The sequence below is a fragment of the Corynebacterium sp. CCUG 69979 genome, assembly GCF_024454095.1.
GTDB lineage: Bacteria > Actinomycetota > Actinomycetes > Mycobacteriales > Mycobacteriaceae > Corynebacterium > Corynebacterium genitalium.
Genome location: NZ_JAGPZA010000011.1, coordinates 1 through 56,438, shown reverse-complemented (window position 1 = coordinate 56,438; position 56,438 = coordinate 1). Strand labels below are relative to the sequence as shown.

Below are 56,438 nucleotides of genomic sequence, written 5' to 3'. Positions count from 1 at the left end.
CAACGGCAGGCCGGCCTTTTCCAGCAGGACGTGGCGGGCCAGCGAGTAGCCGTTGGAGTGCAGACCAGAAGAGGCCATGCCGATGATGACGTCCCCCTCGCGCACGCGGTCCGGCCCGAGCACCTCCTCAGCTTCCACCACACCGACAGCGGTGGCGGACACGTCGTACTCGTTCTCCCCCATCACGCCGGGGTGCTCCGCAGTCTCCCCGCCGAGCAGAGCGCATCCGGCCTGAACGCAGCCCTCGGCAATGCCGCCGACGATATCGGCAATCTTCTCCGGCACCACCTTCCCCACCGCGATGTAGTCCTGCAGGAACAGCGGCTCCGCGCCGCAGACCACAAGATCGTCGACGCACATGGCCACCAGGTCGATGCCGATGGTGTCGTGCTTGTCCATCGCCTGGGCGACGGCGAGCTTCGTGCCCACACCGTCCGAACCAGCCGCGAGCAGCGGCTGCTTGTAGTTACCCAGCGCGAAGAGACCGGCGAAGCCTCCCAGGCCACCACGGACCTCGGGGCGGGTGGCGCGCTTGGCGTGGTCCTTGATCAGCTCGACTGCGCGGTCGCCTTCCTCAATGTTGACGCCGGCAGCGGCGTAGGAGACTTCCGACTCGGGGGTGGTCATGGTTTAAAACATCCCTTCCTGAATGCGGCGCACGGCATCCGCGTTCACGTTGTTCTCCGGCAGGCCCAGCGGGTAGTGGCCGTTGAAGCAGGCCGCACACAGGCTTGCCGCGGGCTGCTCCGTGGAGGCGATCATGTCGTCGATCGAGACGAATGCCAGTGTATCCGCACCGATGACGCGGCAAATGTTCTCGGCGACAGCGGCATCATCCCCGCCGGCGTTGTTAGCAATCAGCTCGCCCGGGCTGGCGAAGTCAATGCCGTAGAAGCACGGCCACTTCACCGGCGGCGACGCAATGCGCACATGCACCTCGGCAGCGCCCGCTTCACGCAGCATTCGGATCAGTTTGCGCTGCGTGTTACCGCGGACGATGGAGTCGTCCACGACCACAAGCGATTTGCCCTCGATGATCTCGCGCACCGGGTTGAGCTTTAACCTCAGGCCCAGCTGGCGCAGCGTGTCCGACGGCTGGATGAACGTGCGTCCCACGTAGGCGTTCTTCATCAGGCCCTGCGCGAACGGAATGCCAGACTCTTCGGCATAACCGATCGCGGCGGGAGTGCCCGACTCCGGCACAGGCATGACGACGTCCGCATCCACCGGCGCCACATGCGACAACCTACGGCCAATCTCCAGGCGGGCCGCGTTGACTGTCTTGCCCTCGATGACCGAATCGGGGCGGGCAATGTAGACGTACTCGAATACGCAGGTCTTCGGCGCCGGGTCGGCGTAACGTTCGGTGTGGATGCCGGAGGCGTCGATCGCAATGAGCTCGCCCGGCTCGATGTCGCGCACGAAAGAAGCGCCCGTGATGTCCAGCGCGGATGTTTCAGAGGCGATGACCCAGCCCTTCTCCAGCCGGCCGAGCGACAGCGGGCGCACACCGTGCGGGTCACGGGCGGCGTACAAAGTGTGCCCGTCGGTGAACACGAGGCAGAAAGCGCCCTTGATCTGCGGCAGCAATTCGCGGGCGGAATCGAGCAGGGTGCGCTCGCCGGTCACTCCGTCGGCAAGCAAGGCGCTGACAACAGCCGTGTCGGACGAAGACCCCTGCCCGTCGACGCCGTCGCGCGGGACGAGCTTGCGCGCAACTGCCTCATCGCGCAGTGTCGCGTAGTTCGTCAGATTGCCGTTGTGCGCCAACGACACATCGGTGCCGTTCGGCGAAGTCCGGAACATCGGCTGGACGTTCTCCCAGCTCTGCGCACCAGCTGTGGAATAGCGGGTGTGGCCGATCGCCACGTCGCCCTGCAACGCGTCGAGGATCGCCTCATCGAAAACCTGGGAGACCAGTCCGCTGTCCTTGAAGACCACGATGCGCCCCTGGTCGCCCACCGCGATGCCCGCACCTTCCTGGCCGCGGTGCTGGAGGGCGAACAGGCCGAAGTACGTCAGCTTCGACACGTCCTCCCCGGGCGCCCACACCCCGAACACACCGCATTCTTCGCGTGGCTCGGGCTCGTCTGCTTCCAGATTCAGCATCGGGTTCTGCACCTGCATAACTTTAGTGGATCAGCCGCGTAGAGGGGCAATCAGAACCGCACCACGGGCAGGCCAGCAGCCACATCCCCGGCGCGCGAACCGGAGGCGCTCACCCGGCCGTCAGCGACCGCTTCCGCAAACTCAGCCTGCCCCGTCGCCAGCTGCAGCCACACCTCCGGCGCCATCTCCACCACATTCGGCGGCGTCCCGCGGGTGTGCCTCGGCCCTTCCACGCACTGCACCGCCACGAACGGCGGGACCCGAAGTTCCACAGTGTGACCGGGGAGTTCGTCGGCGAGGGCGCGGGCGGTGCGTCGACAAGCATCTGCGAGCTGGGCGCGCGGCGGACGCGGCTGCGACGGATCCTCGATCCACCCGCGCACCGCCTCAACAGCCGCACGCGTCACAACAGGATCATTCTTCGGAGCCATGACGCCCATCCTAGGCCGACTCAGCCTGCTCACCCAGCAAGGACTAAGGTCAGAGCAATGACCGAGAAGGTAACGCCGACCAAAGACCCCTCCATCACCCTGCGCTTCATGGCCGCCCCCACCGACGTTGTGCTCGCCGGATCCCAAGGAGTCTCCGGCGGCCGCGTGCTCGAATGGATCGATAAAGCCGCCTACGCCTGTGCCGCCCAGTGGTCTGCGACCTACTGCGTCACCGCCTACGTCGGCCACATCCACTTCACCCGCCCCATCCCGTCCGGCCACATCGTCGAGGTGCGCTCCCGCATCGCCATGACTGGGCGTTCCTCCATGCACATCGTCAACGAAGTGCTCTCCGCCGACCCGCGCGAAGGCGTGTTCACCCGTGCTTGCGACTGCCTAGTCATCTTCGTGGCCAAGAACCCCGAGACCGGCAAATCCATGCCCGTGCCCGCCTTCGTGCCCACCACCGACGAGGAACGCCGCGTCCAAGAAGCCGCGAAATCCCGCATCCAGCTGCGCGACGAGATCGAAACCGAAATGCTCAAGCAGTCCTACGACGGCGACTCCGGCGCCCCGCGCATCATCCACCGCTTCATGGCAAAACCCACCGACATCAACTGGGGCGGCAAAGTCCACGGCGGCACCGCCATGGAATGGATCGACTCCGTGGGCACCTCCTGCACCATGGAATGGTCCGGCGAACGCACCTTCGCCGTTTACGCCGGCGGCATCCGCTTCTACAAACCCATTTCCATCGGTGACCTCATCGAAGTCGACGCGCGCATGACACGCACCGGCAACAAATCCATGAACGTGACCACGCACGTGCGCGCCGGCGACCCCCGCGGCGGCCGCGACAATCTGGCCACCGCCATCCATGCCACCTTCACCTACATGGCCGTCGACATCGACGGTACCCCCCTGCCCGCCCGCCAGTTCACCCCCGTCACCGACGAGGACAAGGCCCTCTGGGAGCACACGCAGATCCTGCAGGACCTGCGCCAGGAGTACGCGCCGATGCCCCTGGTCGAGCCGAACCCGGCCCGCCAGACCGTCGACTAGACGGCCAGCCCGTACGTTTCTGGCAGCAGGAAGACCGGGGCCTGAACGCTTGTACACAGCGCTCCAGCCCCGGCCTGTTTGATTGGTTTGGCCGTTAGGCGTTCGCGGGGACGAGATCGTGGATGACAGCATCTTCACCCATGAAGAACCGGGCGTGCGTACTGCGCAAAGTCTCAATGTTGTCCGAACGAATCACGACCAGTTCAAGATCGGGGTCAGTCCGCTCTGTTTCCAAACGGATGCACTCGCGCGATGCTTCATGAGCATCCTCATACGGGGTCAGATTGAGCCGTCCCGTTGGACGGTGGTACTCGATCAGATAGGCGATCATGAGTCATCCCCCTCCTTCATCTGTGAGGCAGGTTTCGCTTCTAAGTAGGCAATTTCGGAACTGGTTACGGCCATCAATTCTAGTATCTCTGCCGTCTCTTGGTCAGATCGCTGCAGGTTGCGCAGAACGAGAGCATCCGCGATATCTGCTTGCACACTCAGATCCCGCAGCAACATCTCGCGCCTTTCCTCGATGGACCGGATTGCTTCAGAGAAGAAACGCACCCTTTCAATGATCGCGAACAATTCAGGGAAGTCACTCTCCTGAGGCTCCTCATAACGGATCGAGCGCCCGACTTTGTCTCCAAGAAACTCGTTCAGGCTGGCCCAGCGTGATTGCAATGACGTCCGGAGTTGAATCTCCACTCGGCCAGCTGGCATACGCAACCAAAGATGAATGGCGCGATACCCCTGCTGGGTATCCTGACGGTAATCACGCACATTCACAGAGGCACCCATGTCAGAGAATGCAGATTCAAAACGGCCAGCTAGATAAGTTTGCGCGGTCAAACCCGCCTCGATATCGTATCTGACACCTGCAAAATCCTGTATCGAATCAAGACTCATTCCGATACGTCCCAGCTTTGCGGTGAGCGTGTCTTTGCTCTTCGTGCGATCGCTGCCAAACACACGTGAAATTGAATGAAGATGGTCGCTATCACCATATTCTTCCTGGTAGCGAGCGATCACACGCTCACACGTTTCACGTATAAGCACGATTAGGTCCTGGTGCCAGGCCACGATCTCCGCGTACTTCTCTACATCCAGACCCTCGCCCACCATGAGCGCTTTTCCGGCTCGCTTCATATCGCCCTTCGAGAAAGGCGGCTTACTGTTCAGATCCACTTCAAGCCCCTCCTTAGCTACGTTCAAGTGGATTGGTTTTGCACTTTAAAACGTCTGACCGACACGACTTGCCCTATCGTCGAACGTGCGTTCGATTAGCACTGCGGCTAACCGCCCTGTCGCTCCTAGTCACATGCAGCCAGGACTTCCCGTTGCGTGAAAAGGAAACTCCCCGGCCACCGCTCTTGCGAAGTGAGGCGGGTGCCGGGGAGTATGCGGTTAAAGCCCTGCGTTTACACCGCAGAGTTCGGGGCGTCGGCGTGCGCGAACAGGCCAGGCAGTGTCGCCGACCACGCGGCACGCAGCGCCGCGACAGATACGCTCTGACCGGCGGCTGCCGTGCCGTCGGCGAACGTGATGTCACCGGAAAGGTTCGTCGAGCCGACAATGCCCACCGGAATGCCCAGCTCGGTGGCGTCGGCGACAACGCGGTCGACGCGGTCCGGGCTGCACGCGACGAGCACGCGGGAAGCGGACTCGGAGAACAACGCGGTGAATGCATCCTCGTGCACACCGGACAGATCCAGCTCCGCGCCCTTCTCGGTCTCCTTGATCATCTCGAAGACAGCCTGCGCCAGCCCGCCTTCGGACAAATCGTGGGCGGCGGTGAGGCCGCGGGCGGGTGAACCGTCTGGGCGATCCGAATCTTCGGCGGCTGGGGATTCGGGCGCGAAGAATTCGGCCAGGCGCGCCTCGTTGGCCAGGTCGACCTGCGGCGGCAGGCCGCGCAGCGGCGCACCAGAGATCTCCTGCCACACGGAACCGCCGAACTCGTCGCGGGTCTCGCCCAGCAGCACGAGAATCTCGGATTCACCGTTGTTGACCACGCGCGGGCTGACGGATGCAGCCACGTCGTCCATCACACCGAGCACGCCGACGACCGGCGTCGGCAGGATCGGGGTGTCTCCAGTCTGGTTGTAGAAGGACACGTTGCCGCCGGAGACAGGGATGCTCAGTTCGACTGCGCCGTCGGCAAGCCCGTGGACTGCCTCGCGGAACTGCCACATCACGTCGGGGTGCTCCGGCGAGCCGAAGTTGAGGCAGTTGGTCACGGCGACCGGCCGCGCGCCGGTGACCACGACATTGCGGTACGCCTCAGCCAGCGCCAGCCGCGCACCCATGTTGGGGTCGAGGTAGGTGTAGCGTCCGGATGCATCGGCGGAGACGGAGACACCGCGGCGGGTGGATTCGTCGATACGCAAAACGCCGGAGTCCGCGTGGCGCGCTTGCACCGTGTTGCCGCGCACGTAGCGGTCGTACTGCTCGGTGATCCAATCGCGCGAGCACAATGCCGGCGATGCGACCATCTTCAGCCATGCGTCCGCCAGGTCTTCCTGCTTATCGACGTCACCAGCCACCTGCACCTCATCCATCCACTCCGGACGAGCCCAGGGACGGTCATACACCGGAGCTTCGTCGGCGATCGTGGACGGCGGAGCGTCGAGAACGACCTCACCGTCGTGCTCGATGACCAGGCGGTCGCCCTCGCCGGTGACCTCACCAATCTCAGCGCAGTTGACGTCCCACTTGGCGCAGATCTCTTTGAAACGCGCGACATTCTCCGGCGCAACGACAGCGCACATGCGCTCCTGCGACTCGGAGGCGAGGATTTCTGCGGCGGTCATGTTCTCTGCGCGCAGCGGGACAGCGTCGAGGTTGACGCGCATACCGCCGTCGCCGGCAGCAGCCAGCTCGGAGGTCGCGCAGGCTAGGCCCGCGCCGCCAAGGTCCTGGATGCCCACGACCACGTCAGCGGCGTAGAGCTCGAGGCAGCACTCGATCAACACCTTCTCCGCGAAGGGGTCGCCGACCTGCACGGCGGGCAGCTTGCGCTCCGCACCATCTTCGAAGCTCTCAGAAGCGAGGACGGACACGCCACCGATGCCGTCGAGGCCGGTGCGCGAGCCGAACAGCATGACCTTGTTGCCCTTGCCGGACGCGAAGGCGAGCTTGAGGTCCTCGACCTTGAGCGTGCCCACGCACAGCGCGTTGACCAGCGGGTTGCCGGCATAGGTCTCGTCGAAGCAGGTCTCACCACCGATGTTGGGCAGACCCAGCGAGTTGCCGTAGCCGCCGATACCGGACACCACACCCGGCAGAACGCGCTTCGTGTCTTCCGCGTCAGCCGGACCGAAGCGCAGTTGGTCCATGACCGCGATCGGGCGGGCACCCATGGCCATGATGTCGCGGACGATGCCGCCGACACCGGTCGCCGCACCCTGGTAGGGCTCGACGTAGCTGGGGTGGTTGTGGGACTCAACACGGAAGGTCACCGCGTTGCCGTCACCGATGTCAACCACACCGGCGTTCTCACCGATCCCGGCGAGCAGCTTCGCGCCCATTTCTTCCGTCATCGTTTCGCCGAAGTAGCGCAGGTGCACCTTCGAGGACTTGTAGGAGCAGTGTTCTGACCACATCACGGAGTACACGGTCAGCTCCGCATCCGTGGGGCGGCGGCCGAGGATCTCGCGGATACGGGCGTACTCGTCGTCCTTCAGGCCCAGCGCGGCGTACGGCTGCTCCTGCTCAGGCGATGCCTTCGCGGCCTCGACAGTGTCATTGTGTACGGCCACAGTTACGCTCCAATCTTGGAAATCTCGTTGAGTGCCGAGCGGATCAGCCCCAGGCCATCGGTCGACGGGCCCGTGAGCGTATCGACGGCATGTTCCGGGTGCGGCATAACCCCCACCACACGACGATTCTTACTGGTCACACCGGCAATGGAATTGATCGAGCCGTTGAAGTTGTCCGTGTAGCGGAACACGACGCGACCTTCTGCCTCGAGCTCGTCAATGGTGGCCTGGTCGGCCTGGAACCGACCCTCGCCGTGCTTCGCCGGAACAAGAATCTTGGAGCCGGAGGTGAACTCGTTCGTCCACGCAGTCTCGGTGTTGGCCACCTCGAGGTAGGTGTCCACGCAGTGGAAGTGCAGCCCCTCATTGCGCGTCAGCGCGCCCGGCAGCAGACCCGCTTCGGTGAGGATCTGGAAACCGTTGCAGATGCCCAGCACCGGCATGCCTTTATTCGCAGCGTCCACGACAGCGCGCATCATCGGCGCCATTGCAGCGATCGCGCCCGAGCGCAGGTAATCGCCGTAGGAGAAGCCGCCGGGCACGATCACCGCATCCACACCGGTTAAATCCTCGTCGGCGTGCCACAACGGCTTCGGCTCGGCGCCGCCGTTGCGGACGGCGCGGATCGCATCAACGTCGTCAAGCGTGCCCGGGAACGTGATCACTCCGATCGTCGCGGTCACTTGACTTCCTCCCGCACGATGAAAAAGTCCTCGATAACCGTGTTGGCTAGCAGCGTTTCCGCCACGCGCTGAAGCTCCTCGTCCGTCACGGAGTCCTGCACCTCAAGCTCGAAACGCTTGCCCTGGCGGACATCCGTGACACCATCGACACCGATGCGCCCCAGCGCACGGTGCACCGCCTGGCCTTGCGGGTCCAGAATTTCAGCCTTAGGCATGACATTGACTACGACACGTGCCATGAGAATCCTTCGCGTGAGATCGTTTCTGAAGCTGCCAAAGAACAGCAGAAATACTCGGCCAGTATATCCGACAGGGCCCACACTCCATAGACGACAGAACACTGTTCGTATTGAAATCCGTTTTCAACAATGGTTTGATGAGTCCTATGAAACAACCGCGATTCAGCCCCCTCACACGAGCCCTCTCCGCCACCTCCGCCGCAGTCCTGGCCGGCGCCGCTCTCGTCGGCTGCTCCACCGACTCTGCCTCCGGTGGCGACGGTGTTGAAGGGGCCGGCGGGGCTGACCCGGCCAGCGTCGTGGCCACCACGAAGGTGTGGGCCGATGTCGCCTCCGCCGTCACCGGCACCGACGTCAACGCCATTATTAGCGACGCCTCCCTCGACCCCCACTACTTCGAACCCAACGCCAAAGACCTCACCCGCCTCAAGCAGGCCGGCACCGTCGTCGCTAACGGCGGGCATTACGACGCCGCCCTCTACACCGTCGCCGAGCAAGACCGCGTCATTCACGCTGTCCCGCTGCAGAACCACGGCGCGGAAGAGGAGCACGATCACAGCCACAGCGATCACGAGCACGATCACGAGCACGATCACGACGGTCATGACCACGGCGACCACTCCACCGCCGGACTGCCCCAGGACATCGACCAGCTCGAGCACGTCTGGATGGCGCCGAGCAAGGTCAAAGACGTTGCTGCCCAGGTTGAAGAGAGGGTTGGGGGTGACGCTGGGAGCGTCGAAAAGCGAATGGGCGCGATCGAAGACCGCCTGGCCGCGTTGCCCCACGTGCACGTGGCTATGACGGAGACGATCGGCGCGCCGCTGATTTGGGGCACGGAGCTGCACGATCTCACCCCGGAGGAGTACTCGCGTGCGGCCCTCAACCACTCCGAGCCGTCAGTGTCAGCAGTGGCGGACTTCATCGAGCAGATTGAAAGCGGCGATCTTGACCTGCTCATTGTCAATCCGCAAAGCAGCAACAACGCCACCGACCGCCTGGTGAAGGCAGCGGAGGAGAACAACGTGCCCATCGTCGAAATTCGCGAGACCCCGCCGGAGGGCACGAACTTCCTCGATTATTTCGAGCAGGTCGTGGGCGACATCGCCGCGATTGCCGAGAAGGCCGAGCCGCAGCCCGAGACCGAAATCGACAGCCGCGTCGGCTAAGCTCCCCCACGTGATTGCGCAGTTCACCGGCGCCGCTGTCGCGCCATTGTGGTCGGGGGTGGACCTGACCGTCGAGCGTGGCGAATTCATCGCCGTCCTCGGCCCCAACGGCGTGGGCAAATCGACGTTGCTGCACACCATTTTGGGCACGCGCCGCCTCACCGCCGGAGAAGTCGACGTCCGCGGCCGCGTCGGGTTCATCCCGCAGCAGCAGATGTTCCCGCAGGATCTTCCGGTGCGCGGGCGCGACCTTGTTTCGCTCGCCCTCTCGCATGGGCGTCGGCCGTCGCGCAGCGCTGTCGACGAACTACTCGTCGCTGTCGGCGCTGAACGGTTCGCCGACAAGCGTGTGGGCCTGCTTTCCGGCGGGCAGCAACAACTCATCCGCCAGGCTCAAGCGTTGGCGAAACAACCCGAGCTTTTGCTTGCCGACGAGCCCCTCCTCTCCCTCGACCTCGCCCGCGAACGGCAGACTGTGGCACGGCTGAAAAACTTAGACGCTGCCGTGCTGTGCGTGACGCACTCGATCAACCCGTTCCTTGATGTGGTCGACCGCGTTCTCTACCTGGGCCCGAAAGGCCATGCCGTCGGCACTGTCGGCGAGGTCATGCGCTCCGAGGTGCTCAGCGAGCTCTACGGCACGCGTGTCGACGTCATCGAAGCGAACGGACGCATGGTGGTGCTGTAATGGACGGATTCTTTGAGATGACCCAGTACCTCCTGGGCATGGACTTCGTGCAGGCAACGCTGGCTGCGTGTGCACTGCTGGGCGTGCTTTCCGGTGTGATGGCGCCGTTGATCGTGCTGCGGCAGATGTCGTTTTCCGTGCACGCGACCTCAGAGCTGGCGCTCATGGGGGCCTCCGCGGCGCTCCTGTTCGGTCTCAACGTCGGCGTAGGCGCTGTGGCCGGAGCGGTCGTCGCGGCAATCGTGCTGGCGGCGCTCGGCTTCCGTGGACAGCAGGACTCTGCGGTCGGCGTGGTCATGAGCTTCGGCATGGGTTTGTCCGTGCTGTTCATCCACCTCTACCCCGGCAATTCCAACCGCGCGCTGTCGCTGTTGACCGGCCAGGTTGTCGGCGTGTCCGGGCACAACGTCGCCCTGCTTGCGGTCACGACGGTCGCCGTTGTCGCCGCTGTAACAGTGCTGTGGCGGCCGATGCTCTACGCCTCTGCCGATCCCATCATGGCTGCGGCATCGGGCGTGCGGGTGCGCGCCATGTCCATCACGTTCGCGGTCCTCGTCGGCATCGCCTCGGCGCAGTCGGTGCAGATCGTCGGCGCCCTGCTGGTCATGTCGCTGCTGATCACACCCGGCGCAGCAGCATCTCAGATCACAGCGAACCCGGTTCACGCGGTGGGGTGGTCGGTCCTGTTCGCCGAGGTCGCCGCCGTCGGCGGAATGATCCTGTCGCTGGCGCCGGGGGTACCGGTCAGTGTCTTTGTCGCCTTCATTTCCTTCGGGATCTACCTGGTCTGCCGCGTCATCGGCGGCGTGCAGCGGCGCCGGATTAGCGCTTAGGCTTCTTCAGGTCCCGGTAGTTGACCGGCTTCAACCCTTCGTCGGCAGCCTCGACGGCAGCCTGGACGAAGTCGTTGCGCACCTTTTTGGAGTCCAAGTTGCGCCCCGAGACCGACAAGCGCACCGTGTTGCCGCGTTTCGCGCTGCGGACCGCCGCGTTGATCACGTTGCGGCGCCACCAGCCAGCTGCGCCGTAACCTTCACCCACCGACAGGTTGCGGGCGTACTCGATGTCGCCGCTGCGCAAGAAGTGAATGCCGCGCTCAGACGCGGCGAGCCGGAAGTCGAAGTGCTGCAGCGCCACGAGCGTCCCTTCCGACATCCGCCAGCGCGGCGGAGCGAAGGTGTCCAGCTCGAAACCGAGCTTCGCCATTTGCCGCGTCGCACCTTTGAGACGCAGGCGCGCTTCATGCTCCTCCAGCGCGGCGAACTCGGCGCGGCGACCCTGCACGGGCTGGTCGAAACCGTTGAGGATCAGGCCCCGCCCGGTTTCCATTTGGTCATGCAGCCACCCGCGGGTCGACTTGTCTTTCGCCAGGTGCCACTTCTTGTCGATGTGCGGCGCCACCAGCAACGACACTGGAATTTCGCGTTCATCTAAGTCGGCTACGAGCTTCTGGACGTCTCTACGCGTCTCATCAAAAATCGACGAGACAGAGACAAGCAGGTAGCCGGGCATAGGCACTAATTATTCCACAGCGCCTGCGGACGTGCCCGGCCCGACCGCGACTGCGCCGGCTGTCGCCAGGGTCCACGCGTATTCGAATGCGGTCTGCTTCCACTTCGCGTACCGGCCCGATACGCCGCCGTGCCCGGCCGCCATCTCAGTCTTGAGCAGGAACTGCCCTCCCGTGGCGGTGTCGCGCAGCTTGGCGATCCATTTCGCCGGCTCCACATACAGCACGCGCGTGTCGTTGAGACTGGTCACCGCGAGGATGTCCGGATAGTCCTTGGCCTCGATGTTCTCGTATGGCGCATACTGCACCATGTAGTCGTAGACCTCCGGGTCGTGGTACGGGTCGCCCCATTCTTCCCATTCCCCCACGGTCAGCGGCAGTTCCGGCATGAGGATAGAGGTGAGAGGGTCGACGAACGGCACGATCGCCTGGATGCCGGCGAACTTCTCCGGGGCAAGGTTCGCCACCGCGCCCATGAGCATGCCGCCAGCGGAGCCGCCTTCCGCGACGAGTTGATCGTAGCTGGTCACGTCCGCGTCCACGAGGGCGTCAGCGCAGGCGATGAAGTCGGTGAAGGTGTTCATTTTCTCCAGGCCTTTACCGTGGTCGTACCACAGCCGGCCCATTTCGCCGCCGCCGCGCACGTGCGCGCACACCCACACCATTCCGCGGTCGAGCAGACTCAACCGAGCGACGGAGAAGCCCGGGTCCATCGACGCTTCGTACGAGCCGTATCCATACAGCAGGCACGGCTTGTGCTTATCGACGCCCACTTCGACATCCCGCCTCCTCACCACCGACATCGGAACCTTCGTCCCGTCGCTAGCCGTGGCCCACATGCGCTCGGCGATGTAATCGGACGGGTCGTAGCCGCCTTCGATCTCCTGCTCCTTGAGCAATGTGAACTCGCCAGTAGCGACGCGGTAATCCAACACCTGCAACGGCTGCGTGTAGGAACCATAGGTCACGCGCACAACCGGGGTGTCCCATTCCGGGTGGCCGCCCAAGCCAGCGGTGTAGAGCTCTTCAGAGAACTCCAACTCCTTGAACTCGCCGAAACCGCCGGTGAGGCCGGCGACGGCGAGGCGGCCGATGCCGCCGCGTCGATACGCGAGGAACATGAAGTCGCGGTAGACGTCGGTGCCTTCGATGCGGCGCTCGTCGTCATGCGCGATGAGCTCGTCGAGCTCGCGGATCGGCGGCAACCCCGCATCCACCTGCTCGGGGACGGGGCACGTGCCGACGGCGAAGTTCGGGCCGTGCGCGTTATGCGTGATCACCCAATGCTCCCGCTCACTGTCTGCATCACCTGTATCACCGAGGACGGCCAAGTCGACGAAGTACTCCACACCGGACTCGCGGGGCCACAGCAGCTGGAACTCGCCTTCAGGGTCGGACATCGGCAGCACGCGGTTTTCCGACGTCAGTGTCGACGAAGCAATAAGGAACAGGTAGCGCTCGGAACGGTCTGCGGCGATGCCGACACCGAACTTCTCGTCATCCTCTTGGTAGACCAGCACGTCATCGGCGGCGTCTGTGCCGCGGCGGTGGCGCCAGATTTGGTGGGGGCGCCACGCGTCGTCGACACGCGTGTAGAAGAGGTAGTCCTCCCCCGCCCACGTCGCGCCGTAGAAGACGCCGGGAATGACGTCGACGAGCAGTTCGCCCGTCTCGAGGTCTTTGATGCGCAGGTCGAAGCGCTCGTCACCAGCCGTGTCCACCGAGTACGCCAGGTAGCGGCCCGACGTGGTCACACTGGAGGCGCCCATGGAGAAAAAGTCGTGGCCCTCGGCGAGAGCGTTGCCATCGAGGATGGTCTGCTCGCCCGGCAGACCGGAGCCGTCAGCGGGAAGGGTGGGGGCGGTCCAGGGATCGGTGGAATCGTCGACACGCACGCGGCAGCTGATGCCGTAATCCTTGCCTTCCTCCGTGCGGCCGTAGTACCACCAGTCGCCCTGGCGCTGCGGCACGGACATGTCGGTCTCTTTGACGCGCGACTTGATCTCGCCGTAAATCGCGTCGGTGAGCTCGGTCAGGTGCGCCGTTTGCTCCTGCGTGTACGCGTTTTCCGCCTCCAGGTACGCGATGGTCTCCGGATTGTCCTTGTCGCGCATCCATTCGTAGTCGTCGACGAAATCACGACCGTGGAAACTGCGGGTGACGGGGTGCTTCGCTGCTTTAGGTTGCTGCATCTAGATGAACTTCTTTCCGCTCAGACGCTCGTAGGCCTCGATGTAGCGCTCGCGGGTGGCCTCCACCACCGAGCCCGGCAGCTCCGGCGGCGGTGTGCCGCTATCCGCATCCCAGCCGGACTTCTGGCTCAGCCAATTGCGCACGTACTGTTTGTCGAAGCTCGGCTGCGCCTCCCCTTCCTTATAGGAATCCGCGGGCCAGTAGCGGGAGGAGTCCGGGGTGAGAACTTCGTCGGCAAGCACCAGCGTGCCGTTGTCATCGAGCCCGAACTCAAACTTCGTGTCCGCGAGAATGATCCCGCGCGACTCCGCGTACTGCGCCGCCTTCGTGTAAATCGCCAGCGTTGTCTCGCGCAGCCGCGACGCCAAGTCCTCGCCGAGCTCCCGCGCCATGTAGTCGTAGCTGACGTTGACATCGTGGTCGCCCTGCTCCGCCTTCGTCGCCGGCGTGAAAATCGGCTCCGGCAATTTCGACGCCTCCACCAAGCCGTCGGGCAACTCAACGCCACACACCGAGCCCGTCGCGTCATATTCCTTCTTGCCCGAGCCAGTCAGGTACCCGCGCGCCACGCATTCGAACGGCACCATGTCCAATCGCTTCACGACGAAAGCACCCCCCAGCACATCCTCCGGAATCCTCCCGTCATCCAACGGGCCGGCGAGGTGATTCGGGAACTCCGCGAGCAGGTCAAAGAAGAACGCACTGGTCAGTGTAAGGATTTTGCCCTTGTCGGGAATCTCCGGGTCGAGAGAATAATCGAAAGCTGAGATCCGGTCAGTGGCCACCATCAGCAAGGTGTCCGTGTCGATCTCGTAGATCTCGCGGACCTTGCCGGCAGACAAATGCTTGTAGTCAGAAAGCTCAGGACGCATGCTGGCGACTCTACGCCGGTTCACTTTCCCACGTCCCACCACCGGCCTTCATGGAAGGGCGTGCGTCGTGTGCACGCCCGGGAAAAACTTAGCCTCCACTATTTAAAATGAGTGGGAAAAATTCAGTTAGTCAGCGACGCAACTAAAACTGTTTATAATTACCGCCATGACCCAGATCACACACAAAACCGTTCGCCCTGCACTGCTGTCCGTCCTCACTGCCTCCGCACTGACGCTGAGCGGCTGCTCCATGATGGAGCTTCCGTTCGGCCCATCGGGCAACGAGGAGTCCACCGAAGGTGAAGACAACACCACCGACGAAGGTGCCGAAGAAGGCCCCGCCTCCGCTGAGAGCGAAGAGCCCAGCACGGAGGGGACCTCCGGATCCTCCAACTCCGAATACCCCGGCGCACCCGCCGGCTTCAGCCCCGCCAACGACGGCGACAAGGCCAAGCTGGGCGAGCCCGTCGACATCGTCCTGCCCGGCTACGAGTCCGAGACCCCGCTGTTCTTCGAGGTCACCGTCGACCCCGCTAAGGAGATGACCGTCGACGAGGTCCAGACCAACGCCGGCGGCGGCCTGACCGGCCAGGACTACACCGGCTTCAAGTGCTTCATCGCCACCATCAAGTACCTCGGCGCCGGCGAGAGCGACGCCGCCAAGGACTCCGAGATCTTCACCCCGCCGAGATTCAGCCCGACCGGCCCGCAGGGCCGCCAAGCCAACTACATCTCCGGCGACAACGAGACCCTCTGCGGTATTCACGAGTCCGACCGCATGCCCTCCAGTACCAAGGACATGCAGGAAGGCAAGGAGTACAAGCGTGCCACCATCACCTTCACCGAGTCCAGCGGCGCCGGTCTCGAAGCCACCGGCGTTGAGATGAACTTCGGCAAGTCCGACTCCACCTTCCCCAACGGCAAGGTCTACTTCGAGTAAATCCCGCCGGTGCTGCGCCGACGCAGCACCGGTCATTGCAGCACCCGCAGCTGCTACAGAATGTCCCCCGGGGCGTAACCCGCCGCCTCGGGGTATTTCTGTGCCCAGACCTGGATGCGGTCGAGCACGTTGTCCACTTGCGACTCGGCTGCGCCGATGAAGGCGTGGCGGTCAGCCAGGGCTGCTTCGAGGTCGTGGTGGGTCAGGGGGAGACGGTCGTCGCTAGCAAGCCTCTCAATGAGGTTCTGCTCCGCACCATTTTCACGCATGTCCAGCGCCATCGCGACAGCGTGCTCCTTGATCACTTCGTGCGCTGTTTCGCGGCCGATGCCAGCGCGTACTGACGCCATGAGAATCCTCGTCGTGGCCAAGAACGGCAAGTAGCGGTCAAGCTCGCGAGTGATCATCGCCGGGAAAGCGCCGAACTCCGCGAGGACGGTCAGGAAAGTCTCCATCATGCCGTCGATGGCGAAGAAAGCGTCCGGAAGCGCAACGCGGCGCACGACCGAGCAGAACACATCGCCCTCGTTCCACTGCTGACCCGCCAAATCACCGACCATGGTGAGGTAGCCACGCAGAATTACCTGGAACCCTCCGACGCGCTCGCAGGAACGGGCGTTCATCTTGTGCGGCATGGCCGACGAACCGACCTGCCCCTCTTTGAACCCCTCAGTGACCGTCTCGTTGCCGGCCATGAGACGGATCGTCGTGGCCAGGCTGGACGGGCCGGCGCCGAGCTGCACCAGCGCAGATACCGCGTCGAAATCCAGCGAACGCGGATAGATCTGGCCCACAGAATCAAAGACGCGCTCAAAACCGAGATGCTCAGCGACGGCGCCCTCGAGCTGGTTGAGCTTCGCTTCATCCCCGCCGACGAGATCGAGCATGTCCTGCGCCGTGCCCATCGGCCCCTTGATGCCGCGCAACGGGTAGCGGCCCAACAGGTCCTCGATGCGGTCTAGGGCGACGAGGATCTCGTCGGCAGCTGAGGCGAAACGCTTGCCCAACGTCGTTGCCTGCGCCGCGACGTTGTGAGACCGGCCCGCCATGACAAGCGAGCGGTACTCCGCCGCCCGGTTGCCGATCGCGTTGAGCACCGCGATCGCACGGCCGCGCACCAGCTCCAACGAGCGGTAGATCTGCAGCTGCTCAACGTTTTCCGTCAAGTCACGGCTGGTCATGCCCTTGTGGATGTGCTCGTGGCCAGCGAGAGCGTTGAACTCCTCGATGCGTGCCTTGACGTCATGGCGCGTCACGCGCTCCCGCTCCGCAATGGAGTCCAGATCGACACGGTCCACCACAGCCTCGTACGCCGCGATGGCATCCTCCGGCACATCGATGCCCAGGTCGCGCTGGGCACGCATGACTGCGATCCACAGCTGACGCTCGAGGACGATCTTGTGCTCGGCGCTCCACAGCTGCGCCATCTCCGGCGAAGCGTATCGGTTGGACAGGACGTTGGCGTTCTTTGGCTTGCTATTCGGGGTAGTCACGCCTGCCAGTTTAGACCCGGTCCGCCGCCCCACCGGCCAAAAGCAGGCGAAGCGGAGAGCTAGACCGAGATCTCGCCGTCGACTGCCTTGCAGGCAATGTCCTTCCGGTAGAAGGAGCCGGGCAGCTCGATCTGCTCGATGGTGCGGTAGGCGTCTGCGGTAGCGTCGGCAAGAGTGGCGCCGGTGCCGACGACGTTGAGCACGCGACCGCCCGCAGAGACGTATCGCGCCGCAGCATCGTCGGTAGAGGTAGCGGGTGCGGCGACGCCGGCGTGGAGGACGCGGGAAGGATCGTCGAGAAGCGTGGGGTCGGATGTGGTGATCGGGTCGCCCTTGCGCGGCGACTCCGGGTAGCCCTCCGCGGCCAGCACGACGGTCGCGGCGTAGCCGTCCTTCCACTTCAGCGGCGGAAGGTCGGCGAGGGCGCCGGTGGCGGTGGCGTACAGGACATCCGCGAGCGGGGTGTCCAGCAGGGCGAGCACGGCCTGGGTCTCCGGGTCACCGAAGCGCGCGTTGAACTCCACCACCGACGGGCCATCGGCACCCCACGCCAACCCGGCGTACAGCAGTCCCGAGTACGGGGTGCCGCGGCGCACCATCTCGCGCGCGACCGGCTCGACGACCTCAGTGACGATGCGCTGCACACCGTCCTCCGGTAGCCACGGCAGCGGAGCGTACGCGCCCATGCCGCCAGTGTTGGGGCCTTCGTCGTTGTCGTAGGCACGCTTGTTGTCCTGAGCGGGCAGCAAGGGGACGACAGTCTCGCCGTCGACAAGGCAAAACAGCGACACCTCCGGCCCAGACAGGAACGTCTCCAGCAGCACTGGGTTACCGTCGGCGATAACGGCCTTAGCGTGCGCGACAGCCTCGCGGACATCATCAGTGACCACGACGCCCTTGCCGCCGGCGAGCCCGTCATCCTTCACCACGAAGTTGGGGCCGAAGTTCTTCAGCTCGACCTTCACCTGGTCCGGATCGGTCACGCGCTTCGACCGCGCCGTACGCACGCCCGCAGTCGCCATGACCTCCTTGGCGAAGACCTTCGACCCCTCCAGCCGCGCTGCCTCCTGCGACGGTCCGAACACAGGAATGCCAGCCTCCCGCAGCGCGTCCGCGACACCGGCAACGAGCGGTTGCTCAGGGCCAATGACCACCAGGTCAGCATCGATATCGCGGGCAAGCGTGACGACGGCAGCGCGATCGTCGACAAGCACCTCATGCCTCTCCGCCTGCATGCCGGGGTTGCCGGGCGCCACATGAACCTCGTGGCCGGACAGGGCATGTACAAGGGCGTGTTCGCGGCCGCCCGAGCCGATAACAAGGATGCGCATGCGCCCAATTCTATCGCTACCCTGGGCGGGTATGAGCACAGTATTTACCAAGATCATCGACGGAGAACTGCCCGGCCGCTTTGTCTACCGCGACGACCACGTCGCCGCCTTCCTCACCATCGAGCCGGTCGCGTACGGCCACACGCTGATCGTCCCGGTGAAAGAAGTGGACAAGTGGACCGACCTCGACCGCGATACGTGGGCGCACGCCAACGATATCGCCCAGGAAGTCGGCCAAGCCGTGATCAACGCGTTCGGGTCCGAACGCGCCGGCTACCTCATCGCCGGTTTCGAGGTCCCGCACGCCCACATTCACGTCTTCCCCGCCAACGACATGTCCGGCTACAGCCTGCAGAACATCATGCGCGCCGACGAGACCGACGACGCGAAGATGGACGACGCCGCTGCGAAACTCCGCGAGCACCTGGGCACAGGCGAGGACGGCCGCCGCGTCTAAACCCGTCTAGGCGTCGGTGTGCGCGCCCGCCTTTGGCAGGCTGATCGTGAACTTCGTGCCCACGCCCTGCTCCGAAGCCACACTGATCGCGCCGCCGTGCTGCTCAACGATCGATTTGGTGATCGCCAGCCCCAGCCCTGACCCGCCGCCGCTCTTGGAGCGGTTGCGGGAAGTGTCGGCGCGGTAGAAGCGCTCGAAGATGTGCGCGGCGTCCTCTTTGCTCATGCCGATGCCATCGTCAGCGACGTCGACGTACACACGGTCGAGGTAGTCGCGCACCGTCACGGTGACGTTGGCATCGTCGCCCGCGTGCTTGAACGCGTTGCTGATCAAGTTGAGCACCACTTGGTGCAAGCGGTCTGGGTCGCCTGAGACGAGCGGAATGTCGCTGGATTCGTGCGTCACGGCCAGGTTGCGGCCGCTGAACGCCGCGCGCGCAGAGTCCGCGACGGAGCAGACGAGTTCGAGCATGTCCACGTCGCGCATGTTCAGCCGCGCCCCCTCCGCGCGTGTGAGCGCGAGCAAATCCTCGACGAGCAGCTTCATGCGGCCGGACTCTTCGTCGATCTTGGACAGGACCATGTCGGCGTCATCGGTCGCCCCGGCGCGGTACAGCTCGGTGTAACCGCGCACGCTGGTCAGTGGGGTGCGCAGCTCGTGGGAGGCGTCGCCAACGAAGCGGCGCATCTGTTCCTCTTTCTGCCGCGACTCGTCGAGGGTCTCCTGCAGTTGGCTGACCATGGTGTTCATTGCGAAGCTCAGCCGGCCGTATTCAGTGTCGCGCGGCCAGGCGGGTGCGCGGCGGTTGATGTCGCCGTCGCCAATCGCGATCGCGGTATTCTCCAGCTCTTTGAGCGGCAGCAGCGCGCGGCGCACGTAAATCGTTCCTGCGGCACCCATCATCGCCAGCACAATGACGCTTATCGACGCCAAAATCACCGCCAACCCCTCCAACATCCTCCTCTCCCCATCAAGGCGTTTGGCTACCGCGGTGATCGTCCCGTCAGGCGCCTCGATCGCGATGATGCGGAACATGGGCGGGTTGGGTTCCTGCGGGCCCGACGGGTCGACAGGAAGAGCGCGCACGGTGTGCGGCATCCGGTCGCGCTCGACATTGGGCAGGTCAGGGATGCGGTCGGAAGTGTTCATCATCCTGTACCCTCCGGCGGGGCTGAAATAGATCAGCATGAACTCCGTCGGCAGATTGGATGCGGTGGTCACATCCGGGCCCATTCCGCGGCTTAGGCCCCAGCTGTCGAGGCCGCGGTACAGGTCAGTGTCGACACGCTCGTAGATCTGGTTGCGGGTCAACCCCCACACTGCGACTGACATGCCAGCGAGACCCAGACCCGAGATCACCATGAGAATGATCAGCAGGCGGGTACGCAGGCGCAGGTGAGAGACCCGGCCCGTCGCGATCCGGGTGAAAGTGGTGCTTCGCTCCAACGACTAACCCTGTGAGACCTTCCGCTAACCCCGGCCGGCTAGCTCTGCTGGCGCGGCGTGCGAAGCACGTAACCCACACCACGGACCGTGTTGATCAGCTGCGGCTCGCCCTGATCAACCTTGCGGCGCAGGTAGGAAATGTAGGACTCCACCACGTTGCCGTCGCCGCCGAAGTCGTAGTGCCACACGTTGTCCAGGATCTTCGCCTTCGACAGCACCACTTCCGCGTTGAGCATGAGGTAGCGCAGCAGGTTGAACTCCGTGGGGGACAGCTCGACGATCTCGCCGGCCTTGGTGACTTCGTGGGTGTCGTCGTTCAGCGTCAAGTCGGCGTAACGGATCGTGGAGTCCCCGGTCTCGGTCTCGGTCACGTTGCCGCGGCGCAGAATCACGCGCAGGCGAGTGATGACTTCTTCCAGCGAGAACGGCTTGGTCACATAGTCATCCGCACCGATGGTCAGGCCGTGGATGCGGTCCTCGACAGCGTCCTTCGCCGTGAGGAACAGCACGGGCGCGTCGAGGCCCTCCGCACGCAGCTTGCCCAACAGCTCGAAACCATCCATGCCCGGCATCATCACGTCGAGGATGTAAGCGTCCGGCTTGAGCTCCCGCGCCATCTCGAGAGCCTGCTGGCCAGACTCGGCCGACTCGACCTCAAAACCCTGGAACTTCAGGGAAACGGTGAGCAACTCGACGATGTTCGGCTCGTCGTCGACAACGAGCACCTTGACGTTCTGCGGGGTAGGCGTATCAGCCATGGGTGGTTCCTCTCTTTCCGTTCGCGCGACAAGCACGCGCGTTTCCAGAGCAAGTAAACAACGTCTTGCTGAACGTTTGCTGTACGTCCACTGTACGCCTAATCCGCATTCAGTCCGTGTTCAATCCGGGGCATGTCACCAGCGAAACCGGTTCCCTCGCGGCCAAAAGTGACCCTGGGGCCTGTGGATAGAACAAAGTTATCCACAATTTTGTTTTCGCAGCTCTGCCCCCGCCCGTCCCCTTTCGCTCTTAGTGCCCGCGTCACGCACGCTCGCCGAGCAGCGCATTGTCGCTTCAACAGCGCCCGTGGAAGTGCCGGTTCCCTCGGAGGTGAAGATTTTTCGCGCTTTTTTAGCCCCTTTACCTGGAGTTTTGAGGGGTCTAGCGTGTGCTCCATGGGACTCGACAACCTCATCTCAGCACTAACCACCAACGCTCTTGACCACTTGAAAGACTTCGACCGCCAGAAGCTTCTCAGCGCAGGATTCTCCGAAGCAACCATCCGCAACTGGAAACGCGTCCACGAGGCGTACTACGGTCCCACCACCTCCCCCGCTAAGCAGAGAACGGCGGGGGAAGTGGCGAGGAGGCGGGGGTTGAGCGTCGATAAGCTTGCGCTCATTGAGCGCCAGATCGCGAAGATCAAATGCCCCAAAGCACGCAACAAGCTGCGCGTGCGGCTGCTCGAATCCGCGGGCGACTACCGGGCACTCAACGCGCTGGTAAAGAAGCTCCTCCCCGGGGCCGACACGCCGCCGCAGAAGCGGATCACCATCTCCGGCTCGCGCCACGGGCGGCGCACCATGATCATCACCGCAGACGAGCACGACATCGCCGACCTCGAAGCAGCGTTGATGAACAAGGCCCTCGACGCCACACGGCCCGTCGCCGGGCAACTGCTCGAACGCTTCCTCGACCTGATACGCAACGGCGGCGGAGTCCCGTACGCCGTGCCCAGACCACTGTTGCTCATCCCGCTGCCCGAATGGACGAAGATCCTCAGCGGCCACGGCGACGACGTCACCCTCGGACTGACCAACGGCACCACCATCACCGGCGCCGAGTACCTTGCCCGCTACCACGCGAAACCTGAGTGCGGTCTCGAGGCCGCCCTATTTCACCCCACGGAAGGCGCAGTGAACCTCTACCGCGACGAGCGCTTCGCCAACCAGAAACAGCGCGACCTCGCCGCCGCGACGCAGCCCGTCTGCACCAGCCCCGACTGCCGGCACGCCGCCGACCACTGCGAAATCCACCACATCACGCCGTGGAAAGACGGCGGGGAAACCAACATCGGCAACCTCGCACCGTTGTGCCGCTACCACAACCGCGTCAACGACGATGACCCGCAGCGCGCCACCCGCGGCCGCATCGAAATGCGCGGCGGCACCCCAGTATGGGTCTCCCCCAGGGGTTACGAACGCCCCAATAACCGACACCCGTACGGCGCGATGCGTTCACTGTTCGGCCCGCCCCGCGCTGGCGCGGAGACGGTGGGGGCGACGGCGGCGTAGGCGTCGATAAGCAAGAAGCGAGCTGGAGACGAGACTTGAACTCGCAACCTACGGTTTACAAGACCGTTGCGCTACCGATTGCGCCACTCCAGCAACCGCACCCGCACAAAAACGGCAGGCGCTGACCCGAAATCATACAAGGGGCTGACCCCGGGGGACAAAAGACGGGTTCTTTCACACGGAAACCTGCCGCGGCAGTTAGTGTGTCGGTGTGACATCGGTGTTGAAGAACTTGCGGGAGGCGTTGCGCTCTTCCGGCCCTGTGGCGACCATTGACCAAGCCCGCACGTCGCCCCCGCCGTCGGTGCTCGCGCCCGTCGACCTGACCGACCCGGCACAGGTCGCCGCGGTGATGACCATCGGCGCGCGCGTCGGCGAGATTCTCATCGCCAACGGCACAACCAGTTCGGACGCGAAAGCGCAGATCCACGCCGTCACATCGTCGTACGGCCTGCACTACTGCCACGTGGACATCACGCTGAACACCATTACCGTCAACTCGCTGATCGGCACCGCCCGCAAGCAGCCGGTGGGCGTGTTCCGCGTCGTGTCCGACATGTCGGAGAACTACTCCAAACTCCAGGAAGTCGACCGTCTGATCCGCTCGATCCGCGCCGGTGCGACGCCGCCGGAGATGGCGGAGAAGATTCTCGACGACCTGTACAACGCCAAACCGCCCTACCCGCTGTGGGTCTCCATCGCCGGATGGTCGATTATGGGCGCGGCCATCTCGATCTTGCTCGGCGGCGACTGGTTCATGTCGGTGCTGGGTGCGTTCACCGCCGCCCTGATCACCTCGATCAACGCGTGGCTGGGGAAGAAAGAGCTGCCGTACTTCTATCATTGCGTCCTCGGCGGTTTCGTAGCCACGGTGCCCGCCGCCTTGTTCTACACCCTGGCCGCCCGGGCTGGCACAACCATTGTGCCCAGCCAGGTCATCGCAACAGGCATCGTGGTCTTGCTCGCCGGTTTGACACTGGTGCAATCACTTCAAGACGGTGTCACGGGATCACCAGTGACAGCGTCGGGGCGTTTCTTCGCAGCGCTTCTCAACACCGGCGCGATCGTCGCGGGCGTAGCCATAGGCATTCAAGTCGCGGACCTATTCGGTGCCGGTTTGCCGCCGATCGAGACGCAACCGCCAACTCCGACGTACAGTTCCGCCGCCGTGCGCATCTTCGGTGGCACAGCCGCCGCCGCCGGTTTCGCGCTTGCTGTTTACGCCGAACGACGCGCCATCGTGGTCACCGCTGTGACCGCTTTCATCGGTGGCTTCGCGTACTACGCCGTGCTCATTCCCTTCGGCTCCGGCCGGTTGTTCGCCACCGCGATTTGTGCGGTCATGGTCGGCTTAGCCGGTGGTTTGCTCGCCCGCCGCTTCCTGATCGCCCCCCTGATCACCGCAGTCGCCGGCGTGACCCCGTTCCTGCCGGGTTCAGGTGTCTACCGCAGCATGTACGCACTGCTCAACGAACAAACCGTTCTTGGTTTGAATAACCTCTTCTTGGCCATCGGCACGTGTCTGGCGCTGGCCGGTGGCGTGGTCCTCGGCGAGTGGTTCGCCCGCCGCCTCCGCCGCCCGCAGCTGTTCAACCCGTACCGCGCCTTCCGCGCCGCTGGGCGCGTGACGTTCCAGCAGATTCGTCGCGCCGAGCAAGCCGCTTCTCGACGACTCAGCGAGCAGGCCGCCCGCAACCTGGCCAAGAACCAAGCCAAGAACCAAGCCAAGAACCAAGCCAAGATTCAGGCCAAGACCCAATCAAAGAATCAGTCGAAGTGAAGTGCCTGGGTTTAGTTCCGATCGTTTCTAGAGGAGGATTGGATCATGCCTAGGAAGTTCAGTGACGAGTTCAAGGACAAGGCGGTGCGGTTAGCCGAGGAGCTCGTTGAGCTTGAGGGGTGTTCGAAGTGGGCGGCGGCGGAGGAGATCGGCGAGAAGCTCGGCGTCTCGGCGCACACGCTCAACAACTGGTTGAAACCTGTCAAAGCGTCCCCCGACGTTCAGCGGAGCACTGGCGAGTCGGTCGACGACGAACTGAAGCGTCTGCGGCAAGAGAACAAAGAGCTGCGCAGGGCAAACGAGATCTTAAAGACCGCGTCAGCTTTTTTCGCAGCGGAACTCGACCGTCCCACCAGAAGATGATCGAATACATCGACACGTATCGCGATCGCTTCGGGGTCGAGGCCATCTGTCGCACGTTAAGGCAGACAGAGTGTGGGTTTATCACCTCTCGCGGCTACCGAGCAGCGAAAACACGAGCCCCGTCAGCCAGGAGCTTGTCAGACGCGCTGCTTATCCCCGAATTGGTGAAAGTCTTCGAGGACAACTTCAGCGTCTACGGGGTACGCAAGATGTGGAAGGCCATGCAGCGCGCCGGCTGGGACATCGGTCGTGATCAGACCGCCCGGTTGATGAAACTCGCCGGCATCCAAGGCCGCAGAAGGGGCCGCACTCCGATCACAACGCTTCGGACTGATGTCCCGGATTGTCGTCCTGATCTGGTCAATCGTGACTTCACCGCGTCAGCGCCGCACCGGCTGTGGGTCGCTGACATCACCTACGTGCGTACCCTGTCCGGGTTTGCGTACACCGCGTTCATCACCGATGCGTACTCCCGCAAGATTGTCGGGGTTGCCACCAGGGCGAGCATGCGCACCGATGAGCTGCCTTTGGAGGCTTTTGAGCATGCTCTTTATCACGCAGGTGATCTTCGTGCTGAAGGACTTGTCCACCACAGCGATCGCGGCTCGCAGTACGTGTCGATCCGTTACGGTGAAGCGCTCGCCCAGGCGGGTATCGATCCGTCTGTCGGCACCGTTGGCGATTCCTACGACAACGCGTTGGCGGAAACGGTCAACGGTCTCTACAAGACCGAGCTGATCTATCCCCACCGGCCGTGGGCGTCGGTTGGGGAAGTCGAGATCGCGACCCTTCGCTGGGTGTACTGGTGGAACAACCACCGCCTGCACGAGTCATTGGGATACATCACCCCACAAGAGATGGAAGACGCCTACTATCAACAATCACACGCCCACCCGTTGGGCGTTCAATAAGCGGAACGAAAACCAGGACGCTTCAAAGGGGCAAACCAAGACGCATACCGGAGTTCAGTTCAAATCTAAGTCTGAACCCAAGACGGCGCCCAAGACGGAGCCCAAAGCGCAGCCTGACGTCCGGCCGACTGATTAGACACTAACCACCTTGGATCCAACGCCCCGGCGCAGGTCCCAGCGCCTAACGGGATAGCGTAGAATAGACAGGTCTCTACCCGCCGCAGTTGCCCGGCCAGAAACCAGGAGGTTTTCACGTGCCACCCAAGATCACCGATAGCCGCCCGAACCCGGACGCCGTCCACACGGTTGAGGAGCAAACTGCTTCTGGGGCTCGCAAGGTTGTGGCCACCTACTCGGAGAATCTTGTTGACGGCGTGACCCTGATGTGCATGCTCGGCATCGAACCCGAGGGCTTGGTGTACAAGCAGTTCGCTGAGGATTACGAGGCAGAACTGGAGCAGTCCGGTTCTGCATCCGCGGACGACAGTGACGACGGTGACGGCACCGCAGCCAAGAAGGCGACGAAGAAGTCTGCGAAGAAAACCGCCAAGAAGGCGGCAAAGAAGTCCACCAAGAAGGCCTCGAAGAAGTCCACCAAGAAGGCGACGAAGACGGCCAAGAAGGCCACCAAGACTGCCAAGAAGACGACAAAGAAGGCCGCGAAAAAGTCTGCGAAGAAGACCACTAAGAAGGCGGCGAAGAAAACCGCAAACTCTTCCGGCAGCGACAGTTAAGGGACTGGCAGTCTCATGAGCGGCGACAACCAGTTTGTGGTGGTGGCAAACCGCCTCCCGGTCGACCGGGTGGACGGCCAGTGGGTGGCGTCGCCAGGCGGGCTCGTTGCGGCGCTCGCCCCGGTGCTCAAGCGCAACAGCGGCTGCTGGGTCGGATGGCCGGGCGAACCTGACGCCAGCTTCGAGCCGTTTGAAAATGACGGCATCACCCTCCACCCGGTCGAGTTGGACCAGGATGATTTCGAGGAGTTCTACGAGGGCTTTTCCAACTCGACGTTGTGGCCGCTGTACCACGACCTCATCGTGAAGCCGACCTACGACCGTTCGTGGTGGCAGCGCTACAAAGCTGTGAACGAGAAGTTCGCGCAAGCAGCAGCAAGCACTGCCGGCAAAGGCGCGACGGTGTGGGTGCAGGACTACCAGCTGCAGCTGGTTCCCGGCATGCTTAAAGAGCTGCGCCCAGACCTGACAATCGGATTCTTTCTGCACATCCCCTTCCCCAACCCAGACTTGTTCCGCCAGCTGCCGTGGCGCCGCGACGTGCTCCGCGGCCTGGAGGGTGCAGACCTCATCGGGTTCCAACGCAAGCGCGACGAGATGAACTTCACGGACCTCGCTGCCCAGGACCCGCACGCCACAACGCCGCGCACCGGCACGTTTCCCATCTCGATCGAGACCGGTGACGGTGGTTTCAGCCCGGCGGATGAGAAGGATATCTCGCAGGTCCGCGGCTCCCTGGCGAACCCGCGCACGCTCATGCTCGGCGTCGACCGGCTCGATTACACCAAAGGCATCCTCCAGCGTCTCACCGCGATCGAAGAGTTGTTGCAGGAGGGCCGGCTCGATTCCGTCGCGATGATTCAGGTGGCTACCCCCTCGCGCGAGCGCATCGCCAGCTACAAGACCACCCGCGCAGGTGTTGAGGAAGCAGTCGGCCGCATTAACGGCCGCTACGGCAAGCTCGGCCGCCCGGTCGTCCACTACGAGCACCACTCGGTTCCGAAGTCTCAGCTGCGCAGCTACTACTCCGCCGCCGACATCATGCTGGTGACACCGTTCAAGGACGGGATGAACCTCGTCGCGAAAGAGTACGTCGCCTGCCACCCGGACGGTTCCGGGGCGCTCGTGCTCTCGGAGTTCGCCGGAGCGGCCGTCGAGCTGGACCAGGCTCACCTGTGCAATCCGTTCGATATTGAGTCGGTGAAGGGGGCGATTGTGGAGGCCGTCGATAAGCAAGGTTCGACCGAAGCGCGCGACGCGATGCGTGCGATGAATGAGCACGTGACTACTCACGATGTCGCTGCATGGGCGGAGTCTTTCCTCGACGAGTTGGCCCGCGCATGAAGCGCGGAGCTGCTGCCATCGCCGTCGCTGCCGCCGCCGCGCTCGCCGGCTGTTCCGCACCGACCCACCCGCTGGCGGGCACGACCTGGGAGATCGTCGCCGTCTACACCGACCCCGACTTCCCGGGCGACGTGCCGCTCGACGCCGCCGGCCGCGCGGTCATCGTGTTCGGCCGCGAGTCGCTCACGGCTCGGACGGGGTGCGCGCCGCTGCAGGCGGGGGCGTCGATAAGCGATAGCGACGTGCAGCTGCGCGGCGTCACCACCGGCAAGCTCGACAGCGACTGCGCCGGCGGATCCCGCCGCCTGCACACCCAGCTTTCTGAGATCCTCGTCCCCGACGCGGAGTTCGACCTGCGGCGGTACGGTGAGGATGAAATCACCCTGACCGCCCGCCGCGGTGACGGGATCGACCTCAATCCCCCGACGATAAGGCTGGTCGCACAATGACGGACGCGTTCGACCCACGCCCCGCACTCGACTCTCTTGCGCGCACCAAGAAGCTGCTGGTCTGCGTTGATTTCGACGGCACGATCTGCGAGCTGCACACCGATGCCTACGCCGTCACGCCCAACCCGGACGCGATCGCCGCGCTGGAGGATTTGTCGCTCATGCGCGATACGACGGTCGCAGTGCTATCCGGGCGCCACCTCGATGGGCTGCGGATCGTGTGTCCGCTTGACGCGCCGGTGATTCTCGTCGGCTCACACGGTGCGGAGCCGACGGAGGGTGGGCCGCAGCTCGATGGGGCGCAACGCGCGTACCTTGACCGCGTCAGTGCACAGCTGAGCGAGATCGTCGCCGGCAGCGCCCCAGCGTTCGTGGAAAATAAGCCGTACCAGCGCGTTCTACACGTCGCGAAGCTCGCGGAATCCGATCCCGCGCGCGCCCAATCGCTTATCGACGCAGCCCTCGCCCTCTCCCCCGACACCCTCCACGGCAACGCCGGCTCGCCCGGGCACAATGTCGTCGAGTTCTCCGTCGTCGACACGACAAAGGGCACCTGGCTCGGCGCCGAGAAACAAAAACACACCGCGACCCTGTTCGCCGGTGACGACGTGACTGACGAAACCGCCCTGACCGTTCTCGACCCCGCGGCCGGCGATGTGGGGATCAAGATCGTCCGCAGTGCAGCCAGAGGTACCGCTGCCGATGCTGCAACTGTCGATAGCGCCACAGTAGATACCGCGGCGCAGTTCCGGCTCGGCGGTGTCGCCGAGATGGCCGACTACCTGGTCACTCTCGCGGCGGCGCGACGGTCCGCCCTGGGCTGAACCGGGTCGGCAGGATGACGCGCGGGATGTCCGCGTCCGGGCTCGCACTGAGCGCCCCGGATGGAGTGGCGGTGTCGTCGAGGTGGGCGTCGATAAGCTTGGCCAGCACTTTGCCCACCGTCGCCCCTTTGCGCTTGTTCGGCTGAATGACGGTGGTGAGGCCGCGCGTGAGCGCCGGCGCGACTCCGTCAAACCCCGTGACAGAGACATCCCCGGGCACGTCCCATCCTTGGGTAGCGCAATAATCCAGCACGCCCAGCGCCATGGAGTCGGTGGTGCAGAGGATCGCGGTGAGGTCGGGGGATGCGTCGAAAAGCTCGCGAGCGGCATCGACTGTAGTCGCATGGTCATTGAAATGCCTGGTCACGATCGGCGCCCCGGAAATCTCTGCGCCTGCGAACACATCGAGCGCACCGAGGATGCGCTCACGCTGCACGTGCATGTCCGCCTCCGCGACGTCCGCCGCGGTGACGGCGCCTTCGCGTGACTCGTCCGAGAACAGGCGTTTCGCGGCAATGCCGATCCGCTGGTGCCCGGCCCCCACAAGCGCTTCGGCGGTCGCACGGATCGCGGCCCGGTCGTCGATGCCGACGAACGCGTCGCTAGTGTCGTACGGCTGGTCACACACCACCACCGGCACGCCGCGTGCACGCACGGCATCCAGGTGGGGTTCGGCAGACGGAACGGAGTAGACGACGAAGCCGTCGACAAGCGCACTGGCGACCAGCGGTGACTCGCCTCCATCCGGACCAAGCGGGATGAGCGTGAGCGCGTTGTGCGTGCCCATCGAACTCTCACCGAGCCCCGCGAGAAAGTCGATCGACGCCAGATCCTCGAACGCGAACGACATGTGCTCGGTGAGAATCACCCCGATCGCCCCGACGCGGCGCGTGCGCAACGACCGCGCCATCGGGTCCGGACCGGTGTACCCGCGCGCAGCCGCCGCAGCGAAAATGCGCTCCCGCAGCACATCTGACAACTGGTCGGGCCGGTTGTACGCGTTCGACACCGTCGTCCGCGAGACCCCCAACTCAGCAGCGATGGATGCGAGCGTGCCCTTCTTCTGCATCATGCGACTACCGTACTGTCTATGGTGAACAGGGTGATTGTGAACCGCCGTACCCTTACCAGCAACGGAACCGAGCGCCGCTACACGGAGGTGCTGCCGGACTCGCCGCGCCCCGGCGCGCCCGTGGTTTTGTTTCTGCACGGTTCGCTGCAGTCGGGCAGCGTCGCGCGCAACTTCACGGGCAACACGTTCGACGAGTTCGCCGGCCGCGGCTGCGTGGTGCTGTACCCCGACGGCGTGGGGCGGCACTTCAACGACCATCGCGTCGGCTTCCATGAGCAGGCGCGCCGCGAGCTTGTCGACGACACCACCTTCCTCACCACCCTGATCTCCCACTACGAAACCGACCGGGTGATTGGCTGCGGCTTTTCCAACGGCGGCCAGATGGTGCAGCGTTTCGCGCTCGAGCGCCCAGGAGTGCTCAGCGGCATCGCGTGCTTCGGCTCGCCGTGGCCGACCGCGGACAACGTTCTGCCCGAGCTGCGCCCGTTTTACGACGCCTGGTCCCCCACCCCCGTCCTGTCCCTCCAAGGCACCGCCGACCCGCTCGTCCCCTACGACGGCGGCATGTCCGGGATCGGTGACGCGAACCGCGGTCAGGCTCGTGCGGCGCTCGATTCGGCGCGTTTCTTCGCCGCTCTCAACGGGCTGGGCGAAGACATCGAGCCGGTTTCCGCGCAGCCCGTCAGCGGCGTGCGCGTGGACCGTTTCGGCCCCGGCTCCCCCGCAGTCGATGCTGCCAGCGGTGCGGCACCCGTCGAGCTGTGGACCATCGAAGGCATGGGCCACCTCGTCCCCAACCCGAAGCAGATGAGCGACAAGCTCGGCCCCGGCACTGACAAGGTGGTCGGCGCGGAGATCGTTGCGAACTTCTTCGGGCTGTAGCGCCAGCCCGAACTACTGCATGCGGCGCTGGCGGGCGAACTCGCTGAGCACCACGCCCGCGGCAACGGATGCGTTCAGAGACTCGACCCAGTCGGCGGTGGGGATCGACATGATGACGTCGCAGTTCTCGCGAACCAGCCGCGAGATTCCCTTGCCTTCAGAACCAACGACGATGACCACCGGGTCGGTGGCGCCGTCGAACGTGTCCAGGGTGTGCTCGCCGCCGGCATCGAGCCCGACGACCATGTAGCCGTTGTCCTTGAACTCCTTGATGGTGCGGGTGAGGTTGGTGGCGCGGGCGACGGGGAGGCGGGCCGCGGTGCCGGCGGAGGTTCGCCACGCAACGCCCGTTACCTGGGCAGAACGACGCTCCGGAATGATGACGCCGTGACCACCGAACGCGGCCGCCGAACGAATGACGGCGCCCAGGTTGCGGGGGTCGGTGATGTTGTCCAGGACGACGAACATGCCGGTCTCGCCACGGTCGCGCACGCCCCCGATCAGATCGAAAACGTCAGCGTACTTGTACGGCTGGATCTTCAGACCGATTCCCTGGTGCAGGGTGTTGCCGGTCATGTTGTCCAGGTCGCGGCGGGGTACCTCGTGGACAGGGATGCCGCGGGTGTTGGCCATCTGGACGGCCTCGCTCAGCCGGTCGTCGTGGCCGGTGCCCTGCGCGATGAGCAAAGCTTCCGACGGCACCTTCGCATGCAGGCACTCCACCACGGGGTTGCGGCCGACGACCAAGTCGGCCTCCTCGCGCTCGTGTCGTCCGGAGTCGCGGCGCTGCCGCTCCAGCTTGCGCTTGTGCGCAGCGTGATAGACGCGGTCCTCCGCTTTCGGGGTCGGGCCCTTGCCGGCCAGCCCGCGGCGGCGCTGACCACCGGACCCCTTGGTCGCGCCCTTCTTGTTCTTCTTCTGCTTGTCGGGCCGGTCGTACGGTTTAGCCATTGTTGTTCTCCTTCAGGGACCATTGTGCGCCGTCGGCGGTGTCCGTGACCTCAATGCCGGCTTCGGTGAGGCGGTCGCGCACAGCGTCGGCAGTTGCCCAGTCCTTGGCGGTGCGCGCCTCAGCGCGGCGGTCCAGCTCGGCGCGCACAAGCACGTCCAGCGCCTCAGTCACTCGGGCGGTGTCGGCGGAATCAGAGCCGGCGCCGGCACGGTCAGCCCACTCAACCGGATCAACACCCAGCACGCCTGCCATAGCGCGGACTGCTCCGGCGAGACGCGTCGCTTCGTCGGTGTCGCCGGCGGCGAGCGCCTTGTTCGCGGCGCGGACCGTGTTGTGAATCTCGGCCAAGGCGCGCGGGACGCTGAAGTCCTCGTTCATCGCGTCTGCAAAAGCGTCAGTCCACTGGCCCGGTTCAACGGGGGCGAGGGCGCTGGCCCGGGTGATGAGGTCCTCGATGCGTCGATAAGCAACTGCCGCTTCTTGCAGCGCTTCCGGCGAATATTCGAGCACGCTGCGGTAATGCGCGGAACCCAGGTAGTAGCGCAGCTCGACAGGGCGCACCGCCTCAAGCATGCGGTCAATGGACAGCACGTTGCCGAGCGACTTCGACATTTTCTCGCCGGCCATGGTGACCCAGTGGTTATGCATCCAGTAGCGGGCGAAGCCGTCGCCGGCGGCGTGCGACTGAGCCTGCTCATTCTCGTGGTGCGGGAACTGCAGGTCGAGGCCGCCGCCGTGAATGTCGAAGGACTCGCCCAGGTACCACGTCGACATCGCGGAGCACTCCAGGTGCCAGCCCGGGCGGCCGTCACCCCACGGGGTAGGCCAGCTCGGCTCACCAGGCTTCGCCGCCTTCCACAGCGCGAAGTCGTGCGCGCCTCGCTTGCCGCGGTTGTCTGTCTCGCCCTGCTCCATGTCCTCGACGCGGTTGCCGGACAGCGACCCGTAGTCGCCGCCGGCTGCGACCCACGCCGCAACGTCGAAGTAGACGGAACCGTCCGCCGCGTACGCGTAGCCGTTGTCCATCAACCGCTGCATGTAGTCGACCATCTGCGTGACATGCCCCGTTGCGCGCGGCTCAACACTCGGCGGGAGCACGCCCAACGTCTCATAGGCGCGGCTGAATTCGCGCTCATACGTGGACACCCACTCCCACCAGGGGCGGTCGTGTTCCGCTGCCTTGGTGAGGATCTTGTCGTCGATGTCAGTGACGTTGCGCACGAATGCCACATCGTTGCCGTTCGCAGCGAACCAGCGGCGCACGATGTCGAACGCGACGCCGGAGCGCAGGTGCCCGATGTGCGGCGACGACTGAGGGGTTGCGCCGCACAGGTAGATGGACACGTGTCCCTCTCGGAGCGGATCGAAGTCGCGGAGCGTGCGGGTGGCGGTGTCGAAAATCTGCTGAGTCACGTACCTAGTCTGCCAGATGCGCGCTCTCAGGCCCGCTTATCGACGCCGTCGCCCCCTCAAGGCTGCTCCACCAACGCCGTCGCAATAGCCGCCCGGCCTTCGCCCGAGCCGGTGAACCCCATGTGGTCGGTCGTGGTCGCACTGACGGAGACGGGCGCACCGAGCGCCTCGGACAGGGTACGCTCCGCCTCTTCGCGCATCGGCCCCATCTTCGGGGTCTGCGCGATCAGCTGGGCGGACACGTTGACTACGGTGTAACCGGTCGACTCCACAAGCTCACGCAGATCGGTGAGCAGCTGCACCCCCGTCACGCCCGCGTACTCGGGGCGTCCGACGCCGACGAAGCTGCCCAAGTCCCCAAGCCCCGTCGCCGACAGCACCGCGTCCACGATCGCGTGCGAGACGACGTCACCGTCGGAATGCCCTTCGCACCCGTCCACCCCCTCGAAGTTCAGTCCGGCGATCCAGCAGGGTTTACCGGACTGGATCTGGTGGGCGTCGAAAGCTGTGCCGACACGCAGGCGCGAAGTACTCATGCGCTCCGATCCTAGCCACAGCTGGCGGTTAGCTGCCGGGGACGGTGAAGACGGTTGGTTCTGCCTCGTCCGTGATGCGCTTGGCTAGGACCAGGTCGATCGGCGTGGTGATCTTGAACGCCATCGGGTCGCCCTGCACGGTGGTCACGGGGACGCCGAACCACTCCATGAGGCTCGCGTCGTCCGTCGGCACAAAAGCAGCAGAGCCCTTACCGAAGTAAGCCTCGTTCGCGGCGCGTAGCGTCTCCAGGTCGAACCCTTGCGGCGTCTGCACGGCGCGCAGGCTAGAGCGGTCGGGGGTGTCCACGACGGTGCCAGCGGCGTCGACACGTTTGATGGTGTCAGCGACGGGGAGGACGGGAATCACTGCGGGCGCGCCAGCGAGGACCTCCATGGCCACGCGGGCGATCATGCCCGGCGGTGTCAGGGCGCGAGCGGCGTCGTGGATGAGGACGGCGGAGGTGGCAAGCTCGTCGATAAGCGAAACTGCTTTGATGCCCTCCCACACGGAGTCTGCGCGCTCGCCGGCGCCGTGGATGAACTGGACGTCGTGCCCGTGCAGCAAACGGCGCGCCAGCGGTTCCATGTCGGGGCTGACGATGACGCCAATGTGGTCGACGATTTCGGACGTCTCCATCGCTGCGACGGAGCGTTCCAGCAGCGTGCGCCCCCGCAGTGGAACGTACGCTTTCGGGATGTCGGCGCCGAGGCGCGTGCCGCGGCCGGCTGCGGCGACAAGGGCGACGACGCGGCGTTTAGTCGTCCTCATCCGGGTCGTCAAAGCTCAGGTCGTCGAGGTCGACATCATCGTCCGGGTCGATGTCGTCGCTCGGCTTAGCCACAAGCCCCTGCTCGACGTGGCGGGCGATGATCGACTGGATTTCCTTTTCCATGTCGTCGGCCTTCGCCTCATCGATCGGCTCCGCAAGCGCGAGCTCGCCGACGAGGATCTGGCGGGCCTTGCCCAGCATGCGCTTCTCACCAGCGGACAGGCCACGGCCCTGGTCGCGGCGCCACAGGTCGCGCACAACCTCGGCGACCTTGTTGATGTCGCCCGATGCCAGACGCTCCTGGTTCGCCTTGTAGCGGCGGGACCAGTTGCCCGCTTCCTCAACGTCGGTCTCGCGCAGCACGGAGAAGACTTTGCGCAGGCCATCCTCGTTGACCACCTCGCGCACACCGACCAGCTCCGCGTTCTTCACCGGGACACGCACGGACAAGTCGGACTGCAGGATGTTCAGCACGAGGAAGTCGAGGGTCTCCCCGCCCATCTCCCGCTGCTCGATGTCCGCGATCCGCGCAGCACCGTGGTGTGGGTAGACCACCACTTCTCCGACCTTGAAATCCACTGGCATCTCCTTGCAGACAGCTCGGGCACACTGACCAATAACTCCACGATTCTAACATCGCTACCCGGTCCGCGATTGCGCAGTGTGCTTGACGACGGCGCGCTGCCACCCCGGAAACCCGGCCTGCACCGCGGGTACACCACACCCGGTTACCCCCGGTTGACCCCTGTTCTGGCGTGGGGAAGATCGCCGGGGCAGCACAAAACTGTGAATTAGGGGCCAGGAAAGACTAAGGTAAACCGGTGATACGCCCAGAATTCCCCGTAATTCGTGATTGTTCGTAATGGAGGACATCGACGTGAAGTCCCTGAAGTCTGTCGCCCGCCGCGGCGGCGCAGTTTCTGTTGCAGCTGTTTCCGCGCTGCTGCTCGCAGCGTGCTCGGCAGGCCAGATCACCCAGACCTCTTCTCAGGTTGCGGCCGTCAACGGTGCCAGCGCCCAGACTGAGGACGGCTCCGTCACCGTCCAGGACGTCACGGTCCTCCTCGACGAGAACGGCGAAGCGGCCCTGAAGTTCACGGCATCGAACCAGGACTACCAGATGCACGAGCACAAGCTGCAGTCCATCGAGGTCGACGGACAGTCTGTGCAGATGGATTCGACGGAGCCGATGGGCTACAACTGCAACATCGTCGGTGATTCCGCCGACGGCCTGGAGCAGATGCCGCAGTCCACCGACACCACGGCCTGCGTCGAGTACGTCGAGACCGCCCTGGACAACAAGGACTTCGCCTACGGCGGCAACATCCCGGTGACGTTCACGTTCGACTCCGGCACCATCGATATCACCGCTACCGTGGCTGCGCCGACACTCGAGTCCGGCGACTCCGTCCGCCAGCCGGAGCTGGAGGAGTCCGGCCACGGTAGTGCCAAAGAAGCACAGTAACTAGCCTTTGGCCAAGAAGCGCACCGTCTACACCTGCTCTGAGTGCGGCTATTCCTCCCCGAAGTGGCTCGGCCGCTGCCCGGAATGCGGCGCGTGGGGCACCCTCGCCGAATCAGCCGCCCCTGTTTCCGCGGCCTCCGGCGCAGGTTCGGCGCGCCCGCGAGTGTTGACGCCGTCGTCAGCGGCGCAACCCATCACCAAAGTCAACGCCACTGCGGCGCATCGCTTATCGACGGGCATCGGCGAGCTCGACCGCGTCCTCGGCCGCGGCATCGTCCCCGGATCGGTGGTCCTGCTCTCCGGCGAGCCGGGCGTGGGAAAGTCGACGCTGTTGCTGGAGGTGGCGTCGAAATGGGCTTCCGCCGGTGCCGACGGTGCCGACGGTGAACCGCGCACCGCGCTGTACGTGACCGCCGAGGAGTCCGCTTCCCAGGTCCGCGGCCGCGCTGAACGCACCGGAGCCTTGCAAGACCGGTTGTTCCTGGCGGCGGAATCGAATCTGGATGTCCTGTTCGGCCATGTCGACCAGGTCAAACCCGATCTGCTCATCGTGGACTCGGTGCAGACGATGCAGGCGCCGGGTGTGGAAGGCGTCGCTGGCGGTGTGGCTCAGTCCCGCGCGGTCACAGCCGCGCTGACAAGCCTGGCGAAGTCGACGAATCTGCCGATCCTGCTGGTCGGCCACGTCACCAAGGACGGCAACGTCGCCGGCCCGCGTGTGCTGGAGCACCTGGTCGACGTGGTCCTCAACTTCGAGGGTGACCGCCAGACGAGCCTGCGCATGCTGCGTGGGCTGAAGAACCGCTTCGGCGCGACCGATGAGGTTGGCTGCTTCGAGCAGACCGCCGACGGCATCCGCGAGGTCCCCGACCCGTCGGGGCTGTTCCTTTCCCACCGCGGCCAGACCCCCGACGGTTCTGCGGTCACGGTGGCGATCGACGGCGTGCGCCCCATCCTCGCCGAGGTGCAGGCACTGACCGTAGACCCGGTGAATAAGTCGCCGCGCCGCGTGGTCACCGGCCTGGACTACAACCGCGTCCCCATGGTGCTCGCGGTCCTGCAGGCCCGCTGCGGGGAGCGCACCAATGACAAGGACGCCTACGTCGCTACGGTCGGCGGCGTGCGCATCACGGAGACGGCCACTGACCTCGCTGTCGCGCTGGCCACCTGGTCGAGTTTGCACAACACGCCTCTGCCGCCGCGCACCGTCGTCATCGGTGAGGTCGGTCTGGCGGGCGAACTGCGCCGCGTGCCTTCCCTGGACCGCCGCCTGGCAGAGGCGTCTCGTCTCGGTTACGAGAACGCGATCGTCCCCGGCGGCTCCAAGAGCGCGGAGAACCAGCACGGGATGCGTGTGGCGGAGGTGGGGTCGCTGAAGGAGGCGATTGGTGTCGTCGGTAAGCGTATGCTCGAGTGATTATGACCAGCATGCGCGAAACTCTCCTGCGTCTCGCCCCGGGCACTGAGCTACGCGACGGGCTTGAGCGCATTAAGCGCGGCCACACGGGCGCGCTCATCGTGCTTGGCGACGGCCCCAACGTCACCCCCATCTGCGACGGCGGGATCGAATTCAACGTGCCATTCTCTCCGACGCTGCTGCGGGAATTGTCCAAGATGGACGGCGCGGTCCTCCTGTCCGAGGACGGCACCCGCATCACGCGCGCGAACGTGCAGCTTGTGCCGTCGCCGACGTTCCCGACATCCGAGACCGGCACGCGCCACCGCGCGGCTGAACGCACTGCGCTGCACACGGGCACGCCGGTGGTGTCCGTGTCGGCGTCGATGAATATTGTCACCGTCTACGCCGCCGGGAAACGCCACGTCATCGAGGAGCCCGGTGTGATGATGACGCGTGCGCGGCAGGCGATTGCGACAGTGGAGCAGTACCGTTCGCGCGTGGATAAGGCGAACCAGCGCCTCGCGGTGGCCGAGATGAACCGCTACGCCGCTGTCGAGGACGTCCTGCACCTGCTGCAACGCCAGCTGCTGCTGCAGCGCGCCGCCCGCGACATCGACGACCAGATCATTGAGCTGGGCACCGACGCCCGCCAGCTGCGCCTCCAGCTCAGCGAACTGCGCGGCACGATCGACGATGACATTGAGATGCTCGTGTGCGACTACATCGTCACCGACGGCGTTCCGCACGCCGAGCTTATCGACGGCGCCTTGCGCGACCTCGAGAACCTCCCCGACTCCGACCTCCTCACCTCGGCGGCACTGGCGCGCCTGCTCGGCTTGCCCGCAACGGAAGAGAATTTGGTCGAATCGGTCACCCCGCGCGGCTACCGCGTGCTGTCGCGTATCCCGCGGGTGCAGAAGCTCCTCATTGACCACATCGTGGAAGAGTTCGGCGACCTGGACGCCATCCGCGCAGCCGAACCGGAGCAGCTCGCGGTGGCGGAGCATGTCTCGCCGCTGTGGGCGCGCCACATTGCGGAGGGTCTGCGCCGACTTAGCTAGTTGATGTTGAAGGTGACGCCCTCGGAAGCGTGGTCTCCGAGCGAGACCGAAGCGACGTAGGCGCCCGGCGCGACCGGCTCACGTGCCGAGCACTGGCCCGGCGAGGACCCCAGGCGCGACCAGGTTGCGCTGAAGTGGCGGGACTCGCCGGCGGGGAAGGTCTGCTCACCGTTGATCACCGGGTCGTAGCAGTCGGTGTCGCCCCAGACGGGCTGGAAGCCTTCGCGGCCGATGGCGTAGACCTCGAAGCGCAGCTTGTCCTCGGTGGCGTCGATATCGCAGTCGGCGCCGGTGGGGTTTTTCACCTCGACGGTGATGTCCGGCTGGTCCTCCGGGTCCGAGCTGTCGAAGGCGGTCTTGTTCACATTCACGGTCAGCTGCAGGTCCTCGAGCTCGCAGGTCTTCTTGGAAGCCAGTGCAGCCTCGTCGGGCTTGTCGGATTCGCTTTCGGACGGCTCCGTAGAGTCTTCGTCCTTGGACTTGGTCTCTGCCTCCGTCTCCGTGGCGGATGCGCCCGGGTCCGGTTCGGTCGGGGTGGTCACCATTGTCTCCGGCGCGGTTGTGGTGGGCTGTTCCGGCTCGTCGGAACCGGAGCGTGCGAACGCCGTTAAACCCCACACCACCAGGGCAGCCACAGCGAGGAGGATGACCAGCGCAGCGACCCTGCGGCGGACGTAGACCTCCTGCGGGAGGCGCTGCGGGGACCGCACGGGGCGAGTGTCCGTGCCTCGTGCAGAGTCACGCGCGTCACCGCGCTCCGGGCGCCGCGGCTGGCGCGGGGTGTAACTGTCTCGTCGGGGCGGTTGGTGGCTCACGCCTGTAGATCTTATCGGCCGAAGTGCTCTCCGACGGGTGTGACGCGGCCATCCTCAAGCCGGTATCGCGCGGCGACAATGCCCAACGAGCCGTCAGCAATGCGATCCTCCACGTCCGGGATGCGGTGCCGCAAGTGCTCGGCGGTGACCGTCGCATGGGTCTCTTCGATGACAGCGCGGTCGGCGTGCTCAAGCTTCTTGGCTTCGATGACACTCGGCGCGATCTTTTCCACGAACACGCGGGTGAGGTCGGTGGGCATCTCCCCTTCCTCGAAGGAGGTGGCGGCAGCACCGATCGCTCCGCAGCTTTCGTGGCTGAGCACGACGATCAGGGACACCCCGAGATTCTTCACCGCGAATTCCAGGGATCCGGTCACGGCGGCATCCACGCACCCTCCGGCGGTGCGGACGACGAAGAGTTCGCCGAGGCCGGCGTCGAAAAGCATCTCGACAGGCACCCGCGAATCGGAACACGCCAGCACTGCCGCGTACGGTTCTTGGCCGGCGCGCAGTTCTTGGAGGCGGGCGCTGTTGTTGTTTGGACGCTCAGAAGTTTCAGTGGCGAAACGTTCATTTCCTTCGAGTAGGTGCTGCCAGGTCTCTCGCGGTATTTTTCGGAATGCCATGGCCACTATTATGGCACTGTGATTGATCCCGCGAAAGTGACCGAGTGGTTCCGCGCGAACGCCCGCGATCTGCCGTGGCGCGAGCCGGGCACGCCGCCGTGGGGCGTGCTGCTCAGCGAGGTCATGAGCCAGCAGACTCCCGTCGCCCGCGTCGCCCCGCAGTGGCGTGAGTGGATGCGGCGCTGGCCCACGCCCGCGGATCTCGCCGCCGCGCCCACCTCTGAGGTGCTGCGCGCGTGGGGCACGCTCGGGTATCCGCGTCGCGCGTTGCGGCTCCAGGAATGCGCCGCCTCGCTTGTCGACGTTCACAACGGGCAGGTGCCCAGCGCCGTCGATAAGCTGCTGGCGCTACCGGGGATCGGCGACTACACCGCGCGGGCCGTGGCGTGCTTCGCGTTCGGGCAGGCCGTGCCCGTGGTGGACACGAATGTGCGCCGAGTTTACGCTCGCGCCGTGCTGGGGCGGCCGGTGGCGAAACCGCAGAAGGCCGAGTTGGAATGGGTCGGGGAGTTGCTGCCGGACACGGACGCGGATGTGTTCTCCGCGGGTCTCATGGAGCTCGGCGCCCTGGTCTGCACTGCGACGAACCCCGCGTGCGAGTCCTGCCCACTGATCAGCGACTGCGCTTGGGTCGCCGCCGGCTCCCCCGCCCCCACCGAGGAGGAACTGGCGGGCAAGAAAGTGCAGAAGTTCGTCGGCACGGACCGGCAGGTACGCGGGAAAATCATGAAGGTCCTGCGCGAGGCCAATACGCCCGTCGAGCAGGGCGTGTTCGACGTGGTCTGGCCAGACGCGCCGCAGCGCTCCCGCGCGCTGTACTCGCTGCTGGAGGACGGGTTGGCCGTGCAGGATGCCGACGGCCGTTTCCGCCTGCCGTAGCCGCCTGAGCCGCCTGCCGCGTTCTCAGGAAACGTTTAGCATTGTCCGCATGGACCTCTACGAGCTCAACTACAAAGCCCTAGACCTCAGCGAGAAATCTGCGGCCGGCATGCCGCATGACGAGTACCTCGCCGAGATTGATCCCCTCATCGCCCTGATGGCCCAAGATGGCACACCCGAGGGCGAGGAGCTGGCCTACCGCACCCGCCTCGATGCGATGTACGCACGGGCAGCGCACGATCCGGTCGGTTCAATAGACGAGCTCAAAGACCTGTACGCGATGCACCAACGCGAACCGGACCGCTTCCGCGCGCACCACTACGCCTCCTCCGCAACCACGGACCCTGCGCAACCTCTCAACGAAGACGGCACCCCCATGCCGAATCTGTTCCGGATCTTTCTGGACTTCATCATCGCGCGCATTCCCGGCCGTGAGGACGGAACCGTGAAGAAGTCGGAGGAAGCACTCGCTTTCGCTGAAGAAGTCTTCGACGACCCGGACGACATCCTCAACCTGAGAATCGCCCACCACCAGAACCGCAACGAAAGCGACCGGGTTATTCCCTTGTTGGACGGGTACATTCCGGGTGCAGGGGATGTCGATAAGCTGGGGGCCGTTGAGTGGCTGCGACGCCACGACATTGCAGCCATGGCCTATCTTGAGCAAGACATGCTGGACAAATGCGACGAGATCGTCGACATCATGGTGGACTCTGGGCACGTCAGCACAAACCAGCCGGCAGCGATGATCGCCGAATCGCTGAGCCCGCTGGCCTCCCACATCGACTACGAGAAGTCTGTCCGGCGCGCGCAGATCGCCCTCCAGCTCGCCGTCGCTGACCCGCACCTGAACGAGGCGGTCATCCAAATCGCGACATTCCTGCTTCAAGGCGGCCTCGCTGACGAAGCGTTCGCGCTCGTCAGCGCCACGGAGCCGTTCATCGACGACACCGAAGGCGTCGCTGGAGCGTTGTTCATCTTCTTCCGCACCGCTGCGGAGAACGGCCACGGCGAACGCGCCATGGTGCGCTACGCCTCACCGCGGTGGCAGCGGGACTTAGGTGTTGGCCCGAACCCGACAGTGGCCGCACTCACCGATGACTTCGGCCGAGTGGCCCTACGCGACGCCGCAGAAGGCGACGCCCGCAACGGCAACGACTTCTGGGCGCGCTACTACAACGAACGCCACCGCGTCCCCACCCTTGACGCGGATCACTTTGAAGACACTGCCATCTCAAAGCTTGAAGACGACTCCCCGCGCGACATCTGCTTCCACCCCGTCGACGCCGATTACGACCCAGAGCTGGTCACCTACGCCAAAGCCCGCATCGACGGAAGCTACGACGGATCCCAATACCCCACCCGCGCCGACGCCGACCCGCGGATGTCCGAGATCCGCAGCCGCGAGCCGCAATCCATGGACGACATCACCCAGATGTTCCGGGACATGATGGCTCTCGCGCAAGACCCCACCGTCGACCCGCAGTTGCGCAGCACCATCGAGATCAATCTCCTCTTGGAGGGGCTGTTTCCGGAGGAGTACCTCGGGGACGTCGGCAAGCACGCGCTGCCGTTCGTGGCCTCGTTCGATCCGGACACCGCTATCGAGAAGACCTGCGGCCTGCTCGCACGGCTCATCGAGCTCGACGAGGAGGACTCCGGCCGTGCCCATGAGCTCCTCGATTTCGCTGTTTCACTCGCCGCCGCAGAGAAGATTTCCTACCCGCTGCTGCGCGACCTGACTTCCGGCACGATTCAAACAGGGCGCCAGATGGATGCCATCGCGATGATCGACAAGACACTGACTGAACAGCGCGTTCACCCGGACGTTATCGACGACCCGGAGGCTGCCGAAGTCATGCTGCGCCCACTCAAGGGCATTCGGCTCGGACGCCTTGGCAGTGAGCTACGCGGTGCGCAGGAAATCCTCAGCGCCGCCTTCCTCGCCGAACGCACAGGCGACGTCACGCAGCACGTCGTGCTCATCGGCACCGCGCTCAACCTGCTTATCGACGCCCAACTCGCCTCCCCCGCCGAAAACCTCGCCGGTACCGCCGAACACCTCCTCGACACCACCGCAGACACAGCGGAACCGTGGGCCCGGCTCGAAGCTGCGGCAGCAATGGCACGCTTCATCACGCGCACCGGCGACGACTTCTTCGCCCAGGAATGGCCTGCCACCAGTCAGCGGTTCCAATCGCTCACCGAGGAAGTCCTGCGCTACGACGAAGACGCGCCGCAACTCCTGGTGAAAACCTACGATTGGATCTCCGACCTAGTCGAACTGCTCAGCAGCACCGGCCGCCATGCAGAGTCCATCGCGCTGACGACCTGGGCAATCCCCGTGCTCACGGAGGTGGGAAACCCCATGGTGTCCACACTCATTCGCGGCCGCAACGCCTTCGCGCTCGGCAGCGCCGGCCACCACGACGAAGCAGCGCTGGTTTTCGAGAACGTTTGGGAGCGCGCCCGCGACATCGACCGCTCCGACATGATGCTCTGGGTGGAACTCCACCTTGACGAGTTCAGCGACCGCACCGGCGCACCCGCCTACGGCAACCTGCTTGCCCGCCTGCGCAGCGAAGGCAGCGGAGGTAGTTAAAGCCACGTTATTTCTTCCAGCGGCCGCGATAGGTCAGCCCGCCGGGCAGGTTGACCCAGACGCCGCCGCGCGAGTTCACGGTGACAGGTCCGAACTTCTTAGACAGCGAGGCACCCGAGCCCGACGTGTTCACCCAGGTGTTCTTGTTCAGCTTCTTCTTGCCACGGTACGTGATTCCCATGGGTCATGATCGTACGAGACGTGGCGGCCACCGCGCCCGTCAACCCGCACTCTTTCTCGATTTTCCAGCGGGCGCGTAAGGGGCCTGGCTAGGATCCTGGAGTATGGCACATGTTTTCCCTCGGCTAAGTTTCAAGGCGGCGGTGGCGACTACTGCTGCGACGTTGACGCTTGCGGCAACGGGTGTGCCGGCAGCGGGTGCTCATGACGCGGTCGACCAAGCGCATCGCGGTCTGCAGCACGCGGCGACCACTCCGTCCGGCAACCCGACCAACGCGTACGACCCGTTCTACGACGACCCGGTGCCCGCCGACCAGCTCGACCGGCCCGGCAAGATCCTGCGCACCCAGCCGGCACCACACCTACTGAACATTCTCGGTCCGGAGTTCCCCGGCTACGCCGAGCGGATCCTCTACACCTCCACGACTGTCGACGGCCGGATCGTGCCGGTCAGCGGCGTGGTCATCGAACCGGCTAACCCGTGGCAGGGTGGCGGCCCCACCCCGACAGTCGTGTTCGGCCCCGGCACCCGCGGCGCCGGCGACACCTGCGCGCCGAGCCGTGGGCCATGGATGCTCGGCCAAGTCGACCCCAACCTGCCGGCTGTGGCGACGAACTACGAGATCGCCCACTACCACGCCGCATCCCTGCTGGGCATGCGCGTGGTGGTCACCGACTACATCGGCCTGGGCACACCCGGCGCGCACACCTACGTCCTCCACGACGAAGAGGGCCACGCCATGCTCGATGCCGCCCGCGCCACGACCACGCCCGGGGCTCCGGTCGGGTTCTGGGGTTACTCCCAAGGCGGCGGTGCCTCGGCGGCCGCAGCGGAGATGGCCAGCACCTACGCGCCGGATCTCAACGTCAAAGGCGCCTACTCTGGCGCGCCGCCGGCGGACCTGATCGAGTCCATCCGCGGAGTCGACAACTCCTCCATCGGCGCCGTTATCGGCTACGCGTTGCATGGGTGGACGGAGAGGTATCCGGAGTTTGGGGCGGTCGTCGATAAGCATGTCAATGCGCGTGGCCGCGAATTCATCGCCACCACCCGCGACTCGTGCATGCCTGACGGCGCGCTGCGCTGGGGCCTGCAGGATTCGCGCACGATGACCACCTCAGGGCGCAGCTTGGGCGACATCGTCACCTCGGAACCGGACATCCGCCGCGAGCTCGAAGCGCAGAAGCTCGGCCGCCGCAAACCCGCAGCCCCGATCATGGTGTCCACGCCCGGCAACGACGACCTTGTGCCCAGCGGTCAGGTAGTGCAGATGGCGCGCGACCACTGCAGCCTCGGCGCGCAGGTCACCTTGCTTGACGACGCCCTACCCCCACTCACCCCGGGCGTGAAACTCGGCGCCAACCACGCCGTAGGAATTTTCAGCCAAGCTCCCCCGTCCATGACCTGGCTCATGGACCGCTTCAACGGTCTGCCAGCCGGAACGAATTGCGGCACATTCTAGGTCTCCTGGACCGCCCTAAGGGCTGGGTGGGACCTGGCGTAAGGCGCGACCGAGGCGCAGATATAGATTGCATGTGGCCGTCGCCCGGTGCCTATAACACCAGGTCATATTCTCTTGCCACAGTAAGGATGCAATCTATATCTTGAGCGGGGCGTGAAACGCCGAAACCCGCGCTTCCCCTCTCTCGTCTAGTGAGGGGATGCGCGGGTTGTTCGGCTCGGGCTGACGGCCCGACGGCTTAAGGGTTAGGCCTTCTCGCCGTCACCATCGGACAGATCGTCCGGGTCCGGGCCGTCAGTGTTGTCGGTGCCGTCGGCGTTGTCGCCGTCATCACTGTCGCGACCGTCACGCGGGCGGTCAAGCAGGGCGGTGCCGGGGGCGCCGTCCTCACCGAAGTTGCTCTCAGAGTCAGCATCGGCGTCAGCGTCAGCCGCAGGGTCCGAGTCCGGGCCGGGCTCGTCGGTCTCATCCGGGTCAACCGGCGTGGTCGCGCGTACCTGGTAGTCCTCCTGGCCGTCCTTGGGAGCGATGTCGCGGACATCATCATCCTCCAACTCACCGAAGGTGTCCTCCGGCAGCGGCTTCGGCTTCGGGGTGAAGGTGAACTCGGCGTTCTCGTAGTCGCGCGGCGAGTCGGTCTTGCCGTCCCAGTTGGTCACACCGACCTCGATGATCTCACCGGCACCGATCTCGCCGAAAAGGATCTTCTCCGACAGGACATCCTCGATTTCGCGCTGGATGGTGCGGCGCAGCGGGCGCGCACCGAGCACGGGATCGAAACCGCGGGCTGCCAGGAGGTTCTTGGCATCTTCGGACAACTCGATACCCATGTCCTGGGTCTCGAGGTTCTTCGCCAAGCGTCCAGCGAGCAGCTCCACCATCTCGACGATCTGCTCCTGGGTGAGCTGGTGGAAGACCACGATCTCGTCGATACGGTTGAGGAACTCGGGGCGGAAGTGCTTCTTCAGCTCGTCATGAACCTTCTGTTTCATGCGCTCGTACTGGGCATCCGAGTCGGTGGCGCTGGCGCCACTGAAGCCCAGTCCGACAGCCTTGGAGATGTCAGACGTACCCAGGTTGGAGGTGAAGATCAGCACCGTGTTCTTGAAGTCCACGTTACGGCCCTGGCCGTCGGTGACGTGGCCTTCTTCGAGCACCTGCAGGAGGGTGTTGTAAATCTCCTTGTGGGCTTTCTCGATTTCGTCGAAAAGCACGACGCTGAACGGCTTACGGCGGACCTTCTCCGTGAGCTGGCCACCCTCTTCGTAACCGACGTATCCCGGAGGCGCACCGAACAGGCGCGACGCGGTGAAGCGGTCGTGGAACTCACCCATGTCCACCTGGATCAGGGAGTCCTCGTCGCCGAAGAGGAACTCAGCGAGCGCCTTGGACAGCTCCGTCTTACCCACACCGGACGGACCGGCGAAGATGAAGGAACCGGACGGACGCTTCGGGTCCTTCAGGCCGGCACGCGTGCGCCGGATAGCGCGGGAGACTGCCTTGACGGCGTCGTCCTGGCCGATGATGCGCTGGTGCAGCTCGTCCTCCATGTGCAGGAGGCGCGAAGACTCGGACTCGGTGAGCTTGAACACGGGGATGCCGGTCCAGTTGGCCAGCACGTCCGCGATCTGCTCCTCGCCGACCTCAGCGATGTCCTCGAGCTCGCCGGCGCGCCACTGCTTTTCCTTCTCAGCACGCTCTTCACCCAGCTTGCGCTCGGTGTCGCGCAGGCCGGCAGCCTTCTCGAAGTCCTGGGCGTCGATAGCCGCTTCCTTCTCGCGGCGCACCTCGGTGATGCGGTCGTCGACATCGCGCAGACCCTTCGGGGCGGTCATGCGCTTGATGCGCATGCGTGCACCGGCCTCGTCGAGGAGGTCGACAGCCTTGTCCGGCAGGAAACGGTCGTTGATGTAGCGGTCCGACAGGTTCGCAGCTGCGGCGAGCGCGTCGTCGGTGTAGGAGACGCGGTGGTGCGCCTCATAACGGTCACGCAGACCCTTGAGGATCTGGATGGTGTTCTCCACCGACGGCTCGTCGACCTGCACCGGCTGGAAACGACGCTCCAAGGCGGCGTCCTTCTCAATGTGCTTGCGGTACTCGTCGAGCGTGGTGGCACCGATGGTCTGCAGCTCACCGCGGGCCAGCTTCGGCTTCAGCAGCGATGCAGCATCGATGGCGCCTTCTGCAGCACCCGCGCCGACGAGGGTGTGAATCTCGTCGATGAACAGGATGATATCGCCGCGCTGGTTGATCTCCTTGAGCACCTTCTTCAGACGCTCCTCGAAGTCGCCGCGGTAGCGGGAACCAGCCACGAGGGAGCCCAAGTCGAGAGAGTAGACCTGCTTGTCCTTCAGGGTCTCCGGAACCTTGCCGTTGGCGATGTCTAGGGCGAGACCCTCCACGACGGCGGTCTTGCCCACACCCGGCTCACCGATGAGCACCGGGTTGTTCTTGGTGCGGCGCGACAGCACCTGCATGATGCGCTCAATCTCCTTGTCGCGTCCGACGACAGGATCGAGCTTGCCTTCCTTGGCAGCGGCAGTGAGGTTGCGGCCGAACTGGTCCAGCACAAGCGAGTTGGAGCGCTCGCCCTGGTTGCCTCCGCGACTGGAGCCCATGCCACCCATGCTGCCGGAGCCAGCACCGGCGCCGGTCAGGCCCGGGCCGCCCTGCTGGCCTTCGGCGATCTCGGGGTTCTGGCCCTCGCCGCCCTCATAACCAGACAGCAGCTGAATGACCTGCTGACGCACGCGCGGCAGATCCGCACCGAGCTTGATCAGCACCTGTGCAGCTACGCCTTCACCCTCGCGGATGAGGCCGAGGAGCAGGAACTCCGTGCCGATGTACTTGTGCCCCATCTGCAGTCCCTCACGCAGGGAGAGCTCCAGTACCTTCTTGGCACGCGGAGTGAACGGCACGTGGCCGGTGTGTGGCTGGGAGCCGCGCCCGATGATCTCTTCGACCTCACGTCGGACGTCGTCAAGGTTGATGCCCATGGATTCAAGGGCCTTGGCGGCAACGCCCTCGCCCTCTTGGATCAGGCCGAGCAGGATGTGCTCGGTACCGATGTAGTTGTGGTTCAGGTCGCGTGCTTCCTGCTGGGCCAGCACGATCACGCGCCGTGCACGGTCTGTAAACCGCTCGAACATGTGGCAACCCCTTTATGGCTAAAGACAGCTAATTTTTGTTCCACCCACCATAACGCGCAGCTGCCAAACCCCTTCCCTGCTTGCAGTCTCATTCCGCCACGGAGACACAAAAGTCCAGCTCACAGTAGTGTTCGCCAGTAGCGAACAGCCCTCGATCGCCTTTTAGCAGGGATCCAGGGCGGGTTGGTCCCCCTATTCCAAGGGCACACCATTACCGTCGCGGTCGTAGCCCGCCGCGCCAGTGAGGACCAAGATCATTTCCACCAACGGCCAGATCGCTAACGCAATGCCCATAGGGATGGCTACGACAAGCCCGATGATCGTGATCGCGAAGAAGAACGTCGCGGCAAGAAGGACCAGTTTTGCTACTCCTCGGCCCGTCTGCCCCATGTAGAAGTTTCCGATCCCGAATTCACCGAGAAAGAAGAACAGCAAAGCAGCGATGACCTTGTTCTTCGGCTTAGTGGGGTACGGATACGGCTGAGCCATGTACGGTGCCGGCGGATGATACGCCGGCTGGACGTAATGCTCCTGCGCATACGGCTCGGCGAAGTACTGCGGGGAGGAACCATAACCGTAGCTCTCGTGGCCCGGGTGAGCGCCCGTGACAGGCAGGCCATCACGGTCATACTGCTGGCCGTAGGGGTAGCCGTTCCACATGGAGCTCATGGGGGGAGAACCTTTCATCAATCGCTAACCGTTTGAAAGTGACTACTTGCGATAATAGGTGCTGTTGCAAAGTTGGGGCAGTAGGAAGACCGGCGTGAAATAATCAGAGCCATGGGCATCTTCTCCGGTCGTCATTTCCCCCGTGACATCATCCTGTGGGCAGTGCGGTGGTACTGCCGCTACGGCGTGAGCTACCGCGATCTGGAGGAAATGATGACTTCAGCGGGGCGTGCCGGTCGATCACACCACGATCTACCGCTGGGTCCAGAAATACGCCCCTGAGCTGGACAAGCACACTCGGTGGTACCGACAAGTCCCGGATTGGCAGGCCCGGTCCTGGCGGGTGGACGAGACCTATATCCGGGTCGGCGGCAGGTGGTGCTACCTCTATCGGGCGATCACCGCCGGTGGCCAGACCCTGGATTTTTACCTGTCCCCAAAGCGTAACGTCGCCGCAGCGAAGCGTTTCCTGGCCAAGGCCCTCAGATCCAATGCGTCAGCCGGGTCCCCGCGGGTCATCAACACCGATAAAGCACCCTCCCTAGCCAGGGCAATCGCCGAGTTGAAGTCAGAGGGAATCTGCCCGCCAACAGTAGAACACCGGCAGGTGAAATACCTCAACAACATCCTGGAAGGCGACCATGGTCGGCTGAAGCGGATCCTCGGACCGAAGGGGGCGTTCAAAAACCGGACCTCGGCGTACCGGACGTTGAAAGGGATGGAAGCGATGCACTCATTACGGAAAGGCCAGGGCGCGATGTTTGCCTACGGGCAACCGAACCCGGATGCGGTGATCGTCAACCGGGTGTTCGAGGCTGCCTGAGAACGCCGACCCGCAGCGAGCATCAGAGGATGAAGACTGGGTCGTCACGGCTCTCCGCCTGAAGTTTGCAACAGCACCCTTGATACCGCCTATTCTGCCCCGTTTTGCTTGGTACTCGGACTTGCTAATGAAGTTCCTGCGAGTCCAACGTGCGATGGATGACGCCGTGGACTGCACCTCGGAGAACGGCAATGGCCCCCCGAGGGCATCGTCAAAGGAACGGTGCACTTGGTGGCAGTGCTGAACGACGATCCGGTGCCAATCGTCCATCGGTATAGCGGGATCATGTAGGCCATAGACCTCCCGACGCGCAGCATCAAACATCGCGCAGTTGCGACCTAGACCGCTGGATCGTTCCGGCTTGCGTGGAAGCTGACGGGGCGTGTGGATCGTTCCCAGCTCGCGCAGTCCGTACGCGCGATCTGTACCCCAGATAACGTCAGCATCTTCGTGCAGAGGGTTCCGGGTCAACAGTCCGGTGTGCGCCGGGTCTCCGTCGAGGGACCGGCGCAGCCCCTCAGTGACTCGGGCGAGATAACGCAGCGGATCGACTCGACCAGCGTCCGTCCGGCAGACCGGGGCGTTGAGCCACCACCCGACGTGCCCGTGCCCCTTGTTGCCCTCCACGACCCAAGACGGCATTGGGTGTTCGCTTGGGCGCTCAAAGGCCCTCAGAACGGTGTCTGGCCGGTCTACGTCGATCACTACGGCAGCTACGAGGGCGCGCGGGCTGGATTCGACGTACTGCCGTGTGAGAGCGCGTTCCCGGCGCTCACGCCACACGCCCAGATCGAGGTCATCGGTCGCAAGCGGATACCGAGACAAGTAACGCTCACGCCATTGGTCGGGCGTAAGGACCGCGTCACTCGTCATCATACGGCCATAGTTTCACAGATGTTGTTCGTATTGGGGTAGGACACGAAGCTACTCAGATAGTTCGGGGTTCCATCGCCACCCATGCGCGTACACCAGTGCCGCAACCGACGTAGCAGGCACGTCGAGTTCATCGTGTGCGACCTGTGCAGCACGCTTGGTCGGCGCAACCACCCGCGCACCTCTGCTGTGCTCAGCCGCGACCTCGATGGCGACACCGAGCATTGTGGTCTTCCCGCTGCCTGCTGCGCCTTCCACGATCACCAGCGGATCGGTCGAGGCGACCGCCGCCGCCGCGACCGTCTGACCCTCGTCCAGCCCTGTCGTTTGTGCGGCTTCGGTCACGTCGGGGTGCTCCACCTCCCGATCCGGCGTCGCGGCGGTGAGCTGGTCGCGAAGCGCGGTCTCGGCGGCGACGACCTGCACGCTGGTCAGATGGGCGACATGCTCCGGCGTGGGTGCTCCCGGCGGGAGCACGGAGAAGCAATCAGAGACAGCAAGATCGGTCGCCAGGGTGATGAACTCGCGCAACTCGGCGGGTGTCGCCTGCACACCGTGCTCGGTCGTGATCCTGGTGACGTGCTCCTGGACAGTGTGCCGCGTCCACGCCGACGACCCGGCCGCGCACCGATCCAGCGCCCGCGATGCAACCTCCTGCACAGCAAGGTCATCCAACAGCGCCAGGCGTTGCACGGTCTTGCCTTCAAGATTGGTGGGGTCGTAACCGGCATCGCGCAGTTCCTGCACCCACCACTGCTCGTCATGCAGGTCGGTGGGCTTCTTGCCAGGGCGTTGGTGCGTCCATGCGATGCCCTGCATCCGCGCCGTCACGACCGGGCCGAGAACTTCGCCAGGATGCGCGGCTTCCCACTTGACTTCAAGCCGGTCAAGGTTGCGCCTGATCTGTGCTGAGCGCTTCGACATGACCGCGTTGAACGACTCCAACTCGACTACTTCACCGGATGCGGCGTCGAGGGTCAGACCGTGATCGGCGAGCGCCCGCACGAGCTGCGGGTGCGCAGCAATCACCACAGTGCCCAACGCGCGGATCGCACCCTGCTGCTTGAACAGCGCGGCGGTGTCCAGCGCCCGCCACTTCCCAGCGGTGAACACCCTCGTGCCGATCTGCATGTGGATATGCCGGTGCGGATCACCCGCCCGAGAAGTCTTGTGCCGGATACCGACCACCTGCATCTGTTCGATCGGCACGACCTCCCGCGCCTCACGCGGCCCGACCCTCGTCACGGAGTGCTGACCGAACCATCGCCGTATCTCCGCCAGCGCGTCCTGCTGCGCGGCGTCGAGTGCCTCGGAGACTCCGGGATGGAGGGCGGTGGCGACCGACAGGCTCTTGGGGGCGTTGATCGTCATCTCCGCGAACAACGGCGACCCGTTCGTCCCCTTAGCGGCCGCACGTGGGGTACCCATCGACTCGCCCGTGATCGGGTTGATCCAGTCCACCCAGCCCTCGTACTGATCCGCTGTCAGGGAACGGGCGGCGGTGACCTCGCCGCTGGCATCGAGCACCGTGTATTCGGCCACGGCGTCGTCCGCGCCGAGGTAGTACTCATCGGCGCGGGAGCGGTCGGCCTCGACATAGCGGCGCGCGGCAGCACCAGAGCCGTGGAACAAGATCACCCCGCCCTTCATTCTGGCCTCCCTCATGAGTCGTCTCATGAGGGAGGTGCGCACCACGGCCCCGCCGTGGCATACGTGCATCCAGTAGTTAGGCGTCAGCAGGTGGAAAGGGCGAGACGCAGCAGGTCGGAGACTCGTAAGGCGAGTCTGCGACGCGGGTACTTGCAGTGGAGCGCGCGGCTGTCAGACGGACGGAGTGGAGAAACGCGGCTCGTGGTGGTGCCTGGGCGCTAAGGCTTTGACGTTCCCTTGGATGTGGCGAGCAGCGTCCGTGCAACGGTGACGAGGTGTGCCAGGTCTTCGTATGCGGCCCCGTCTCTGGCCTGGACGGACATGCCCTGAATCAGGGCTCCGATAGTGCGAGCGAGTCCTGTGACATCGGTCGTCTCAGGGAGTTCACCGTCAGCGATGGCGTCGGTCATGCGCTGGCGGAGGCCGGTGAGGGCTTGGTCTCGTTCTGCTCGGCAGATTGCTGCGGCGGCCTCGGCGTCCTGCCCCGTGGCGAGCAGCCCGGTTGACACCAGGCATCCAAGGCCGGGCTCGGTCGTGAACTCGCGGGCGGCTCGGTCGAGGTACTCGATGACAGCGTCGGCGAGGGGGATGCCCGGTCGGATGCCGAAGCCGTACTCCTCCTGGTAGAGCCGCACCGCTCGTTTGAAGAGGCGTTCCTTGGAGTCGAACGCCCGGTAGAGCTGCGGTGCTGTCAGCCCGGTCGCCTCCTGTAACGCGGTCATGCTCGCACCCTCGTAGCCCCGTTCCCAGAACACCATGAGGGCACGGTGGAGTGCCTGCTCTGGGTCGAACGTCCGTGGGCGTCCTGCCTTGCGCATGGTTTCCATAGTGACTGCTATGATACCCTAAGCCCGATTACGTAACTATCACTACGGAGGAATCATGACCCGATCCACAGCTCTCATCACCGGCGCATCCCGAGGCATCGGCGCTGCCACCGCAGCAGCGCTCGCCCGCGACGGCGCCGCGCAGGTCTCCGCGTTCGGCAGGATCGGCACCCCCAAGGACGTCGCCGACATCATCAGTTTCCTCGCCAGCGATCGCGGGCGCTGGGTCACCGGGCAGACGATCGACGCCACCGGCGGCTCCAGCCTCTGAGCCCGCACGAAATGAACATGACCAGAACCGAAACCTCTGTCCACTCCCATCCTGTACGTCCTGGCCTCGCGCTGGCGGGGTTTGTGCTGCTGGTGTTCTGCACCGCCAGCGCCGAATACCTCGTCGCGGGAGTCCTCCCGCAGCTCGCGGCCGATGTCTCGGTCTCCATCGCAGCAGCGGGCCAGACCGTGACCGCCTACGCGCTCGGTGTTGCCATCGGCGGGCCGATCGTGACCGTGCTGACCGCGAAGCTGCCGCGCAAGGGGCTCGCCATCGGGCTCGGGGTGCTGTTCATCGCGGGCACGGTGCTGACCGTTCTCGCGCCATCGTTAGCGTGGATCATCGTCGGCCGCGTGGTCTCCGCGTGCAGCCAGGCCACGCTATTCGCCATCAGTCTCACGACTGCGACCGCCCTGCTCGGAGCGGAGAAACAGGGCCGGGCGATCGCGATCGTCACCTCCGGGCTCACGGTCGCTACCGTGCTGGGCGTGCCCCTCGGGGCATTCCTGGGTGGCGGCACGAACTGGAGGCTCCCGTTCGCGGTGATCGCCGCCGCCGCGATCCTCGGCACCCTGCTGCTCGTATGGACGATGCCTCGCACTCCCGCGCCGACCACCGGCGTGCGCGATGAGATCCGCGCCCTGCTGCGCGGCCCGGTACTCCTGGCCGTGGCGACCACGGTGATCGGGTTCGCCGGAGTCAGCGTGGTCTTCACCTACCTCGTGCCGCTGCTGACCGACGTGACCGGCATCGCAGCAGGAGTGATCCCCGCACTGCTGCTCGCATACGGCATCGGCGGCTTCATCGGGAACCTCATCGCCGGTCGCCTCACCGACCTCTCGCTCGGCAAGACACTCGTCGGGGTGTTCCTCGCCCTCGTCGTCACACTGGCCGCGTTCCCACTGCTCGCGGGATACCGGGTGCCGATGATCGGACTCGTGCTGATCCTGGGCTTGCTCTCCACCGCGACAATCGCCCCCTTGCAGTCGCTCGTCCTCCGCCACGCGGGAGCCGCGCCAACCCTGTCGCTGGCGGTCAACGTCGGCGCGTACAACCTCGCCATCGCGATCGGCTCCGCCCTCGGCGGCGTCGGTGTCGCCGCAGGGCTCTTGCAATGGGGCGGCTTCGGCGGGGCCGGTTTCGCCATCCTCGGCCTGATCCTCACGACCGTTGCACTCCGCGCTAAGCCACGACCTGACACGACCCCCACTGATTCCGCGACCGAGGAGACACACGCATGAAGATCGCACCCATCACCAGCTACGGCGGCCCCGAAGTCCTGACCGTCCAGGACGCGCCGATCCCGGAACCCGGCACGGGCGAAGCTCTGGTCGCAGTGATCGCCTCCACGATCAACCCGGTTGACGTGAAGACCCGCACGCCTGGCACACCGCAACAGGCTGGCCGCTTCCCGGCGGTGCTCGGCTGGGACTTGGCGGGCATCGTCATTACCGCGCCCATCGAGTCGGGCTGGTCGCCGGGCGATCGGGTCATTGCCATGCACCCACCCCGGCCGGACGGGTCGGGAAGCTGGCAGCAGTACGTCACGATCCCCGCCCAGTTCCTCGCGCCTGCGCCGGAGTCCGTCGATCTGCCAACGGCGGCGACCTTACCGCTTGCTGCGTTGACCGCCGACCAAGCGCTGCAACGGCTCGACCTCAAAGACGGTGAGCGGCTGCTTATCACAGGTGCCGCAGGCGGTGTCGGTGGCATGGCGGTGCAGCTCGCCGCACGCGCAGGGTTCACGATTGCGGGGCTGGTCTCACGTCCGGAACACGAGGCGGCAGTCCTCGAACTCGGGGCCGCATCCGCGCACTCGAACCCGACGAGCATGAGTGCGTTCGATGCAATCTTCGATACCGCAGGCATCTTCGACCACCCTCACCTGCTGCGCGAGGGAGGCAGGCTCGTCACCATCAGCGACGACACCATCCCCGAAACTCTTGAACAACGTGCAGTGATCGCGGTGCATAACTACGTCCAGCACGACTCGCAACGGCTCCGACAACTCTCTGACCTTGTGGACTCGGGCAAGCTCACACTGCGCGTCGCCGAACAGTACCCGCTTGCTCTGATCGAGCAGGCACATAGAAGCGCCGAGGTAGGCGGTCTACTCGGCAAAGTCGTCCTCACGACGTAGGGCAATACGCATGTGTCGAGCTATTCCAGCTGGTGCGGGTCGAGGTGCTCACAGAGCGTCTACTCCGTCCAGGTTGTGCGCAGTGGAGTCAACGGAGCAGCCAGGACTTCCCTACCGCCAGCAACTCGAAGTGTGACTGAGCGCCGGGTGCCCTCGTCCATTTGACGCCCAAGTGCTCGGCCAGCCGTACCGGGGTGTAATCCCCGGCGCACATCAGTCGCCCGTATCGACGCACAACGCGTATCCGCATCAACAGCTCTATGCGCGGCGCAGGGTGAGCGGCGCGTCTGCTGACGGGTCGCCTTTGTAGGGATGCGCTGGTGCGCGTTCTGGCGTGGGTTCCGGTGGCGCACCTCCTTCACGGGAGGTGCCACCGTGACCGAACACACCCCACCCACGACAGGCGACGATGCCCCAGCCCCGGATGGCTCGCCGCGCCACGGGTTCGAGACGCCAGAGGGCTTGCGTGCCCTGCTGATCCGGTTGCACGAGGCCAGGCCTGGGGCCTGGCGCGGTGACCGTGAAGCAGCGGAACTGATGCGGTACACGGCAGGGTGCTGTTGCAAAGTTGGGGCAGTAGGAAGATTGACGTGAAATAATCACAGCCATGGGTATCTTCTCCGGTCGTCATTTCCCCCGTGACATCATTCTGTGGGCAGTGCGGTGGTACTGCCGCTACGGGGTGAGCTACCGCGATCTGGAGGAAATGATGACTTCAGCGGGGCGTACGAGGGTGTCCGATTCTTTGTGTGCGGGGGTTTGGTTTACAAGTAGTCGGCGAATCGGTCGGGGTATGCCACGGCTAGTTGGTTGATGGCTTGTTTCCACCCGGTGGCTTTCGCTCCTTCAATATAGCCATTGCATTCGATGT

General features: G+C 64.6%; 52 protein-coding genes, 1 tRNA gene and 3 pseudogenes (1 of these 56 running past the window's edge). 26 read left to right on the top strand and 30 right to left on the bottom strand.

The window, feature by feature from the left end:
• The 3 genes in view from purM to KBX18_RS07585 are tightly spaced (at most 32 nt apart) and all read right to left on the bottom strand, a layout consistent with a single transcriptional unit that may run on beyond the window.
• A protein-coding gene (gene purM / locus KBX18_RS07595) for a phosphoribosylformylglycinamidine cyclo-ligase (RefSeq protein WP_255995502.1) crosses the window boundary here: on the bottom strand, nt 1-627 show its 5' portion. It extends 441 nt beyond the left edge of the window; the window shows 627 of its 1,068 coding nt (coding positions 1-627); the start codon lies at nt 625-627; the stop codon falls past the left edge of the window.
• Nucleotides 628-630: 3 nt separating this feature from the next.
• Entirely contained in the window at nt 631-2,127 is a 1,497-nt protein-coding gene (gene purF / locus KBX18_RS07590; protein WP_255995501.1) for an amidophosphoribosyltransferase, read from the bottom strand.
• A 32-nt stretch (nt 2,128-2,159) separates the two neighbouring features.
• Nucleotides 2,160-2,549, bottom strand: coding sequence for a sterol carrier family protein (locus KBX18_RS07585; RefSeq protein WP_255995500.1), 390 nt, complete (start codon nt 2,547-2,549; stop codon nt 2,160-2,162).
• 48 nt (nt 2,550-2,597) lie between these two features.
• Between KBX18_RS07585 and KBX18_RS07580 the strand changes: the two genes are divergently transcribed.
• Nucleotides 2,598-3,602 (top strand): acyl-CoA thioesterase, encoded by a 1,005-nt coding sequence (locus tag KBX18_RS07580; RefSeq protein ID WP_255995499.1) that lies wholly within the window; start codon nt 2,598-2,600, stop codon nt 3,600-3,602.
• 94 nt (nt 3,603-3,696) lie between these two features.
• Here the strand turns inward: KBX18_RS07580 and KBX18_RS07575 are convergent, their stop codons facing one another.
• The 5 genes from KBX18_RS07575 to purS form a co-directional block, all read right to left on the bottom strand.
• Nucleotides 3,697-3,933, bottom strand: a complete 237-nt coding sequence (locus tag KBX18_RS07575; RefSeq protein ID WP_255995498.1) for a hypothetical protein — start codon at nt 3,931-3,933, stop codon at nt 3,697-3,699.
• Nucleotides 3,930-4,778 carry a hypothetical protein gene (locus KBX18_RS07570; RefSeq protein ID WP_255995497.1) on the bottom strand — a complete coding sequence of 283 codons (849 nt, stop codon included), beginning with the start codon at nt 4,776-4,778 and terminating at the stop codon, nt 3,930-3,932. The genes KBX18_RS07575 and KBX18_RS07570 overlap by 4 nt, the downstream gene beginning before the upstream one ends.
• Before the next feature lie 233 nt (nt 4,779-5,011).
• The gene (purL, locus tag KBX18_RS07565) at nt 5,012-7,351 is read right to left on the bottom strand and encodes a phosphoribosylformylglycinamidine synthase subunit PurL (RefSeq protein WP_255995496.1); all 2,340 of its coding nucleotides are present in this window, start codon (nt 7,349-7,351) and stop codon (nt 5,012-5,014) included.
• A 2-nt stretch (nt 7,352-7,353) separates the two neighbouring features.
• Complete coding sequence (purQ, locus tag KBX18_RS07560) at nt 7,354-8,034, bottom strand: phosphoribosylformylglycinamidine synthase subunit PurQ (RefSeq protein WP_255995495.1); 681 nt, start codon at nt 8,032-8,034, stop codon at nt 7,354-7,356.
• Nucleotides 8,031-8,273 (bottom strand): phosphoribosylformylglycinamidine synthase subunit PurS, encoded by a 243-nt coding sequence (gene purS / locus KBX18_RS07555; protein ID WP_255995494.1) that lies wholly within the window; start codon nt 8,271-8,273, stop codon nt 8,031-8,033. Before purS ends, purQ begins: the two co-directional genes overlap by 4 nt.
• 146 nt (nt 8,274-8,419) lie before the next feature.
• On the opposite strand from purS, the gene KBX18_RS07550 reads away from it, so the two are divergent.
• Genes KBX18_RS07550 through KBX18_RS07540 form a run of 3 tightly spaced genes read left to right on the top strand, consistent with a single transcriptional unit; the run spans nt 8,420 to nt 10,963 of the window.
• On the top strand, nt 8,420-9,442 hold the full coding sequence (locus KBX18_RS07550) for a metal ABC transporter solute-binding protein, Zn/Mn family (protein ID WP_255995493.1): 1,023 nt from the start codon (nt 8,420-8,422) through the stop codon (nt 9,440-9,442).
• A 10-nt stretch (nt 9,443-9,452) separates the two neighbouring features.
• A complete protein-coding gene (locus tag KBX18_RS07545) occupies nt 9,453-10,130 on the top strand; it encodes a metal ABC transporter ATP-binding protein (protein WP_005288646.1) in 678 nt (225 codons plus the stop codon).
• Nucleotides 10,130-10,963: a metal ABC transporter permease gene (locus KBX18_RS07540; RefSeq protein WP_255995492.1), complete on the top strand. Its 834-nt coding sequence runs from the start codon at nt 10,130-10,132 to the stop codon at nt 10,961-10,963. The genes KBX18_RS07545 and KBX18_RS07540 overlap by 1 nt, the downstream gene beginning before the upstream one ends.
• On the opposite strand, the gene KBX18_RS07535 is transcribed toward KBX18_RS07540, so the two are convergent.
• The 3 genes from KBX18_RS07535 to KBX18_RS07525 are packed head-to-tail and all read right to left on the bottom strand — an operon-like array spanning nt 10,953 to nt 14,705.
• Complete coding sequence (locus tag KBX18_RS07535; RefSeq protein WP_255995491.1) at nt 10,953-11,642, bottom strand: DUF2334 domain-containing protein; 690 nt, start codon at nt 11,640-11,642, stop codon at nt 10,953-10,955. The two genes, KBX18_RS07540 and KBX18_RS07535, sit on opposite strands and share 11 nt — an antisense overlap.
• A 9-nt stretch (nt 11,643-11,651) precedes the next feature.
• On the bottom strand, nt 11,652-13,832 hold the full coding sequence (locus KBX18_RS07530; RefSeq protein WP_255995490.1) for a S9 family peptidase: 2,181 nt from the start codon (nt 13,830-13,832) through the stop codon (nt 11,652-11,654).
• Nucleotides 13,833-14,705, bottom strand: coding sequence for a phosphoribosylaminoimidazolesuccinocarboxamide synthase (locus tag KBX18_RS07525; RefSeq protein ID WP_255995489.1), 873 nt, complete (start codon nt 14,703-14,705; stop codon nt 13,833-13,835).
• Nucleotides 14,706-14,871: 166 nt separating this feature from the next.
• On the opposite strand from KBX18_RS07525, the gene KBX18_RS07520 reads away from it, so the two are divergent.
• On the top strand, nt 14,872-15,645 hold the full coding sequence (locus KBX18_RS07520; RefSeq protein WP_005288632.1) for a hypothetical protein: 774 nt from the start codon (nt 14,872-14,874) through the stop codon (nt 15,643-15,645).
• 53 nt (nt 15,646-15,698) lie between these two features.
• On the opposite strand, the gene purB is transcribed toward KBX18_RS07520, so the two are convergent.
• Both purB and purD read right to left on the bottom strand, forming a co-directional pair.
• Complete coding sequence (gene purB / locus KBX18_RS07515; protein WP_005288628.1) at nt 15,699-17,138, bottom strand: adenylosuccinate lyase; 1,440 nt, start codon at nt 17,136-17,138, stop codon at nt 15,699-15,701.
• A gap of 59 nt (nt 17,139-17,197) precedes the next feature.
• Nucleotides 17,198-18,469 carry a phosphoribosylamine--glycine ligase gene (purD, locus tag KBX18_RS07510; RefSeq protein WP_255995488.1) on the bottom strand — a complete coding sequence of 424 codons (1,272 nt, stop codon included), beginning with the start codon at nt 18,467-18,469 and terminating at the stop codon, nt 17,198-17,200.
• Between the two features lie 31 nt (nt 18,470-18,500).
• Here purD and KBX18_RS07505 point away from each other — a divergent pair, with 31 nt between their 5' ends.
• Entirely contained in the window at nt 18,501-18,926 is a 426-nt protein-coding gene (locus KBX18_RS07505; RefSeq protein ID WP_255995487.1) for an HIT family protein, read from the top strand.
• A 6-nt stretch (nt 18,927-18,932) separates the two neighbouring features.
• Here KBX18_RS07505 and KBX18_RS07500 read toward each other — a convergent pair whose 3' ends face one another.
• Together KBX18_RS07500 and KBX18_RS07495 are read right to left on the bottom strand one after the other, a co-directional pair.
• Nucleotides 18,933-20,372: a cell wall metabolism sensor histidine kinase WalK gene (locus KBX18_RS07500; RefSeq protein ID WP_005288620.1), complete on the bottom strand. Its 1,440-nt coding sequence runs from the start codon at nt 20,370-20,372 to the stop codon at nt 18,933-18,935.
• Nucleotides 20,373-20,410: 38 nt separating this feature from the next.
• Nucleotides 20,411-21,130, bottom strand: a complete 720-nt coding sequence (locus KBX18_RS07495) for a response regulator transcription factor (protein ID WP_255995486.1) — start codon at nt 21,128-21,130, stop codon at nt 20,411-20,413.
• Nucleotides 21,131-21,526: 396 nt separating this feature from the next.
• On the opposite strand from KBX18_RS07495, the gene KBX18_RS07490 reads away from it, so the two are divergent.
• Nucleotides 21,527-22,645 (top strand): HNH endonuclease signature motif containing protein, encoded by a 1,119-nt coding sequence (locus KBX18_RS07490; RefSeq protein WP_255995485.1) that lies wholly within the window; start codon nt 21,527-21,529, stop codon nt 22,643-22,645.
• Nucleotides 22,646-22,665: 20 nt separating this feature from the next.
• On the opposite strand, the gene KBX18_RS07485 is transcribed toward KBX18_RS07490, so the two are convergent.
• Nucleotides 22,666-22,738 (bottom strand) — tRNA-Thr (locus tag KBX18_RS07485).
• A gap of 127 nt (nt 22,739-22,865) precedes the next feature.
• Here KBX18_RS07485 and KBX18_RS07480 point away from each other — a divergent pair.
• From KBX18_RS07480 to otsB, 7 genes and pseudogenes are all read left to right on the top strand, one after another.
• A complete protein-coding gene (locus tag KBX18_RS07480) occupies nt 22,866-24,425 on the top strand; it encodes a threonine/serine exporter family protein (protein ID WP_256004592.1) in 1,560 nt (519 codons plus the stop codon).
• 45 nt (nt 24,426-24,470) lie between these two features.
• Nucleotides 24,471-24,665, top strand: a pseudogene (locus KBX18_RS07475) (IS3 family transposase); the annotation flags it as partial.
• On the top strand, nt 24,614-25,699 hold the full coding sequence (locus KBX18_RS07470) for an IS3 family transposase (protein ID WP_255995522.1): 1,086 nt from the start codon (nt 24,614-24,616) through the stop codon (nt 25,697-25,699). The pseudogene KBX18_RS07475 and the gene KBX18_RS07470, both read left to right, overlap by 52 nt.
• A 254-nt stretch (nt 25,700-25,953) precedes the next feature.
• Complete coding sequence (locus KBX18_RS07465) at nt 25,954-26,433, top strand: histone (RefSeq protein ID WP_255995483.1); 480 nt, start codon at nt 25,954-25,956, stop codon at nt 26,431-26,433.
• Between the two features lie 15 nt (nt 26,434-26,448).
• Entirely contained in the window at nt 26,449-27,777 is a 1,329-nt protein-coding gene (locus KBX18_RS07460) for a trehalose-6-phosphate synthase (protein ID WP_255995482.1), read from the top strand.
• On the top strand, nt 27,774-28,226 hold the full coding sequence (locus KBX18_RS07455) for a hypothetical protein (protein ID WP_255995481.1): 453 nt from the start codon (nt 27,774-27,776) through the stop codon (nt 28,224-28,226). The genes KBX18_RS07460 and KBX18_RS07455 overlap by 4 nt, the downstream gene beginning before the upstream one ends.
• Complete coding sequence (gene otsB, locus KBX18_RS07450; protein WP_255995480.1) at nt 28,223-29,050, top strand: trehalose-phosphatase; 828 nt, start codon at nt 28,223-28,225, stop codon at nt 29,048-29,050. Before KBX18_RS07455 ends, otsB begins: the two co-directional genes overlap by 4 nt.
• On the opposite strand, the gene KBX18_RS07445 is transcribed toward otsB, so the two are convergent.
• On the bottom strand, nt 29,013-30,122 hold the full coding sequence (locus KBX18_RS07445) for a LacI family DNA-binding transcriptional regulator (protein WP_255995479.1): 1,110 nt from the start codon (nt 30,120-30,122) through the stop codon (nt 29,013-29,015). The two genes, otsB and KBX18_RS07445, sit on opposite strands and share 38 nt — an antisense overlap.
• A gap of 18 nt (nt 30,123-30,140) precedes the next feature.
• On the opposite strand from KBX18_RS07445, the gene KBX18_RS07440 reads away from it, so the two are divergent.
• Nucleotides 30,141-31,004 carry a PHB depolymerase family esterase gene (locus tag KBX18_RS07440; protein ID WP_255995478.1) on the top strand — a complete coding sequence of 288 codons (864 nt, stop codon included), beginning with the start codon at nt 30,141-30,143 and terminating at the stop codon, nt 31,002-31,004.
• Between the two features lie 12 nt (nt 31,005-31,016).
• On the opposite strand, the gene rlmB is transcribed toward KBX18_RS07440, so the two are convergent.
• From rlmB to KBX18_RS07415, 5 genes are read right to left on the bottom strand one after another with little or no spacing between them, the layout of a single operon-like run.
• Nucleotides 31,017-31,955: a 23S rRNA (guanosine(2251)-2'-O)-methyltransferase RlmB gene (gene rlmB / locus KBX18_RS07435; RefSeq protein ID WP_255995477.1), complete on the bottom strand. Its 939-nt coding sequence runs from the start codon at nt 31,953-31,955 to the stop codon at nt 31,017-31,019.
• Nucleotides 31,948-33,369: a cysteine--tRNA ligase gene (cysS, locus tag KBX18_RS07430; RefSeq protein WP_255995476.1), complete on the bottom strand. Its 1,422-nt coding sequence runs from the start codon at nt 33,367-33,369 to the stop codon at nt 31,948-31,950. Before cysS ends, rlmB begins: the two co-directional genes overlap by 8 nt.
• Nucleotides 33,370-33,425: 56 nt before the next feature.
• Complete coding sequence (ispF, locus tag KBX18_RS07425; protein WP_255995474.1) at nt 33,426-33,905, bottom strand: 2-C-methyl-D-erythritol 2,4-cyclodiphosphate synthase; 480 nt, start codon at nt 33,903-33,905, stop codon at nt 33,426-33,428.
• Nucleotides 33,906-33,933: 28 nt separating this feature from the next.
• Nucleotides 33,934-34,674 carry a 2-C-methyl-D-erythritol 4-phosphate cytidylyltransferase gene (gene ispD / locus KBX18_RS07420; RefSeq protein ID WP_255995473.1) on the bottom strand — a complete coding sequence of 247 codons (741 nt, stop codon included), beginning with the start codon at nt 34,672-34,674 and terminating at the stop codon, nt 33,934-33,936.
• Nucleotides 34,661-35,254 carry a CarD family transcriptional regulator gene (locus KBX18_RS07415; protein ID WP_255995472.1) on the bottom strand — a complete coding sequence of 198 codons (594 nt, stop codon included), beginning with the start codon at nt 35,252-35,254 and terminating at the stop codon, nt 34,661-34,663. Before KBX18_RS07415 ends, ispD begins: the two co-directional genes overlap by 14 nt.
• Nucleotides 35,255-35,537: 283 nt before the next feature.
• On the opposite strand from KBX18_RS07415, the gene KBX18_RS07410 reads away from it, so the two are divergent.
• Genes KBX18_RS07410 through disA form a run of 3 tightly spaced genes read left to right on the top strand, consistent with a single transcriptional unit; the run spans nt 35,538 to nt 38,600 of the window.
• On the top strand, nt 35,538-36,140 hold the full coding sequence (locus KBX18_RS07410) for a hypothetical protein (protein ID WP_005288571.1): 603 nt from the start codon (nt 35,538-35,540) through the stop codon (nt 36,138-36,140).
• Between the two features lie 7 nt (nt 36,141-36,147).
• Complete coding sequence (gene radA / locus KBX18_RS07405) at nt 36,148-37,557, top strand: DNA repair protein RadA (protein ID WP_255995471.1); 1,410 nt, start codon at nt 36,148-36,150, stop codon at nt 37,555-37,557.
• A gap of 2 nt (nt 37,558-37,559) precedes the next feature.
• Nucleotides 37,560-38,600, top strand: a complete 1,041-nt coding sequence (gene disA / locus KBX18_RS07400; RefSeq protein WP_255995469.1) for a DNA integrity scanning diadenylate cyclase DisA — start codon at nt 37,560-37,562, stop codon at nt 38,598-38,600.
• Here the strand turns inward: disA and KBX18_RS07395 are convergent.
• Nucleotides 38,597-39,415 carry a DNA-directed RNA polymerase I subunit RPA34 gene (locus KBX18_RS07395; protein WP_255995468.1) on the bottom strand — a complete coding sequence of 273 codons (819 nt, stop codon included), beginning with the start codon at nt 39,413-39,415 and terminating at the stop codon, nt 38,597-38,599. The two genes, disA and KBX18_RS07395, sit on opposite strands and share 4 nt — an antisense overlap.
• An 11-nt stretch (nt 39,416-39,426) precedes the next feature.
• A complete protein-coding gene (locus KBX18_RS07390) occupies nt 39,427-40,041 on the bottom strand; it encodes a carbonic anhydrase (protein ID WP_040423496.1) in 615 nt (204 codons plus the stop codon).
• An 18-nt stretch (nt 40,042-40,059) separates the two neighbouring features.
• On the opposite strand from KBX18_RS07390, the gene KBX18_RS07385 reads away from it, so the two are divergent.
• Nucleotides 40,060-40,920, top strand: coding sequence for an A/G-specific adenine glycosylase (locus KBX18_RS07385; RefSeq protein ID WP_255995467.1), 861 nt, complete (start codon nt 40,060-40,062; stop codon nt 40,918-40,920).
• A gap of 49 nt (nt 40,921-40,969) precedes the next feature.
• On the top strand, nt 40,970-43,522 hold the full coding sequence (locus KBX18_RS07380) for a hypothetical protein (protein WP_255995466.1): 2,553 nt from the start codon (nt 40,970-40,972) through the stop codon (nt 43,520-43,522).
• A gap of 7 nt (nt 43,523-43,529) precedes the next feature.
• Here the strand turns inward: KBX18_RS07380 and KBX18_RS07375 are convergent, their stop codons facing one another.
• Nucleotides 43,530-43,703 carry a DUF4236 domain-containing protein gene (locus tag KBX18_RS07375; protein WP_005288553.1) on the bottom strand — a complete coding sequence of 58 codons (174 nt, stop codon included), beginning with the start codon at nt 43,701-43,703 and terminating at the stop codon, nt 43,530-43,532.
• Between the two features lie 103 nt (nt 43,704-43,806).
• Here KBX18_RS07375 and KBX18_RS07370 point away from each other — a divergent pair, with 103 nt between their 5' ends.
• Nucleotides 43,807-45,165: a lipase family protein gene (locus KBX18_RS07370; protein ID WP_255995465.1), complete on the top strand. Its 1,359-nt coding sequence runs from the start codon at nt 43,807-43,809 to the stop codon at nt 45,163-45,165.
• 245 nt (nt 45,166-45,410) lie between these two features.
• Here KBX18_RS07370 and KBX18_RS07365 read toward each other — a convergent pair whose 3' ends face one another.
• Nucleotides 45,411-48,314 (bottom strand): ATP-dependent Clp protease ATP-binding subunit, encoded by a 2,904-nt coding sequence (locus KBX18_RS07365; protein WP_255995464.1) that lies wholly within the window; start codon nt 48,312-48,314, stop codon nt 45,411-45,413.
• 192 nt (nt 48,315-48,506) lie between these two features.
• Nucleotides 48,507-48,983: a TM2 domain-containing protein gene (locus KBX18_RS07360; protein WP_255995463.1), complete on the bottom strand. Its 477-nt coding sequence runs from the start codon at nt 48,981-48,983 to the stop codon at nt 48,507-48,509.
• Between the two features lie 111 nt (nt 48,984-49,094).
• Here KBX18_RS07360 and KBX18_RS07355 point away from each other — a divergent pair.
• Nucleotides 49,095-49,806 (top strand): annotated as a pseudogene (locus tag KBX18_RS07355) (IS6 family transposase).
• Here KBX18_RS07355 and KBX18_RS11885 read toward each other — a convergent pair.
• The 3 genes from KBX18_RS11885 to KBX18_RS07345 form a co-directional block, all read right to left on the bottom strand.
• Entirely contained in the window at nt 49,720-50,679 is a 960-nt protein-coding gene (locus tag KBX18_RS11885; RefSeq protein WP_370687237.1) for a replication initiation protein, read from the bottom strand. The pseudogene KBX18_RS07355 and the gene KBX18_RS11885 overlap by 87 nt on opposite strands.
• 51 nt (nt 50,680-50,730) lie before the next feature.
• Nucleotides 50,731-52,329: a MobF family relaxase gene (mobF, locus tag KBX18_RS07350; RefSeq protein ID WP_255995462.1), complete on the bottom strand. Its 1,599-nt coding sequence runs from the start codon at nt 52,327-52,329 to the stop codon at nt 50,731-50,733.
• A 218-nt stretch (nt 52,330-52,547) separates the two neighbouring features.
• The gene (locus tag KBX18_RS07345; RefSeq protein ID WP_255995461.1) at nt 52,548-53,147 is read right to left on the bottom strand and encodes a TetR/AcrR family transcriptional regulator; all 600 of its coding nucleotides are present in this window, start codon (nt 53,145-53,147) and stop codon (nt 52,548-52,550) included.
• 64 nt (nt 53,148-53,211) lie between these two features.
• Between KBX18_RS07345 and KBX18_RS11810 the strand changes: the two genes are divergently transcribed.
• From KBX18_RS11810 to KBX18_RS07325, 4 genes and pseudogenes are all read left to right on the top strand, one after another.
• Nucleotides 53,212-53,427: an SDR family oxidoreductase gene (locus KBX18_RS11810; RefSeq protein ID WP_275433012.1), complete on the top strand. Its 216-nt coding sequence runs from the start codon at nt 53,212-53,214 to the stop codon at nt 53,425-53,427.
• A 17-nt stretch (nt 53,428-53,444) separates the two neighbouring features.
• Entirely contained in the window at nt 53,445-54,668 is a 1,224-nt protein-coding gene (locus tag KBX18_RS07335; protein WP_255995460.1) for an MFS transporter, read from the top strand.
• Nucleotides 54,665-55,567 carry an NADP-dependent oxidoreductase gene (locus KBX18_RS07330; RefSeq protein WP_255995459.1) on the top strand — a complete coding sequence of 301 codons (903 nt, stop codon included), beginning with the start codon at nt 54,665-54,667 and terminating at the stop codon, nt 55,565-55,567. The genes KBX18_RS07335 and KBX18_RS07330 overlap by 4 nt, the downstream gene beginning before the upstream one ends.
• Nucleotides 55,568-56,174: 607 nt before the next feature.
• A pseudogene (locus KBX18_RS07325) lies at nt 56,175-56,291 on the top strand (IS6 family transposase); the annotation flags it as partial.
• Nucleotides 56,292-56,438: the final 147 nt, after the last annotated feature.

Bases quoted from the DNA above. Each gene is read 5' to 3' on its own strand.
- KBX18_RS07520 (WP_005288632.1), top strand. From the start codon at position 14,872: ATGACCCAGATCACACACAAAACCGTTCGCCCTGCACTGCTGTCCGTC.
- KBX18_RS07360 (WP_255995463.1), bottom strand. From the start codon at position 48,983: ATGAGCTCCATGTGGAACGGCTACCCCTACGGCCAGCAGTATGACCGT.
- KBX18_RS07330 (WP_255995459.1), top strand. From the start codon at position 54,665: ATGAAGATCGCACCCATCACCAGCTACGGCGGCCCCGAAGTCCTGACC.
- KBX18_RS07375 (WP_005288553.1), bottom strand. From the start codon at position 43,703: ATGGGAATCACGTACCGTGGCAAGAAGAAGCTGAACAAGAACACCTGG.
- KBX18_RS11810 (WP_275433012.1), top strand. From the start codon at position 53,212: ATGACCCGATCCACAGCTCTCATCACCGGCGCATCCCGAGGCATCGGC.
- KBX18_RS07335 (WP_255995460.1), top strand. From the start codon at position 53,445: ATGACCAGAACCGAAACCTCTGTCCACTCCCATCCTGTACGTCCTGGC.
- KBX18_RS07445 (WP_255995479.1), bottom strand. From the start codon at position 30,122: ATGATGCAGAAGAAGGGCACGCTCGCATCCATCGCTGCTGAGTTGGGG.
- ispF (WP_255995474.1), bottom strand. From the start codon at position 33,905: ATGAGTACTTCGCGCCTGCGTGTCGGCACAGCTTTCGACGCCCACCAG.
- KBX18_RS07365 (WP_255995464.1), bottom strand. From the start codon at position 48,314: ATGTTCGAGCGGTTTACAGACCGTGCACGGCGCGTGATCGTGCTGGCC.
- KBX18_RS07460 (WP_255995482.1), top strand. From the start codon at position 26,449: ATGAGCGGCGACAACCAGTTTGTGGTGGTGGCAAACCGCCTCCCGGTC.
- KBX18_RS07345 (WP_255995461.1), bottom strand. From the start codon at position 53,147: ATGCGCAAGGCAGGACGCCCACGGACGTTCGACCCAGAGCAGGCACTC.
- purS (WP_255995494.1), bottom strand. From the start codon at position 8,273: ATGGCACGTGTCGTAGTCAATGTCATGCCTAAGGCTGAAATTCTGGAC.
- KBX18_RS07370 (WP_255995465.1), top strand. From the start codon at position 43,807: ATGGCACATGTTTTCCCTCGGCTAAGTTTCAAGGCGGCGGTGGCGACT.
- KBX18_RS07525 (WP_255995489.1), bottom strand. From the start codon at position 14,705: ATGCGTCCTGAGCTTTCTGACTACAAGCATTTGTCTGCCGGCAAGGTC.
- KBX18_RS07490 (WP_255995485.1), top strand. From the start codon at position 21,527: ATGGGACTCGACAACCTCATCTCAGCACTAACCACCAACGCTCTTGAC.
- KBX18_RS07390 (WP_040423496.1), bottom strand. From the start codon at position 40,041: ATGGCATTCCGAAAAATACCGCGAGAGACCTGGCAGCACCTACTCGAA.
- KBX18_RS07575 (WP_255995498.1), bottom strand. From the start codon at position 3,933: ATGATCGCCTATCTGATCGAGTACCACCGTCCAACGGGACGGCTCAAT.
- KBX18_RS07380 (WP_255995466.1), top strand. From the start codon at position 40,970: ATGGACCTCTACGAGCTCAACTACAAAGCCCTAGACCTCAGCGAGAAA.
- KBX18_RS07550 (WP_255995493.1), top strand. From the start codon at position 8,420: ATGAAACAACCGCGATTCAGCCCCCTCACACGAGCCCTCTCCGCCACC.
- rlmB (WP_255995477.1), bottom strand. From the start codon at position 31,955: ATGGCTAAACCGTACGACCGGCCCGACAAGCAGAAGAAGAACAAGAAG.
- KBX18_RS07495 (WP_255995486.1), bottom strand. From the start codon at position 21,130: ATGGCTGATACGCCTACCCCGCAGAACGTCAAGGTGCTCGTTGTCGAC.
- KBX18_RS07530 (WP_255995490.1), bottom strand. From the start codon at position 13,832: ATGCAGCAACCTAAAGCAGCGAAGCACCCCGTCACCCGCAGTTTCCAC.
- purF (WP_255995501.1), bottom strand. From the start codon at position 2,127: ATGCAGGTGCAGAACCCGATGCTGAATCTGGAAGCAGACGAGCCCGAG.
- KBX18_RS07585 (WP_255995500.1), bottom strand. From the start codon at position 2,549: ATGGGCGTCATGGCTCCGAAGAATGATCCTGTTGTGACGCGTGCGGCT.
- KBX18_RS07410 (WP_005288571.1), top strand. From the start codon at position 35,538: ATGGAGGACATCGACGTGAAGTCCCTGAAGTCTGTCGCCCGCCGCGGC.
- ispD (WP_255995473.1), bottom strand. From the start codon at position 34,674: ATGAGGACGACTAAACGCCGCGTCGTCGCCCTTGTCGCCGCAGCCGGC.
- disA (WP_255995469.1), top strand. From the start codon at position 37,560: ATGACCAGCATGCGCGAAACTCTCCTGCGTCTCGCCCCGGGCACTGAG.
- mobF (WP_255995462.1), bottom strand. From the start codon at position 52,329: ATGAAGGGCGGGGTGATCTTGTTCCACGGCTCTGGTGCTGCCGCGCGC.
- KBX18_RS07455 (WP_255995481.1), top strand. From the start codon at position 27,774: ATGAAGCGCGGAGCTGCTGCCATCGCCGTCGCTGCCGCCGCCGCGCTC.
- purD (WP_255995488.1), bottom strand. From the start codon at position 18,469: ATGCGCATCCTTGTTATCGGCTCGGGCGGCCGCGAACACGCCCTTGTA.
- KBX18_RS07535 (WP_255995491.1), bottom strand. From the start codon at position 11,642: ATGCCCGGCTACCTGCTTGTCTCTGTCTCGTCGATTTTTGATGAGACG.
- KBX18_RS11885 (WP_370687237.1), bottom strand. From the start codon at position 50,679: ATGACGAGTGACGCGGTCCTTACGCCCGACCAATGGCGTGAGCGTTAC.
- KBX18_RS07580 (WP_255995499.1), top strand. From the start codon at position 2,598: ATGACCGAGAAGGTAACGCCGACCAAAGACCCCTCCATCACCCTGCGC.
- KBX18_RS07505 (WP_255995487.1), top strand. From the start codon at position 18,501: ATGAGCACAGTATTTACCAAGATCATCGACGGAGAACTGCCCGGCCGC.
- KBX18_RS07540 (WP_255995492.1), top strand. From the start codon at position 10,130: ATGGACGGATTCTTTGAGATGACCCAGTACCTCCTGGGCATGGACTTC.
- KBX18_RS07440 (WP_255995478.1), top strand. From the start codon at position 30,141: ATGGTGAACAGGGTGATTGTGAACCGCCGTACCCTTACCAGCAACGGA.
- otsB (WP_255995480.1), top strand. From the start codon at position 28,223: ATGACGGACGCGTTCGACCCACGCCCCGCACTCGACTCTCTTGCGCGC.